At 70.9% G+C, this 47,146-nt stretch carries 50 protein-coding genes and 1 pseudogene; 32 read left to right on the plus strand and 19 right to left on the minus strand.

Translation table 11 applies throughout. From position 1 onward, the window contains the following. Both JWP64_RS15220 and JWP64_RS15225 read left to right on the plus strand, forming a co-directional pair. Nucleotides 1-143, plus strand: a pseudogene (locus tag JWP64_RS15220) (leucyl aminopeptidase); the annotation flags it as partial. Further along, a complete protein-coding gene (locus JWP64_RS15225; protein ID WP_297496920.1) occupies nt 143-889 on the plus strand; it encodes an aspartate/glutamate racemase family protein in 747 nt (248 codons plus the stop codon). The pseudogene JWP64_RS15220 and the gene JWP64_RS15225, both read left to right, overlap by 1 nt. Before the next feature lie 253 nt (nt 890-1,142). Here JWP64_RS15225 and JWP64_RS15230 read toward each other — a convergent pair whose 3' ends face one another. The 10 genes from JWP64_RS15230 to JWP64_RS15275 all read right to left on the minus strand — a co-directional run bounded on the left by JWP64_RS15230 (nt 1,143) and on the right by JWP64_RS15275 (nt 11,260). Next, on the minus strand, nt 1,143-1,982 hold the full coding sequence (locus JWP64_RS15230; protein WP_297496923.1) for an alpha/beta hydrolase: 840 nt from the start codon (nt 1,980-1,982) through the stop codon (nt 1,143-1,145). Next, entirely contained in the window at nt 1,979-2,617 is a 639-nt protein-coding gene (locus JWP64_RS15235; RefSeq protein WP_297496926.1) for an isochorismatase family protein, read from the minus strand. Before JWP64_RS15235 ends, JWP64_RS15230 begins: the two co-directional genes overlap by 4 nt. Beyond that, a complete protein-coding gene (locus JWP64_RS15240; RefSeq protein WP_297496929.1) occupies nt 2,614-3,120 on the minus strand; it encodes a (2Fe-2S)-binding protein in 507 nt (168 codons plus the stop codon). Before JWP64_RS15240 ends, JWP64_RS15235 begins: the two co-directional genes overlap by 4 nt. Continuing rightward, entirely contained in the window at nt 3,117-5,480 is a 2,364-nt protein-coding gene (locus tag JWP64_RS15245; protein WP_297496932.1) for a xanthine dehydrogenase family protein molybdopterin-binding subunit, read from the minus strand. Before JWP64_RS15245 ends, JWP64_RS15240 begins: the two co-directional genes overlap by 4 nt. Further along, nucleotides 5,473-6,252, minus strand: a complete 780-nt coding sequence (locus tag JWP64_RS15250; protein ID WP_297496934.1) for an FAD binding domain-containing protein — start codon at nt 6,250-6,252, stop codon at nt 5,473-5,475. The genes JWP64_RS15245 and JWP64_RS15250 overlap by 8 nt, the downstream gene beginning before the upstream one ends. Next, nucleotides 6,249-7,661, minus strand: a complete 1,413-nt coding sequence (locus JWP64_RS15255; protein WP_297496936.1) for an MFS transporter — start codon at nt 7,659-7,661, stop codon at nt 6,249-6,251. Before JWP64_RS15255 ends, JWP64_RS15250 begins: the two co-directional genes overlap by 4 nt. Nucleotides 7,662-7,681: 20 nt before the next feature. Then, complete coding sequence (locus JWP64_RS15260; RefSeq protein ID WP_297496938.1) at nt 7,682-8,947, minus strand: FAD-dependent monooxygenase; 1,266 nt, start codon at nt 8,945-8,947, stop codon at nt 7,682-7,684. Nucleotides 8,948-9,196: 249 nt separating this feature from the next. Continuing rightward, the gene (locus JWP64_RS15265; RefSeq protein WP_297496941.1) at nt 9,197-9,676 is read right to left on the minus strand and encodes a MarR family transcriptional regulator; all 480 of its coding nucleotides are present in this window, start codon (nt 9,674-9,676) and stop codon (nt 9,197-9,199) included. A 107-nt stretch (nt 9,677-9,783) separates the two neighbouring features. Beyond that, nucleotides 9,784-10,332, minus strand: coding sequence for a hypothetical protein (locus tag JWP64_RS15270; RefSeq protein ID WP_297496943.1), 549 nt, complete (start codon nt 10,330-10,332; stop codon nt 9,784-9,786). A gap of 10 nt (nt 10,333-10,342) precedes the next feature. Then, on the minus strand, nt 10,343-11,260 hold the full coding sequence (locus tag JWP64_RS15275) for a hypothetical protein (RefSeq protein ID WP_297496946.1): 918 nt from the start codon (nt 11,258-11,260) through the stop codon (nt 10,343-10,345). A 286-nt stretch (nt 11,261-11,546) separates the two neighbouring features. On the opposite strand from JWP64_RS15275, the gene JWP64_RS15280 reads away from it, so the two are divergent. Both JWP64_RS15280 and JWP64_RS15285 read left to right on the plus strand, forming a co-directional pair. Next, nucleotides 11,547-12,227, plus strand: coding sequence for a type 1 glutamine amidotransferase domain-containing protein (locus tag JWP64_RS15280; protein WP_297496948.1), 681 nt, complete (start codon nt 11,547-11,549; stop codon nt 12,225-12,227). A 76-nt stretch (nt 12,228-12,303) separates the two neighbouring features. Then, a complete protein-coding gene (locus tag JWP64_RS15285) occupies nt 12,304-13,227 on the plus strand; it encodes an SDR family oxidoreductase (RefSeq protein WP_297496951.1) in 924 nt (307 codons plus the stop codon). Nucleotides 13,228-13,515: 288 nt separating this feature from the next. Here the strand turns inward: JWP64_RS15285 and JWP64_RS15290 are convergent, their stop codons facing one another. Next, nucleotides 13,516-13,866, minus strand: a complete 351-nt coding sequence (locus JWP64_RS15290; RefSeq protein WP_297496953.1) for a transglycosylase family protein — start codon at nt 13,864-13,866, stop codon at nt 13,516-13,518. A gap of 887 nt (nt 13,867-14,753) precedes the next feature. Further along, nucleotides 14,754-15,578, minus strand: a complete 825-nt coding sequence (locus JWP64_RS15295) for a class I SAM-dependent methyltransferase (protein ID WP_297496956.1) — start codon at nt 15,576-15,578, stop codon at nt 14,754-14,756. 343 nt (nt 15,579-15,921) lie between these two features. On the opposite strand from JWP64_RS15295, the gene JWP64_RS15300 reads away from it, so the two are divergent. Beyond that, the gene (locus tag JWP64_RS15300) at nt 15,922-16,839 is read left to right on the plus strand and encodes a LysR substrate-binding domain-containing protein (RefSeq protein ID WP_297497062.1); all 918 of its coding nucleotides are present in this window, start codon (nt 15,922-15,924) and stop codon (nt 16,837-16,839) included. Between the two features lie 26 nt (nt 16,840-16,865). On the opposite strand, the gene JWP64_RS15305 is transcribed toward JWP64_RS15300, so the two are convergent. Next, nucleotides 16,866-17,651 (minus strand): alpha/beta fold hydrolase, encoded by a 786-nt coding sequence (locus JWP64_RS15305; protein ID WP_297496959.1) that lies wholly within the window; start codon nt 17,649-17,651, stop codon nt 16,866-16,868. Between the two features lie 160 nt (nt 17,652-17,811). Here JWP64_RS15305 and JWP64_RS15310 point away from each other — a divergent pair, with 160 nt between their 5' ends. Then, nucleotides 17,812-18,333, plus strand: a complete 522-nt coding sequence (locus tag JWP64_RS15310) for a phosphonopyruvate decarboxylase (protein ID WP_297496962.1) — start codon at nt 17,812-17,814, stop codon at nt 18,331-18,333. Further along, a complete protein-coding gene (locus JWP64_RS15315; RefSeq protein WP_297496965.1) occupies nt 18,333-18,929 on the plus strand; it encodes a thiamine pyrophosphate-dependent enzyme in 597 nt (198 codons plus the stop codon). Before JWP64_RS15310 ends, JWP64_RS15315 begins: the two co-directional genes overlap by 1 nt. A gap of 31 nt (nt 18,930-18,960) precedes the next feature. On the opposite strand, the gene JWP64_RS15320 is transcribed toward JWP64_RS15315, so the two are convergent. Next, nucleotides 18,961-19,857, minus strand: a complete 897-nt coding sequence (locus tag JWP64_RS15320; protein WP_297496968.1) for a LysR family transcriptional regulator — start codon at nt 19,855-19,857, stop codon at nt 18,961-18,963. Nucleotides 19,858-20,042: 185 nt separating this feature from the next. On the opposite strand from JWP64_RS15320, the gene JWP64_RS15325 reads away from it, so the two are divergent. The 9 genes from JWP64_RS15325 to JWP64_RS15365 all read left to right on the plus strand — a co-directional run bounded on the left by JWP64_RS15325 (nt 20,043) and on the right by JWP64_RS15365 (nt 29,308). After that, a complete protein-coding gene (locus tag JWP64_RS15325; protein WP_297496971.1) occupies nt 20,043-20,921 on the plus strand; it encodes a MaoC family dehydratase N-terminal domain-containing protein in 879 nt (292 codons plus the stop codon). 30 nt (nt 20,922-20,951) lie between these two features. Beyond that, nucleotides 20,952-22,136 (plus strand): CaiB/BaiF CoA-transferase family protein, encoded by a 1,185-nt coding sequence (locus JWP64_RS15330; RefSeq protein WP_297496974.1) that lies wholly within the window; start codon nt 20,952-20,954, stop codon nt 22,134-22,136. Between the two features lie 37 nt (nt 22,137-22,173). After that, complete coding sequence (locus JWP64_RS15335) at nt 22,174-23,328, plus strand: acyl-CoA dehydrogenase family protein (RefSeq protein ID WP_297496977.1); 1,155 nt, start codon at nt 22,174-22,176, stop codon at nt 23,326-23,328. Between the two features lie 2 nt (nt 23,329-23,330). After that, nucleotides 23,331-24,191: a CoA ester lyase gene (locus JWP64_RS15340; protein WP_297496980.1), complete on the plus strand. Its 861-nt coding sequence runs from the start codon at nt 23,331-23,333 to the stop codon at nt 24,189-24,191. A 107-nt stretch (nt 24,192-24,298) separates the two neighbouring features. Continuing rightward, the gene (locus JWP64_RS15345; protein ID WP_297496983.1) at nt 24,299-25,705 is read left to right on the plus strand and encodes an MFS transporter; all 1,407 of its coding nucleotides are present in this window, start codon (nt 24,299-24,301) and stop codon (nt 25,703-25,705) included. Between the two features lie 38 nt (nt 25,706-25,743). After that, the gene (locus tag JWP64_RS15350) at nt 25,744-26,406 is read left to right on the plus strand and encodes a response regulator transcription factor (RefSeq protein WP_297496986.1); all 663 of its coding nucleotides are present in this window, start codon (nt 25,744-25,746) and stop codon (nt 26,404-26,406) included. A 2-nt stretch (nt 26,407-26,408) separates the two neighbouring features. Beyond that, nucleotides 26,409-27,869 carry a HAMP domain-containing sensor histidine kinase gene (locus JWP64_RS15355; protein ID WP_297496988.1) on the plus strand — a complete coding sequence of 487 codons (1,461 nt, stop codon included), beginning with the start codon at nt 26,409-26,411 and terminating at the stop codon, nt 27,867-27,869. Further along, nucleotides 27,866-28,825: a TAXI family TRAP transporter solute-binding subunit gene (locus tag JWP64_RS15360; RefSeq protein ID WP_297496992.1), complete on the plus strand. Its 960-nt coding sequence runs from the start codon at nt 27,866-27,868 to the stop codon at nt 28,823-28,825. Before JWP64_RS15355 ends, JWP64_RS15360 begins: the two co-directional genes overlap by 4 nt. Before the next feature lie 171 nt (nt 28,826-28,996). Further along, nucleotides 28,997-29,308 carry a hypothetical protein gene (locus JWP64_RS15365; protein WP_297496995.1) on the plus strand — a complete coding sequence of 104 codons (312 nt, stop codon included), beginning with the start codon at nt 28,997-28,999 and terminating at the stop codon, nt 29,306-29,308. Nucleotides 29,309-29,322: 14 nt separating this feature from the next. Here the strand turns inward: JWP64_RS15365 and JWP64_RS15370 are convergent, their stop codons facing one another. From JWP64_RS15370 to JWP64_RS15380, 3 genes are read right to left on the minus strand one after another with little or no spacing between them, the layout of a single operon-like run. Then, the gene (locus JWP64_RS15370; protein WP_297496998.1) at nt 29,323-29,601 is read right to left on the minus strand and encodes a hypothetical protein; all 279 of its coding nucleotides are present in this window, start codon (nt 29,599-29,601) and stop codon (nt 29,323-29,325) included. Continuing rightward, a complete protein-coding gene (locus tag JWP64_RS15375; RefSeq protein ID WP_297497001.1) occupies nt 29,598-29,912 on the minus strand; it encodes a hypothetical protein in 315 nt (104 codons plus the stop codon). The genes JWP64_RS15370 and JWP64_RS15375 overlap by 4 nt, the downstream gene beginning before the upstream one ends. Further along, entirely contained in the window at nt 29,913-30,635 is a 723-nt protein-coding gene (locus JWP64_RS15380) for a Phenylacetic acid catabolic protein (protein ID WP_297497004.1), read from the minus strand. Between the two features lie 197 nt (nt 30,636-30,832). Between JWP64_RS15380 and JWP64_RS15385 the strand changes: the two genes are divergently transcribed. Genes JWP64_RS15385 through JWP64_RS15410 form a run of 6 tightly spaced genes read left to right on the plus strand, consistent with a single transcriptional unit; the run spans nt 30,833 to nt 34,659 of the window. Continuing rightward, nucleotides 30,833-31,222, plus strand: coding sequence for a MaoC family dehydratase N-terminal domain-containing protein (locus JWP64_RS15385; protein WP_297497007.1), 390 nt, complete (start codon nt 30,833-30,835; stop codon nt 31,220-31,222). Nucleotides 31,223-31,251: 29 nt separating this feature from the next. Next, on the plus strand, nt 31,252-31,566 hold the full coding sequence (locus JWP64_RS15390; RefSeq protein ID WP_346272696.1) for a MaoC family dehydratase: 315 nt from the start codon (nt 31,252-31,254) through the stop codon (nt 31,564-31,566). After that, entirely contained in the window at nt 31,566-32,357 is a 792-nt protein-coding gene (locus tag JWP64_RS15395) for an enoyl-CoA hydratase/isomerase family protein (protein ID WP_297497013.1), read from the plus strand. The genes JWP64_RS15390 and JWP64_RS15395 overlap by 1 nt, the downstream gene beginning before the upstream one ends. Before the next feature lie 8 nt (nt 32,358-32,365). Next, nucleotides 32,366-33,739: an AMP-binding protein gene (locus tag JWP64_RS15400; protein WP_297497016.1), complete on the plus strand. Its 1,374-nt coding sequence runs from the start codon at nt 32,366-32,368 to the stop codon at nt 33,737-33,739. Between the two features lie 47 nt (nt 33,740-33,786). After that, nucleotides 33,787-33,972, plus strand: coding sequence for a hypothetical protein (locus tag JWP64_RS15405; protein WP_297497019.1), 186 nt, complete (start codon nt 33,787-33,789; stop codon nt 33,970-33,972). A gap of 45 nt (nt 33,973-34,017) precedes the next feature. Beyond that, nucleotides 34,018-34,659, plus strand: a complete 642-nt coding sequence (locus JWP64_RS15410) for a TetR/AcrR family transcriptional regulator (protein ID WP_297497022.1) — start codon at nt 34,018-34,020, stop codon at nt 34,657-34,659. Nucleotides 34,660-34,881: 222 nt separating this feature from the next. Here JWP64_RS15410 and JWP64_RS15415 read toward each other — a convergent pair whose 3' ends face one another. Continuing rightward, nucleotides 34,882-35,733: an alpha/beta hydrolase gene (locus JWP64_RS15415; RefSeq protein ID WP_297497025.1), complete on the minus strand. Its 852-nt coding sequence runs from the start codon at nt 35,731-35,733 to the stop codon at nt 34,882-34,884. Nucleotides 35,734-35,821: 88 nt separating this feature from the next. Here JWP64_RS15415 and JWP64_RS15420 point away from each other — a divergent pair, with 88 nt between their 5' ends. The 8 genes from JWP64_RS15420 to JWP64_RS15455 all read left to right on the plus strand — a co-directional run bounded on the left by JWP64_RS15420 (nt 35,822) and on the right by JWP64_RS15455 (nt 44,499). Continuing rightward, a complete protein-coding gene (locus JWP64_RS15420) occupies nt 35,822-36,358 on the plus strand; it encodes a CGNR zinc finger domain-containing protein (RefSeq protein WP_297497028.1) in 537 nt (178 codons plus the stop codon). A gap of 501 nt (nt 36,359-36,859) precedes the next feature. Next, nucleotides 36,860-37,435: a hemerythrin domain-containing protein gene (locus tag JWP64_RS15425; protein ID WP_297497032.1), complete on the plus strand. Its 576-nt coding sequence runs from the start codon at nt 36,860-36,862 to the stop codon at nt 37,433-37,435. A gap of 27 nt (nt 37,436-37,462) precedes the next feature. Then, complete coding sequence (locus JWP64_RS15430; protein ID WP_297497035.1) at nt 37,463-38,677, plus strand: hypothetical protein; 1,215 nt, start codon at nt 37,463-37,465, stop codon at nt 38,675-38,677. Between the two features lie 366 nt (nt 38,678-39,043). Next, complete coding sequence (locus tag JWP64_RS15435; RefSeq protein ID WP_297497037.1) at nt 39,044-39,499, plus strand: GreA/GreB family elongation factor; 456 nt, start codon at nt 39,044-39,046, stop codon at nt 39,497-39,499. A gap of 231 nt (nt 39,500-39,730) precedes the next feature. Beyond that, nucleotides 39,731-41,740: an erythromycin esterase family protein gene (locus JWP64_RS15440; protein ID WP_297497040.1), complete on the plus strand. Its 2,010-nt coding sequence runs from the start codon at nt 39,731-39,733 to the stop codon at nt 41,738-41,740. 22 nt (nt 41,741-41,762) lie between these two features. Then, nucleotides 41,763-42,452, plus strand: a complete 690-nt coding sequence (locus JWP64_RS15445) for an alpha/beta family hydrolase (protein ID WP_297497044.1) — start codon at nt 41,763-41,765, stop codon at nt 42,450-42,452. Further along, the gene (locus JWP64_RS15450; protein WP_297497047.1) at nt 42,449-42,808 is read left to right on the plus strand and encodes a hypothetical protein; all 360 of its coding nucleotides are present in this window, start codon (nt 42,449-42,451) and stop codon (nt 42,806-42,808) included. Before JWP64_RS15445 ends, JWP64_RS15450 begins: the two co-directional genes overlap by 4 nt. A 263-nt stretch (nt 42,809-43,071) precedes the next feature. Beyond that, nucleotides 43,072-44,499, plus strand: coding sequence for an aldehyde dehydrogenase family protein (locus JWP64_RS15455; protein ID WP_297497050.1), 1,428 nt, complete (start codon nt 43,072-43,074; stop codon nt 44,497-44,499). Between the two features lie 103 nt (nt 44,500-44,602). Here JWP64_RS15455 and JWP64_RS15460 read toward each other — a convergent pair whose 3' ends face one another. Further along, a complete protein-coding gene (locus JWP64_RS15460) occupies nt 44,603-45,736 on the minus strand; it encodes a CoA transferase (RefSeq protein ID WP_297497053.1) in 1,134 nt (377 codons plus the stop codon). Nucleotides 45,737-46,101: 365 nt separating this feature from the next. Here JWP64_RS15460 and JWP64_RS15465 point away from each other — a divergent pair, with 365 nt between their 5' ends. Further along, complete coding sequence (locus JWP64_RS15465) at nt 46,102-46,569, plus strand: hypothetical protein (protein WP_297497056.1); 468 nt, start codon at nt 46,102-46,104, stop codon at nt 46,567-46,569. Nucleotides 46,570-46,571: 2 nt separating this feature from the next. Further along, nucleotides 46,572-47,087 carry a pyridoxamine 5'-phosphate oxidase family protein gene (locus tag JWP64_RS15470; RefSeq protein WP_297497059.1) on the plus strand — a complete coding sequence of 172 codons (516 nt, stop codon included), beginning with the start codon at nt 46,572-46,574 and terminating at the stop codon, nt 47,085-47,087. The last annotated feature ends 59 nt before the right edge of the window (nt 47,088-47,146 follow it).

Raw genomic sequence — 47,146 nt, forward strand, 5'->3', positions numbered from 1 at the left:
ACAACGAGCTGGGTGGGCCGAACGACACCGCGTGTCACTTCGACATCCCGATGCGCGGGAACAGCCTCTACCTCGACGACGAGCTGATCGTCGACGCCGGCGAGCTCACCGTCCCCGAGATGAAGCCCGTGGAGAAGCGCTGATGCACGACCATCACATCGGCATGATCGTGCCGAGCTCCAACCTCACGATGGAGACCGAGCTCCCCCGCATGCTGCGCTCCCGCGAGGAGGCCGATCCGGAGAACCGGTTCGTGTTCCACGCCGCGCGGGCCCGGATGCAGCACGTGACCCCGGAGCAGCTGCGTGCGATGAACGCGCAGGCCGAGCGGGCAGCGACCGAGCTGGCCGACGCCCGCCCGGACGTCGTCGCCACGGCCTGCCTGGTGGCGATCATGGCCCAGGGCCCCGGCTACCACTGCACCGCCGAGGACGCGATCACCGCGGCGCTGCGGGCGGAGGGCGCGCAGGCGCCCGTGATCTCCTCCGCGGGTGCCCTGCTCGACGGCATCGCCGCGCTGGGCGCCGAGCGCGTCGCGATCATCACGCCGTACATGAAGCCCCTGACCCAGGCGGTGATCGAGTACCTGACCGACGCCGGCGTCGAGGTCGTGGACTCGCTGTCGCTGGAGGTGCCGGACAACCTCGCCGTCGCCCGGCTCGACCCCGCCGACCTGCGCAAGCACTACCAGCAGCTGGACCTCTCCCGCGCCGATGCCCTGGTGCTCAGCGCGTGCGTGCAGATGCCCTCGCTGCCGTCGATCCAGCCGGTCGAGGAAGAGGTGGGCATCCCGGTGCTCTCCGCGGCCACCGCCACGACCTACCGGATCCTGCAGGAGCTGGGCCTCCCGCCGATCGTCCCGAACGCGGGACGGCTGCTCGCCGGCTGACCGGGGCCGGACCGGGCATCGGAGAACCTTCCGGGCACGATGTCCGGATGCTCAGCGACGACGACCTGACCGCCCGGATCCGGCGGCCGCGGACGCCGGCCGCGCGCTCGGCCTCGACGTCGGCGAGCCCGAGGTGCTCTACGACGTCTTCTCCGTGGTCGTCCGGCTCGACCAGTGGCGCGCGACGCCCGAGTTCACTGGGGCTAGGGCGACGGGACCCCGGCTCGCCGGATGCCGGACCCCGACTCGCGAGTCAGGTCATGGCGCCGAGGGACTTCCGGAGCAGCGACAGGGCTGCGGGCGGGTTGTCCCAGAACACCATGTGACCGGCGTCGGGGATCTCGGTCATCGACGCGCCGGGGTTGGCCTTGGCCGCCTCCTCGGCGCCTTCCGCCGTGACGACGGGGGAGTCGGCGCCGTACAGCAGCGTCGCCGGTGCCGGGACCGACGGCCAGGTGTCGAAGAAGTCCTCGGTCTCGAAGCCCTCGTGGGTGGCCCGGATCGCCTCGGGATCGCAGCTCGAGAGCCAGCGCGCCCGCAGCTCCTGTTCGCGCCGCGGCCAGCGCGGCCAGGCCTGCGCGACCTCGTCCGCGTCCGTCCCGCGCCGGGCCTCGTCGAGCTGGCCGAGGAAGGCCGCCAGCGTGGTCGGGTACGGCCCGCGGCCGGACCCGCTCATCGGCGGGTCCACCAGGACCGTGCCCCGCAGCGGCCGCATCGTCGCGGTGACCGCGGCTATCCGAGCGCCCATCGAGTGTCCGAGCAGGAGCGGGTCCGTGCCGATCCCGGGGAGCCCGTCGAGAATTGCGAACGTGTCGGAGGCGTAGTCCGCCAGGCTGTACGACGGCCCGGAGTCCGACAGCCCCCGCCCTCGGACGTCGACGACGATCGGCCGCACCAGGTCCCGCAGCTCGCGGGCCACGAAGTCCATCGTGATCGCCGGGCTGGTGATCCCGGGCAGGACGACCAGCGGCACGCCGGAGCCGCCGTAGTCGAGGAAGTGCAGGCGCACGTCCCCGTTCCGCACCCACCGCGATGTGGCGGGGATGTCGGCCAGGTCGGCGAGCGCGTCCTGCCGGACGCAGCGGGCGCTCATTTGACGCCCCCCACGTAGGCGAGGGCGTCGTCGAGCGAGACGACGTCGCCGTACTTGGCCTGGATGTCGAACAGGTTCGCCTCGGCCGGCCCGTCGGCCCGGTCGCCCACGCACTCCCGCGGGACGAGCACGGGATAGCCGCACTGCAGCGCGTCGACCACGGTGGCGCGCACGCACCCGCTGGTGGTGGCCCCGCAGACGATCACCGTGTCCGCCCCCGTCGACGCGAGCAGCGAAGCCAGCCCGGTCCCGAAGAACCCCGAGGCGCCCTTCTTCACGATCAGGTGGTCGGCGTCGGTGAACGGCAGCCGGTCGTCGATCTCGACGGCCTCGGACCCGATCGCGAGCGCCCGCATCCCGGGTGCCTTGTCCAGCCAGACCACGGTGTCCAGCTCGGCGGGGGTGTACCCGATCGTCGTGTAGACGACCGGCACGCCGGCCGGGCCCGCGGCCGCGACCAGCTGCGACGTCGCCGCGACGACCTCGGTCAGGTCCGCACCGGTCGGGTAGGCGGGGTCGGTGAACCCCTTCGTCAGGTCGACGACCACGATGGCCGGGCGCTCCCCGCGCCGGACCGGCGAGCCGAAGCCCGCCCGGTCGTAGGTCGCGTCGGTCTCGGATCCGTGGAGGCTCATGCGGTGCTCCTGTCGAGCTGGTCCTGGAAGGCGGCGCGCCGGCGCGAGGCGCAGTCGTCGATCGCCTCGACGATGGTCTGGTATCCGGTGCACCGGCACAGGTTCGAGGCCACGACCTCGCGGATCTCCTCCTTCGTGGCCTCCGGCTCCTCGGCGAGGTAGCCCTCGGCGAGCATGAGCATCCCGGGCGTGCAGAACCCGCACTGCAGGCCGTGGTGCTCGGAGAAGCACCGCTGGAGGTCGTTCAACGTCCCGTCCGGCTCCGCGAGCGACTCCACGGTCCGGATCTCGGCCCCCTCGACCTGCGCGGCGAACAGCAGGCAGGCCCGGGCCGGCGCGCCGTCGACGAGCACGGTGCAGGCGCCGCAGATCCCGTGCTCGCACCCGACGTGCGTGCCGGTCAGGCCCAGGTCGTGGCGCAGCACGTCGACGAGCGTGCGGCGGGGCTCGATCGCGAGATCGTGCCGCTCGCCGTTCACGGTCAGCTCGATCAGCTGGATCATGCCTTCTCCAATGCCCTGAAGATCGCTTCCCGCGGGACCGGGGTGTCGTCGAGCTCGACCCCGGTGTGCCGCAACGCGTCGTTCACCGCGTTGAGGACTGCGGCGGGCGCCCCGATCGTGCCGCCCTCGCCGGCGCCCTTGGCGCCGCTCTCGGTGAACGCGCAGGGCGTCTCGAGGTGCTCGATCCGTACGTCCGGGATCTCCGCGGCCGTCGGGACCTTGTACTCCATGAAGCTCGGCGCGAGCGGCTGGCCGGCGTCGTCGTAGGTGACCTGCTCGAACAGCGCCCCGGCGATGCCCTGCGCGATCCCGCCGCGGGCCTGCCCCTCGACGACCTGCGGGTGGATCGCCACGCCGCAGTCCTCGACGCAGACGTACCGCAGGATCTCGATCCCACCCGTGCCCGGGTCCAGCTCGACGACCACGCCGTGGGTGGCGTTGGAGAACGTCCCGTCGCCGCCGACGTCGAAGCTCGCCGTGGCCGACAGGCCCGGCCCGACGCCCTTGGGTAGCAGGTGCGCCTTCAGGTAGGCGACGTCGGCGATCTCCGCGAAGGACAGCGACCGGTCCCCGACGCGGACGCCGCCCGCCCCGTCGAGCTCGGCCGAGTCGACGTCGGCCTCGAGCAGGTGCGCCGCGATCTCGCGCAGCTGGTCGCCGAGCTTGACCGATGCGGCCGCCACCGCGCTGCCGCCGATGGTGATCGAGCGTGAGGCGAACGAGCCCCAGCCGTAGGTGATCCGATCGGTGTCGCCCTGCACGATCTTGACCCGGTCGTACGGGATCCCCAGCCGGTCCGCCACGATCTGCGCCATCGTCGTCTCGTGGCTCTGCCCGTGGGAGAGGGTGCCGGTGGTGACCGAGACCGTCCCGTTCAGGTCCATCCGGATCTCGGAGATGTCGAAGCCGGGCACGACCTCCATCCTCCGCTGCGCGAACGCCCCCGAGCCGTAGCCGGTGCGCTCCGAGAAGCAGGAGAAGCCGATGCCGATCACCCGGTTCTCGTCCGAGCGACGAGAGAACCAACCCTCGTCGCGCAGGGTCTGTTCGCACAGGTCGAGCGACTCCAGGTAGGACCCCGGGTCGTAGGTGATGTCGTTGACGCCCTTGTACGGGAACACGGTGATCACGTTGCGGCGCCGCAGCTCCACCGCGTCCAGCCCGAGCGCGCGGGCGGCCTTCTCGAAGACCCGCTCGACGACCATCACGTACTGCGGCCGGCTCACACCGCGGTACGGCGCGGTCGGCGCCTTGTTCGTGGTGACGGCCCGCCCGCGCACCCGGTACGCGGGGATCTTGTAGACGCCCGGCATCTCGGCGGACGCCATCAGCGGCTCGATCCCGGCCGTGAACGGGTAGCAGGAGTAGGCGCCCATGTCGCAGACGACGTCGGCGTCGAGCGCCAGGATCTCCCCCTCGGCGGAGAAGGCGGCCCGCACGGCGTAGCGCTGCTCGCGGGCGAGGAAGGCCGCGGTCAGGGCGTCGCGCCGGTCCTCGATCCACTTGACCGGCCTGCGGAGCCGGAGCGCGGCGGCCGCGGCGGCGATCTCCTCGCGCCCGACCACGCACTTCTGCCCGAACCCGCCGCCCATGTCCGGCACGATGACCCGGACCTGCTTCTCGTCCAGGCCCACGCACCGCGCCAGCACGGTCCGGACCTGGTGCGGGACCTGGGAGCAGGTCTGTACGCGCAGCTGCTCGTCCCGGTCGTCCCAGTCGGCGACGACGCCGCGGGTCTCCAGCGGGAGAGCGTTCTGCCGGCCGGTCTTGGTGTGCACCTCGACGACCGTGTGCGCCTCGTCGAAGATCGCGTCGATTCCCTCGGTGGCGAAGAGCGAGACGTCGACCAGCGTGTTCCGGGGGGCCTCGGCGTGCACCAGGGGAGCGCCCTCGGCGAGCGCCGCGGTGTCGGAGACGACGGGCTGCAGCGGCGCGTACTCGACGATCGCGGCCTCGACCCCGTCCTCCACGGCGTAGGGATCGCGGGCGACGACGATCGCCACCGGCTCGCCGACGTAGCGCGCCCGGTCATGAGCCAGCACCGGCATCGCGGTGGGCACGAACTCGTGCGGCGGGCGGTCGAGCAGCGCGGTGACGCCGCGCAGGTTCAGGTCGGCGGCGCTGTAGGCGGCCACCACGCCCGGCACGGCCCGGACCTCGGAGAGGTCGACGGACAGGATCTCCGCGTGCGCCTCGGTGCTGCGGACGAACTGGGCGTGCAGCATCCCGGGAAGGACGATGTCGTCGACGAACCGTCCGCGGCCGGCCAGTAACCGCGGGTCCTCGCGGCGCGGGACCGAGGCGCCGACCCAGGCGCCGTCGCGCCGGAGGTGTGGACTTCTCTGGGGTGGCTCAGCCACGGGAAGCTTCCTTTCGTGCCCGCTGGACCAGCGTGCGGACCAGGCCGCGGCGGTAGTGCGCGCTGATTCCCGGCTCGTCGCGCAGCTCGAGCGCGCCGGCGATCTCCTCGGCGGTCCCGGCCCGCTCGACCAGCACAGGGGTGGGGGCGACCCCGCCGAGCACGACCCGGTCGGCGTCGAGGTCGACGGCCGCGGCGACCAGCGCGAAGTCCCCGCGCCGGTCCGCGTACTCCGTCAGCGCCGCCCGGGGGGCGGGCCGCGGGAACACGACCTCGACGATCAGCTCGTCGGGCTGCAGGGCCGTGGTGAACGGGCCCCGGAAGAAGTCGACCGCCCGGATCTCGCGGACCCCCGACGGTCCTTCCGCGCGGATCCGGGCGTCGAGCAGGACGGCGAGCAGGCACCACTCGGCCGCCGCGTCGGCGTGGGCGATGCTCCCGCCGACCGTCCCGCGGGTGCGGATGGGCAGGTGGCCCACCCACCGCATCGCGCGGGACAGCACCGCGAAGTCCCCGAGGTCCGCCTTCTCGACCGCGCGGTGCGTGGTCAGCGCCCCGAGGCGCAGCGAGTCGCCGTCGCGGCGGATCCCGGCGAGCCCCTCGACGTGCGTGATGTCGACCAGGTGCTCGGGCCGGGCGAGCCGGAAGTTCATCATCGCGACCAGGCTCTGGCCACCCGCGATGACCTTGGCGTCGTCGCCCAGCTCGGTGAGGAGCCCTACCGCGCCCGCCGTGGTGCGGGCGCGGTGGTAGGTGAAGGCGGCGGGCTTCACGCGGAGCGGGCCGGCTGGGTGGTGGGCGCCTCGGCGCCCGTGACGTCCTCGGACCCGACGATCCGGTCGAGCTCGCGGCCCTTGGTCTCCGGCGCGGCCAGCGCCATGTAGAGCACCGCACCGAGCACGACCACGCCCATCAGGGCGAACGTCAGCGGCAGGCCCAGGACCGGCCAGAGCAGGCTGCCGAAGATCAGCGGTACGAAGCCGGTGACCGCGCGGCTCATCGACGAGGCCCAGCCGAACCCGCTGGCGCGCAGTTCGGTCGGGTAGAGCTCCGAGACGTAGGCGTACATCACCGGGATCACCACGAGGGCGAAGAACCCGAAGACCGCGATCATCACGATGGCCGCCGTCGGCGAGCCCAGGACCAGGGAGAAGACCAGCAGGGACAGGGCGGCGAGCGGGGCCGCGACGCCGATGACCCACTTCCGGCCGACGACCTCGACCAGCACCACGGAGGTGATGACGCCGAGGATGCCGACCGCGTTCATCACGGTCGTGGAGCCGAACGCGGCGACCTCGCCCATGCCCTGCGCCCGCAGGATGGACGGCATCCAGGACAGGGCGGCGTAGTAGACGACCATCACGGAGATGAACAGCGCCCAGGCCACGCCGGTGACCTTCGGGTTGAACGCCCAGACCAGCCGGAGCTGGTCGACGGCGGCTGCCAGGCCCTTCTTCCGCGACGCGGTGGCCTCCGGCACCACGGCCGGGATCTCGTAGGGCTCGGGCGTGGCGCCGGTCCGCGCCACCATGTCGTCGATGACGGCCCGGGCCTCGGCCTCGCGCCCGGTGCGGGCCAGGTAGATCGGCGATTCCGGCACGCCGCGGCGGATCCAGACCAGCAGGATCGCGGGCAGCACCATCAGTGCGAGCATCCAGCGCCAGTTGCCGGTGACCGGCACGAGGAACGTGGCGGTGACGCCGGCGAGCGTGGTGCCGATCGGCCACCAGCCGTCCATCGCGGCGAGCACCCGCCCGCGCTGCTTGCGCGGCGAGAACTCGCTGACGATCGCGTAGTCCACCGGGATGCAGCCGCCCAGGCCGACGCCGGCCAGGAAGCGGAGCACCAGGAAGACCTCCCAGCTCGGCGACAGCGCGCCCAGCACGGAGAACAGCGCGAAGATCATCAGGGTGATCGAGAAGGCCTTCTTGCGGCCCATCCGGTCCGCGATGGTGCCCCAGGCGATCGCACCGACCGCCATGCCGATCAGGTTGGCCGTCGCGACGAGGCCGCGCTGGCCGGTGCCGAGCCCGAACTCGGTGCCGAGCAGTGGGGTGAGGAAGCCGTTCAGGGAGACGTCCCAGGCGTCGAACATGTACCCGAGACCGCCGATGACGAAGATCCGGCCCTGCACCCCCCACTTCCACGGGAGGTCCTGGACGACCTGGTCGCCTGTACGCATGATCTGCTCCGGTTCTCGACTCAGCGTGCGAACGGGTAGGAGTGGGACTCGGTGTCCGGGTCGTTCAGTGGCGAACCGCCCCAGAGCCAGTCGTAGGAGACGTCGGACTCGCCTCGGAAATCACGGAGGAGCGCATCGCGTTCCTGCTGCTCCGGGCCGTCGGGCAGGTGGTAGAAGCGCATGTTCTCGAGCGACGCGTCCTGGACCATCCCGGCGTGGGTCGCCCGCCGGGAGACGTACCGGATCAGCGCGCCGTCGATGCCGTCACGGGTCACGGCGCCGAGCTCCTCGGCCAGGACCGCGGCGTCCTCCATGGCCTGGGAGGCGCCCTGGGCCTGGTAGGGGAGCATCGCGTGACAGGCGTCGCCGAGCAGGGCCACCCGGCCGTCGATCCAGACCGGGTCGCGGCGGCGGCGGAACAGCGCCCACTTCGACGCGTCGCCCTCGGCCTTGGAGAGCATCGACGCCACCCGGTCGTCCCAGCCGGGGAAGGCGTCGACGAGCTCGTCGGCGGTGGCGGGGACGGTCCAGGCGTCGGTGGTGTCCAGCGTGTTCGGCACGACCGCGACCACGTTGAGGTATTCCCCGCCGCGGATGAGGTAATGCACGAGGTGCCGGTCCGGCCCGTACCAGAGCGTGGAGTGGAAGCGGTCGAGCAGGAAGCGGGTCGCGGGGTCGGCGGCGATCTTGTCGCCGGGGATCAGTGCGCGGTAGCACATTTCCCCGGAGAAGACGAGCGTGTCGTCGAAGCCGGCGGCGTCGCGGACCCTCGACCGGATCCCGTCGGCACCGATCAGGACGTCGCCGGTGAACCGGCGGCCGTCCGCCGTGATCGCGACCGGCCGGGTGGGGTCGGTGCGATCGATCTCGGCGACGCCGGAGGCGGTGTGCACCTCGGTGACCGGGCCGGGACCGTCCGGGTCGGTGCAGGCGTCGAGCAGGACCTTGTGCAGGTCGGCGCGATGGTAGTGCCAGTACGGGGCGCCGTACTCGCGCTTCACCCGGTCGGCCAGCGGGAGCGACGCGATGATGCTGCCGTCCTGCCAGCGGCGCCGGACCTGGTCGGTCGGCTCGGTGCGGATCGCCTCCATCTGCCTGCGCAGGCCGAGGCCGAAGAGGATCCGGCTCGCGTTCGGGGCGGTCTGGATGCCCGCGCCGACCTCGCCGAGCTGGTTCGCCTGCTCGAGGACGACGGTGCGCAGCCCCCGCCGCCGCAGCGCGAGTGCGGTGGTGAGACCTCCGAGCCCACCACCGACGACGGTGACGGTGAACGACTGGCTGGCCACGTGCCCTCCCAAGGTTGATCCACACTGGACGGTGAGGTCGCCGGGATCCGGCAGCTCAGGGCTCGCACCGCACCGCCCGTCGGAGATAATCCGAACACTGACGATCCTGGAACGCAAGGGGTCCGGCAACCTGTAACGCGTCAGAAACCCGCGAGTCGGCAGTCCTGGTCGACCGAGTGGCACATCCCGGTAGACCGAGGCGTGCGGTTCGGACGACCAGGAGCGCCGACTCGCGGGGGAGGGGGTGGGTCAGTCGTCGACGAGGGACTCCCAATGCTGCGCGATGCCGTTGAGCCTGGTCAGGAGTGCTGCCTCGGCGGACCTGCCGATGTCGCGCATGAGGAGCTCGTCGAGGTCGCGGGCGCGCTTGTCGGCCTCGCGCAGCGAGAGGGTGCCCTCGTCGGTGAGGTGCAGCAACCGCTTGCGGCCGTCCTCCGGCGGGGTCACGCGGACGATGAGCCCCCGGTCCTCGAGTCGTCGCACGATGCTGGCCATCGTCGACCGGTCGAGGGCGACGGCCCGGGCCAGCGACCCCTGCTCGACCCCGGGGTACGCGTCGACCGCGGTGAGCACGGCGAACTGCGGGCCGGTCAGGAGCGGGTCGACGTAGCGCACCCAGGCGGCGGTGTAGGCGTGGTGCAGCCGCCGGGCGACGTACCCGGGCGCGGCCAACAGAGCCGCCGGCGCCGGCAGCTGCTCGGGTTCGGCCCGCACGCGCTTGTCCCCCATGGCTCCATTCGACCACGAGTCCTCGCCGGGCCTACGTCAGCCGGTCCCGCGATCGCCGATCGGGGTGAGAGCTGTGTCGGCTCCGGGCCCGGCCGATCAGCGCCGGGCTAGCCCTGTATCTGCGCGACCAGCGGAGGGTCCTTCAACGCGACGGGCTCGCTGCGCTTGCCGCGCTCCGCGACGGGCTTGGTGGCGATGCCGATGAGCTGCCGAAACACCCAGATCAGACGGATCAGGCGGCCGGACGCGAAGAACAGCGTTCCCTCTGCGATCCACCGCATGCCGGCGGCCGAGGTGCCGTCGCGGTCGAACACCTTGCAGAGGATCAAGATGCCGAGTGCGGCGGCAAGACCACCGAGCGCCGACATCCACTGAGCATGGACCTGGTCGCCGGCGTAGGCCCGGAACTGGGTGATCCGCGGCCCGGAGAAGGCGAGGTAGCTCGCCAGCGCCGTAGCGGTGAAACCGAACAGCAGACCGGTGACGGCGATCATGTCCGTGTAGAGGCTGAGCCGGTTGGTGAAGCCGGTGGTGCGGAGCACGTCGAACCGGCCCGTCGACCACGCGAGCGCGACGTGGCCGCTCGTGAGGAGCGCGGCGAACGGCCAGTCGAGCCACCTGTACTCGACGAGCCGCTTTCCCATCGCCCCCGCCACAGCGGAGAGACTACGCGGAGGGACTGTCGGTTCGGGTGCCGTCGAGCGCGCTGAGGATGTCCTCGTACTGCTTGTCGTAGGCCTCCCTGATCGCCTCGCTCGCCCGGGCGCTGCTCGGGCCTCCTCCGTCGCCGTCGATCTCGACCTCGACCTCCTGGGCCACCGCCTGCGCGAGGAAGTCGAACGAGTCGGACCGGTCGTCCTCGATCCGCCGGTACTTGATGTTGGCGCGTTGCGCGCTGCCCAGGGCGTTCCTGGTGAACAGTTGCCGAACCACGCCGAGCGCCCGATCCGAGGTGTCCTCCGGGCCGTTCGGGGAGAACTTGAGGGCGAGCTCGACCGACACGCCGGGGAGGTTCTGCGTGAAGGTCCTGATGGCGTCGGCGAGGAAGTTGGCCGGTCCGCCGACCTCGGCCGCGGTGTCCGCGTCGAGCTCGAGGTTGATCCGGGTCAGCCTGCCGACACCGGCGAGCGCCCGGAGTGCGTCGCTGTCGACGAGGGGACGGATCGTCATCTCCTCGTCGAAGACCGCGGAGTTGAGGAAGTCCCGCAGCGACGCCGGCCCGGGTGACTGTCCGGTCTGCCTCATGATGCCGACGACGTTCCGCTCGAACAGGCCGACATGGGTCGGCTCGGCGATGGTGTCGCCCTCGTCGAGCTCGAGGGCGCGATAACGGCGGCCGTGCTCGATCCTCATCCGCACGTCGCGGGTGAGGCGGTCAACGGTGATCATGGGGCACTGCGGGGCCCGGCCGGCGCCTTGTGGCGTGTGGATGCTCCCGAGCAGTTCCATCCGGGCGAGCCGCACGTAGGCGTCCTGGTCGGGAATGTTCGACACGATGTCGAGCAGGCGTTCGATGTCGATGTCCGGCACCTGTTGCTCGTCCTTGGACAGCAGCTCGTAGAACCGGACGGTTGCCTTACCCACGCTGACCTCTCGCTGCACCACGACCGCGACGGCGAGGCAGTGGTGTCGTCGGCTCGAATGGAGGTGGGCGGCCGCGTCGCCGGGTCTTCCCCACCTCAGCGCCGCGACCGAGGCCACAGACTAGCATTCGAAGCGAACATATGTTCGATGTCGAGGGGTGATCGTTCCGGCTCTGCCGTTCCGAGCACTACCGGGGAAACCAGGCGTAGGGCCTCGCACCGGGGGTACCTCGCACGGCAGCAGTCGGTCGACGACGTCCCTGACGGGCCGGAGATGGTGACGTGAGATGAAGATCCTTATGGTGCTGACCTCACACGACAAGCTCGGCGACACCGGGCGCAGGACCGGGTTCTGGCTCGAGGAGTTCGCGGCCCCCTACTACGTGTTCTCCGACGCCGGCGCGGACGTCACGCTCGCCTCGCCCAAGGGCGGGCAGCCACCGCTCGACCCGCGCAGCGACGAGCCCGACTCGCAGACGGACGCGACGCGGCGGTTCCGGGCCGACGAGGAGGCGCAGGCGAAGCTCGCGAACACGGAGAAGCTCGCGAACGTCTCCGCCGGCGACTTCGACACGGTCTTCTACCCCGGTGGGCACGGCCCGATGTGGGACCTGCCCGACAATCCCGACTCGATCGCGCTGCTCGAGGGGTTCCTCGCCGACGACAAGCCGATCGCCGCTGTCTGCCACGCGCCCGCGGCACTGGTCAACGTGCGCGCGCAGGACGGGTCCTACCTCGTGGCGGACCGGCACGTCACGGGCTTCGCCGACGAGGAGGAAGCCGGGGTCGGCCTGACCGATGTGGTGCCGTTCCTGCTCGAGGACCGCCTCGCGGACCGCGGCGCCGTGTACGCCCGCAGCAAGGCCTGGGGCCCGCACGTGGAGGTGGACGGGCGATTGGTCACCGGGCAGAACCCCGCGTCGTCGACGGGCACCGCGGAGCGGCTGCTGGAGATGCTGCGAACCTGACCCCGGGCGGTGGCGTCCGCCTCCGGTTCATGGCTCCCTGACCGGTTCTGTCAGGGATCCACCAGATGCTTCGACCATGCCTGATCGAGAGCAGCCACTGGCCGGACGGGTCGCGCTCGTCGCGGGTGCCACCCGTGGTGCGGGGCGGGGTATCGCGCTGGAACTCGCCGCGGCCGGGGCGACGGTCTACGCCACAGGACGCAGCACCGTCGGGAAGCGTTCGGAGTACGACCGACCCGAGACGATCGAGGAGACCGCCGCCCTCGCGAAGGTTCTGGGAGGGGAGGTCATCCCGGTCGTCGTCGACCATCTGGACCCTGGTCAGGTGCGTGACCTGGTTGCGCGCATCGACGCCGAGCGCGGCCGCCTGGACGTCCTGGTCAACGACATCTTCGGAGGGGGCCCGCTGGCCGAGTGGCACAAGCCCGTCTGGGAGCACTCCCTCGACGCGGGACTGCACCTGCTCCGGCTCGCGATCGACACGCATGTCGTCACGGCGCACCATGCCTTTCCGCTTCTGGTGCGCGAGCCGGGCGGGCTCGTCGTGGAGGTCACCGACGGCACCGCCGAGTACAACGACGAGAACTACCGGCTCAACGTCTACTACGACCTCGCGAAGATCGCGCCGATCCGGCTCGCGCGCAGCTGGGCACACGAGCTGCGTGACCACGGAGGAACCGCGGTCGCGGTGACACCTGGATGGTTGCGCTCCGAGGAGATGCTCGACATCTACGGCGTCACCGAAGAGACGTGGCGGGACGCCACTGACAAGGAGCCGCACTTCGCGATCGCCGAGAGCCCATGCTTCGTGGGCCGTGGGCTTGCCGCGTTGGCGGCGGATCCGGGCCGCTCGCGTTGGACGGGCCGGTCGACGTCCAGCGGTGAACTCGCGCGCGAGTACGGCGTCACGGACATCGATGGTTCCGCCCCTGATGCGTGGCGCTACATCGTGGAGGTCCAGGACGCGGGCCTTCCGGCGGACACCAGCGGCTATCGATGACGGCGTGATACTCGGCCGGGCGTTGCCGCTCCTGCATTCGCCTCTGCCGCGACGACTCGCGCCCTCTTCGGAACGGAAGCCACGCACGCGGGGCCCGACCGGTTGCCTTCACCGGCCGGGCCCCGAGCGTGAAACAGATCCGGGCTGAGTCTTCCCCGCGCCCGCGGCGGTCTTCCCGACGAGATCAGGCGCTGCCCGAGGTCGAACGGCCGCCACGGCGCACGGGGATCTTCCGGAATCCGGGGGCGGAGCGACGGACGCCGCCCCGGCGATCGGAAGTCTCGGCCCTCAGGCCAGGCCGAGCTTCTTCGAGCAGGCCGGCCAGGCGTTCCAGCCCTGCGCGGCCAGCACCTTCTCGGCGACGGCGATCTGCTGCTCGCGGGTCGCATTCTGCGGGGCGCCCTGGCCGCCGAAGGCCTGCCACGTCGAGGGGGTGAACTGCAGGCCACCGGAGAACCCGTTGCCGGTGTTGATGTTCCAGTTACCGCTGCTCTCGCACTGGGCCAGCCTGTCCCACGTCGAGTCGGCGGCAGCGTTCGCGGTGCCGGAAACGGCGAGCGGAGTTCCGACCGCAATGGCGCCGGCGAGACCCACGCGCAGCAGGTTACGGCGAGAGAAGATCGAGATTCGAGAAGTCATGGGGAGTGCTCCATCTGCGCCCTCGAGAAGATTCCTGCACAGATCGGATTGCAAAGCAGCTTGGGGAGCTGATGCCGAACTCTGCCCGGCCGACGTTGGGGATGACGTCGGCCGGTACTTCTCGCCCTGTTCCCTCTTTTTTCTCTACGGACCGAAACCGCGGAACAGGGTGAGGCGCAGCGGGTCGGATGAATTTCCGGCCGACCCGCACGGGCCAACCAGTCGCCAAGGCTACGTAAAACCGAGGCGGCGGGTGTCATGATCAATTCATGACCGCCGTCACGCGTCCCGGCTCGCCGCTTTCCCTACTTGCTGAATCCGCAGGTCAGGCGACATACATCACGATTCGATCACGACGCTGGAAATCGATCGAATCGCGACGATTGTCATCCACGCCACATTCACTCGACGACTACTCGTACAGAAAGTGACAGGGACAACGGTGCCGATACGGCCGATCAGGCGCTGCCGTATACCGGAATTCGGGCCCCCGCTGTTGGTCCGTGTGTCGTCGCTGTGCAGGGACCCGATCACCTTCGCGATGTCCGTCGGCGGCACCGCCGGTGGCAGGCCCTCCGACCTCCACGTGCGCTTCGCCGGGTGTCGATCACCGCGATATCGCGCACTGGCCTCGCTGCCCGGCGTGTCGGTCACCGGGTCGGCGCCCCACTGTCGATGGCCCGGTCGTAGGCGGGACGAAGTGGCGGAGGCCTGGATTCCGCGACGGCCCGGCCCACCGGTCGCCCGTCGGCGCCTCCTGGCAGTCCGGCGGCACTGCCAGGTTCAAGCGGCGCCGGTCACGGTGCTGCAGTGTGAACGAGAGGCGCGGCGAACGGATCACCCGCGGGGGCGGAGACCGCGCCCTCGCGCGGGTCGGCCGGCATGGTTCAGGCCGGCTGGCAGATCATCTCGGTCGGCGCGATGGACGCCCGCTCGAGATTGTCGATCATGATGGCGACCTTGGCCGAGGCGTCCTGGCCCATGACGATGTTCAGGCCCAATGTCGGTGGGCCGCTGTCGGCGATCCTGGCTCGTAGCTGGCGGAAGAAGGCGACCCCGAAGTCCCGGCGGTCCCGTTCGACAGCGACGGACAGGCCGGCCTTCGCCAGCAGTTCTCGGTAGTGCGCTGGTTCGGTGAGGAAGCTGGTCGCCGGTGTCGAGGCCCACGGGACGGGGTAGGTGATCTCGGCTGTCCCGGTTCGCATGACGTCGTAGAGGCCGAAGGTGCCGTCCTCGGTGAGAACGCGCCGGACCTCTGCGAACAGGGTCTGTTTGTCCGCGATGTTCATCCCCACGTGCAGCATGCAGGCGCGGTCGAACGAATGATCGTCGAAGGGCAGCGCGGTCGCGTTGCCCTGGTGGAACCTCACCTGCTCGGCGAGCCCGGCGCGGTGAGTGAGCGACCGGGCGACCTGCACGTACTCTTCTGTCAGGTCGATTCCGGTGACCCTGACCTGGTGATTCTGGGCGAGGTAGCGGGCGGTGCCGCCCAGTCCGCTCCCCACGTCGAGCACCCGCAGACCCGGGTATAGATCCATCTGGTCGACCAGTGCGACGGTCGCAATTCGGCCGCCGATGTGGAACTCATCGACCGGTGCGAGCTGGTCGGGTTCCAGGTGTTCGGGGTCGACGCCGATCGTGAGGAGGGCACCGAGGATCTGCTCCTCCAGCGCCCCGTGCGAATAGTGCTGTGCGACTGACTCTTCACTCATCCTGGTCCGCCACCCCTTCGGCTACGTCGACGCCGCGAGTCCTCGAGTGTCGCGTAGCCGAGACCGTCGAGGAACCAGCCGACCCGGCGACCGGGGCGGAACGGCGGAGCGAGCCGGTCCTGCTCGCGCACGGACGCCGTCCACGGCGCTAGATCAGCCCTCTGGCCGAGATCGCCGGGGACGTGTGTGGGCCCCGCGCGCTGCCGGTAGCGGATCTGCAGGCGGACCGGACTCTCCCCGGCTCATCACGAGGGCTGATCGAAGGAGCCCGGCGATAGAGCCTCGGCATGCCAGGATCATCCGGTCCCGGTCGGCAGGAGGCCCAGCGATCGACGTCAAGCAACTGTCCGCACTCATCGCCGTCGCCGAGTCGGGAAGCGTCACCCGGGCCGCGGACATCCTGCACCTGGTGCAGCCGGCCGTTTCGCGGCAGATCCGGCTCCTCGAGGACGAGCTGGGCACGGCGCTGTTCGAGCGGACCCGCAGCGGCATGGTCCTGACCTCCGACGGGCGGGTGCTGCTCGAGCACGCGCGGCGTGCGCTCGGGGAGCTGGAGCGGGCGCGCGCGGAGATCCGGCCTCGCTCCGGCGAGCTGCAGGGTCTCGTGACGGTCGGTCTGCTGCCCAGTTTCGCCGACCCGCTCTCCGAGGCGCTGGTGGCCCGGGTGGCGCGCGATCACCCCACCGTGCAGCTCCGCCTGCTGGTCGGCTACGCCGGGCACGTCGCCGAGTGGCTCGACACCGCTGACGTCGACCTCGCCGTCCTCTACGACGTCCGACCGTCGGCATCCGTGGACGTCCGCCCGCTGCTCGACGAGGCGCTGTGGGTGGTGGGGCCGCCGGACGCCGGCCTCTCGCTCGAGCACCCGGTGGGCTTGGCGGAGGTCGTCGACCGGCTCCGCGTGCTTCCCAGCCGTCCGCACGCCATGCGGAACATGCTCGAGCGCACGGCGGCGCGGAAACGCTGCGAGTTGCGGGTCGCGGTCGAGACCAACTCGATGAGCGTTCAACGCCGGCTGGCCGCGGCCGGTGTCGGACTCACCGTCCTGCCCGGGACCGCGGTGACGAACGCGCTCGCCCGGGGCAGGGTCACCGCCGCTCCCCTGACCGACCCGGAGATGCGACGCAGGTTGGTGCTGGCGATGCCCGGCACACGCAAACTGAGTGTCGCCGCCCGCGGCGTCGCCGACCTCCTCGTCGACGAGATGGCCCGTTCCGTCGCCAGCGGTGCATGGCCCTCGGCCACCTGGCTGGGCGGCTGACCTGCGCGGACGGCGCGCTCTCGGGATCAGTTCCGGTGCTGCCCCAGGAAATCCAGGACCGCCCGGCCGGCCTGCTCCCGGAACTCCTCGAAGTAGGCATGCCGGGCGCCCTCCAGCAGGAGGCTCCGGCTGTCGGGAATGCGCTCCGCGAGCAGTGACGCGTTCGCGGTGGGACAGAACAGGTCGTCGGCGCCGTGCAGGATCAGCGTCGGGGCGGTGATTCGAGCGAGCGCGTCCCACGCGTCGTGTCCTGCGCTCGCTCTGCGGTGGCCACGGCGCGCGGCCGTGCTCATGTCGCGGTCGCCCAGGACCGCGTACGGGCCGGGGTGTGCACGTAGCCAGCCCGGGGTGAACATCAGCTCGGCGAGGGCGCGCTCGGCGTGCTGCGCCGGACCTGCGAGCGGTCGCAGCACGTCGGGGGCCGCGACGAGCGCTCTCGCCCCGCCCGGCGTGGTGCAGCCGAGGACGAGGGAGCGGACCCGGCCCGGGTGGTCCGCGGCGACCCACTGGGCCACCTTCCCGCCCATGGAGGTCCCGTAGACGGCCACCCGGTCCAGGCCGAGCTCGTCGAGCACCGCGATCGCGTCCCCGGCGAGGCGCCGGGTGGTGTACTCGGCGGTGGCCGGCGACTCGCTCTCGCCCGTTCCCAACGCATCGATGGCGATGGTGCGGTGCGCTGCGGTGAAGTCGCTTCGTACGGGGTCCCACCAGCGCCGCGAGTTGGCCTGCCCCGCCAGCAGTACCAGCGGGGGGCCGGCGCCCTCGACGTCGAAGTGGATTCGAGCGCCGTCGGCTGCCCTCGCGAAGCTCACGTCGGGCCAGTCTGCCGCCTCGGGCGATGCCCGTCGGTACCGGGTAGGGGCCGTCGGACGAGGGATGACGGCCCGGCATCCGTACATGCCGATTCTCTATTGGTCAGCGCCGGATATCACGCCTGATGATGCTCGGGGACTGGCGACGTGGAGGAGACACATGGCTGAGCAGGCGTGGCAGAAGGAGGCGTTCGACGTCCTCCTGGAGGGTGGGGTGCGGCAGATCGCCTACGTGCCCGACGCAGGACACGCGTACTCGATCCGGGAGGCCATCAGCAGCCCGGAGATCCAGGACGTGGTGCTGACCACTGAGGAGGAGGGCGTCGGCGTTGTGGCGGGGGCGTGGCTCGGTGGCCGGCGTGCCGTGCTGCTGATGCAGAGCAGCGGGGTCGGCAACTGCGTCAACATGTTCTCGCTGCTGGAGAACTGCCGCTTCCCGTTCCTGACGCTGATCACGATGCGCGGGGAGTACGCCGAGTTCAACCCCTGGCAGAGCCCGATGGGGCGCAGGACCCAAGGCGTCCTGGAGCTCATGGGAATCCGCGTGTACCGCGCCGACGCACCCGACGAGGTCGGCGAGGTCGTGAGCGCCGCCGTCGATTCGGCGTTCCTCGCGGGGGAGCAGGTCGCCGTCATCCTCGGGCAGCGCCTGATCGGCCGGAAGAAGTGGGAGGGGAACTGATGAGCAACGCAGTGACCGAACGCCGGATCGAGCGGCGCCGCTTCGTCGCCGATCTGCTGGCCGGTGTGCCGGACGCCCTCGTGGTGACCGGCCTCGGATCACCGTCCTACGACGTGTTCGCCGCCGGCGATCGGGACGAGAACTTCTACCTGTGGGGCGCCATGGGCGCCGCTGTGCCGGTCGGACTCGGCCTGGCGCTGGCCCAGCCGGACCGCTCGGTCGTCGTCGTGACCGGCGACGGCGAGCAGCTCATGGGCATCGGGTCCCTCGGAACGGTGGGGGCCTGCGAGCCCGCCAACCTGACCGTCGTCGTCCTCGACAACGGGCACTTCGGCGAGACGGGTATGCAGCGGAGCCACACGAGCCTCGGCACGGACCTCGCCGCGGTGGCCCGTGGTTTCGGCATCGCCGACTCGTTCCGCGTCGAGAACCACGACGGGGTGACGGGCGTGATCGAGCGGATCCGCGCCCGGTCTGGCCCGGCCTTCGCGCAGGTCCTCATCTCCGCCGAGGAGCCGCCGCGTGTGCTCCCCCCGCGCGACGGCGTGTTCGTGAAGAACCGCTTCCGCGCCGCACTGGGCCTCGCGCCCTTCTGAGCGGGATCTCGTACAGCGGCGGGACCGCGGCTCAGCTCGCCGGCGCGCGACGCCACCGGTCCGAGAAGACGAACCCCATGAACCTCTCGGTGAGGGGCGACCGGGCCACCTCCTCGTGCCAGACCAGCCCGAGCTCCCGGTGCGCTGCGGCGTCGGTCAACGGGATGTACACGGCGTTCGGCTCGGCCCGGTCGAGACGGGGGGTGGGGACCACCGCGACGCCGAGGCCCGCCGCCACCAGTCCTTCCATCGTCGCGATCTCCGCGCTCTCGAAGGCGATGTCCGGGGCGATGCCGGCATGGGCGAAGAGATCCTCGGTGAGCTGTCGCAGGCCGAACTCCCGTCCGAGGACGATGAACGGCTCGTTCGCCGCGGCAGCGAGATCGACCTGGTCGAGCGATGCGGCGGGGTGATCACGCGGTACCACCAGGCACAGCTGCTCACGGTGGAGCGGATGCCAGCCGAGGTCCTCGACGTCGGGTCTCGGCCCGGTGATCGCGATGTCGGCCTGGCCTTCGCGAACGTGGGCGAGGAGCTCGTAGGACGCCGCCTGGGTGAGGGAGAACTGCACTCCGGGTGCCTCGATGCGGAAGCCTCTGATCAGTTCTGGCGCCAGCCACGTCGCGACCGAGTGCAGGAACGCGAGCCTGACGGAGCCGTGCTCGGGGTCCCGGAGGGAGCGGATCCTCTCGCCGGCGGCATCCAGCTCCCCGAGACTGCGGCGAGTGTGCTCGAGGAGGACACGGCCGTAGACGTTCAACCGCAGCCTGCGGTTCACCCGGTCGAACAACGGGGCCCCGACCTGGCGCTCCAGGCGGGCCAGACCACGCGACAGCGTCGGCTGGCTGATGTTCAGCTGAGTGGCGGCCTGGGTCATGTGCTCCGTCTCGGCGAGGACCACGAACCACTCGAGCTCGTCCACCGTCATGCCGCCATGATGCACGAGCGTCATCAACTCGGTTCAACATTGTCATTTCACGTATCGATCGGGCCGCGGCAGGATGACGGCTGTCGCGAGCGCAGATTCTATATTCTCCAGGATTCTCGGCCCGCGATCCGGCGTCGGCGCCTCGTGGCCGCCTGCGCAGCACGTTCGTCGAACGAGGGGACCCGATGAGTGAGCCCGGCAAGCACAGCGTCCTGGCCGAGTCGTTGCGGAGCTGGCGACCCGGCACCGTCGAGACCTCGCGTCGGGTCGACCCGTGGTCGGCCGCGGCGTTCGCCGCGCTCATCGACGCCGACACGCCGGCCCTGAAGGAGGGCGACCCCCTCCCGCCCCTGTGGCACTGGTTCACCCTCCTCGACCATCCCGCGCAGGCGGAGATCGGCGAGGACGGCCACCCGGCGGCCGGCCCCTTCCTTCCCCCGATCCCGGGGCGGCGCCGCATGTTCGCCGGGGGCAGGTTCAGCCAGGACGCCCCGATCCCGCTCGGGGCCGAGCTGCACTGCCGCTCGAGCGTCGCGAACGTGACGGTGAAGTCGGGCCGCAGTGGCGAGATGGCCTTCGTGACGGTCCGGCACGAGCTTTCCGTCGCCGGTGACCTGGTCGCGACCGAGGAACAGGACATCGTCTACCGGTCGGAACCCGAGGGCACGCCGCGCCGCACGATGACCCGTCCCGAGGGCGGTGAGCCTGCGCCGGCCGGGGAGTGGAACTCGGCCCTGCCGACCGATCCCGTCCTGCTGGCCCGCTTCAGCGCTCTCACCTACAACGGTCACCGCATCCACTACGACACGCCGTACGTGACCGAGGTGGAGGGCTACCCGGATCTCGTCGTGCACGGCCCGCTCCTCGCCCTCCTGGCCCTCGAGCTCCCGCGTGTCAACGCGCCCGGGAGGACGGTCCGGTCGTTCGAGTACCGGCTCGTCCGCCCGGCCTTCGTCCCCGCCCGGATCCTGAGTGCCGCGCGCTGCGACGGAGACCGAACGCAGGTCACGGTGGCGGCCGAGGGCGCCACGCCGTCCCTGACGGCCACCGTCCACCTCGCCTGACCCGATCATCTCGCCGAAGGAAGGCCGTCGATGACGTCCACTCCGCCCCTGCAGGGCATCACCGTCGTCAGCCTGGAGCAGGCCGTCGCCGCCCCGTTCGCCACGCGTCAGCTCGCGGACCTGGGAGCGCGCGTCATCAAGATCGAGCGTCCGGGTGGCGGGGACTTCGCCCGCGGCTACGACGAGGCCGTGTACGGGAACTCCAGCTACTTCGTGTGGCTGAACAGGTCGAAGGAGTCGCTGACCCTCGACCTGAAGTCCGAGGAGGGCCGGGAGATCCTCGGCGAGCTGCTGGGGCAGGCCGACGTCCTCGTGCAGAACCTCGGCCCCGGGGCCGCCGGGAGGCTGGGGCTCGACCCGGCAACCCTGGCCCGCACCCATCCGCGGGTCATCCCGTGTTCGGTCTCGGGCTGGGGCACCGACGGGCCGTGGGCGGACCGGAAGGCCTACGACCTGCTGGTCCAGTGCGAGACCGGGCTCCTCTCGATCACCGGCACGTGGGACGAGATGGCGAAGGTCGGGATCTCGGTCGCCGACATCGCGGCCGGCATGTACGCGTACTCCGGCATCCTCACCGCGCTCCTGCGCCGGGCGACCACCGGTGAGGTCTCGGCGGTCGAGGTCTCGCTGTTCGAAGCGCTCGCCGAGTGGATGGGCGCGCCCGCCTACTACACCCGCCACGGCGGCCGGCAGCCCGCGCGGGTCGGCGCGCAGCACGCCACGATCGCCCCGTACGGGCCCTACGAGACCGCCGACGGCACGATCCTGCTCGCGGTGCAGAACGACCGTGAGTGGCGTTCCCTCTGCGATGTGGTGCTCGACGAGCCGGAGACGGCCACCGATGCCCGGTTCGCGACGAACTCGGCCCGGGTGGCTCATCGGGAGGAGCTGAACGAGCTCGTCCGCGCCAAGCTCCTCCCGCTCGAGACGAAGCGTGCGGCCGAGCTGCTCGACGCGGCCGGGGTCGCGAATGCGAGCATCAACCAGGTCGAGGACTTCCTGAACCACCCGGTGCTCGAAGGCCGCGACCGCTGGCGGCCGGTGCAGGTCCCGGGCGGTCAGATCGAGGCGCTGCGGCCTCCGGCCGACCTCGCCGGCGTCGAACCGGTGATGGGCCCCGTCCCCGCCCTCGGCGAGCACACGGCCTCGATCCTGCGCGAGCTCGGACGCTCGGAGGACGTCATCTCCGATCTCCGCGACCGCGACCTCGTCTGAGCACCACCACCACGTCGACCACCCGAGAGGAACACCCATGAGCGTCCTGAGCACCGAGGAGCAGGCGGTCGTCGAGACCGTGCGCGAGTTCGTCGAGCGCGAGGTCCGTCCCGTCGTGCGCGAGATGGAGCACGCCAACGAGTACCCCGAGAAGCTCATCGAGCAGATGAAGGAGCTCGGGATCTTCGGCCTGGCGATCCCCGAGCCCTGGGGCGAGGCCCCGGTCTCGATGCCCTGCTACGCGCTGGTCACCGCCGAGCTCGCCCGCGGCTGGATGAGCTTGGCCGGCGCGATGGGCGGGCACACCGTGGTCTCCAAGCTGATCCTGGCCTTCGGGACCCAGGAGCAGAAGGACCACTACCTGCCCCGCATGGCCACCGGCGAGATCCGGGCGACGATGGCGCTCACCGAGCCCGGCGGCGGCTCGGACCTGCAGGCCATGACCACGAACGCCCGCCTCGACGGCGACTCCTACGTCGTGAACGGCGCCAAGACGTGGATCACCAACTCGCGGCGCTCGCAGCTGATCGCGCTGCTGTGCAAGACGGACCCGAAGGCCGAGCCCAAGCACAAGGGCGTCTCGATCCTGCTCGTCGAGCACGGACCCGGCCTCACCGTGTCCAAGGACCTGCCCAAGCTCGGCTACAAGGGCGTCGAGTCCTGCGAGCTGATCTTCGACGACTACCGCACCCCGGCCGCGTCCGTCCTGGGCGGGGTGGAGGGCAAGGGCTTCGCGCAGATGATGAAGGGCCTGGAGACCGGCCGCATCCAGGTCGCCTCCCGCGCATTGGGCGTCGGCCGGGCTGCGTTCGACGACGCGCTGCGCTACGCGCAGGACCGCGAGTCGTTCGGCCAGCCGATCTGGAAGCACCAGTCGATCGGCAACTACCTGGCCAACATGGCCACCAAGCTGACGGCCACCAAGCAGCTGATCCTGCACGCGGCGGAGAAGTTCGACGCGGGCGAGCGCTGCGACATGGAGGCCGGTATGGCCAAGCTGTTCGCCTCCGAGGCCGCGATGGAGATCGCGCTGGACGCGGTGCGGATCCACGGCGGGTACGGCTACTCCACCGAGTTCGACGTCGAGCGCTACTTCCGCGACGCCCCGCTGATGATCGTCGGCGAGGGCACCAACGAGATCCAGCGCAACGTGATCGCGACCCAGCTCGTCAAGCGCGGCGGGCTCGACTGATCATGAGTGTGTCGTCCGGAGAACAGCCCGTCCCGGCGGTGCGCGGACCCGCGCTCCTGTTCTGCCCCGGCAACCGGCCGGAGCGGTTCGGAAAGGCCGCCGCCGCAGCGGACACCGTCATCCTCGACCTCGAGGACGCCGTCGGTCCCGAGGAGAAGGACCTGGCGCGGAAGGAGGTCGTGCAGGCGCTCCGGCGGATGGACCTGGCGGGTGTGATCGTCCGGATCAATGCAACCGGAAGCCGCTGGCACTCCGATGACGTCCGCGCCCTGAACGACCGGCCCGAGGTCGTCGTCATGCTGCCGATGGCCGAGAGCGCGGAGGCGGTCGAGGCGCTGCGTCCCCACCCGGTCGTCGCCCTGTGCGAGACCGCCAAGGGTGTGCTGGCCGCGCCGCGGATCGCGGCGGCGGCGAACTGCGTCGGGATCATGTGGGGGAGCGAGGACCTGGTCGCCGACCTCGGCGGCCGTCGGGGCCGCGCGCCGGACGGCGCTTACTGGCCGGCGGTGGGCGAGGCCCGCACCCGTGTGCTCTACGCGGCCCGCGCCGCCGGGGTGACCCCGATCGACACCGTCCTGGTGGACATCGCCGATCTGGAGACGCTCGCGGCCGACAGCATCGCCGCGGTCTCGTCCGGATACGCCGCGAAGGCGTGCATCCACCCGAAGCAGGTCGACGTCGTCCGGACCGCGTTCCTGCCCACCCCGGCCGAGGTCCGCTGGGCCGAAGGGGTCACCGCCGCCGCGCGGTCCGAGAGCGGGGTCTTCACCTTCGAGGGCCGGATGGTCGACGCTCCCGTCCTCGCCCACGCCGCCCAGGTGCTCCGCCAGGTCGGCGCAGCCGCTGATGAGGAACCGTCCTAAGGAAACGTAAAGGTCCGCCGGTGAGGCTGTACCGGGGCCGGGTGCGCCGCGAGCATCGGTGACCGAGGACAACGTCATCCTCGATCCGTCCAAGCAAGGGAGCTTGAATGTCGCAGCCGAGCCGGCCCCCCGCCCCGGCCACCGAGAGGCGGTCCTCGGTCGCCGCCAACGTCGCGCGAGGCTCCTTGGGGAACCTGGTCGAGTGGTACGACTGGTTCGTCTACGCCTCGTTCAGCATCTACTTCGCCACGGTCTTCTTCCCGGAGGGCGACCTCACCGCTCAGCTGCTGTCCACGGCGGTCGTCTTCGCCGTCGGCTTCCTCGTCCGGCCTCTCGGTGGCTGGCTGCTCGGGCTGTACGCCGACAGGTTCGGCCGTCGTGCCGCTCTGAGCCTCTCGGTGATCCTGATGGGCGTCGGCTCGTTCATCATCGGCGCGACCCCCTCCTACTTGATGATCGGGCTCGCGGCTCCGGTCATCCTGGTCGTCGCCCGGCTGCTGCAGGGCCTGTCCGTCGGCGGTGAGTTCGGGTCCAGCGCCACCTACCTGTCCGAGGTCGCGGCGCCCGGCCGCCGTGGGTTCTACTCCAGCTTCCAGTACGTCTCGATCGTGTTGGGGCAGCTCTCCGCGCTGCTGGTGATGATCGGGCTGCAGAGCTTCCTCACCGAGGAGCAGATGTACGCATGGGGCTGGCGGGTGCCGTTCTTCATCGGTGCCCTGACCTCCCTGGTCGTGCTCTACCTGCGCCGGCACATGGACGAGTCCGAGCACTTCCAGGCCGAGAAGCGCGCCGAGGCGGCCGCCGCCGCGTCGGGCACGAAGGTGCGCAAGGGGCTCCGGGCGCTGGTCACCGAGTACCCGCTCCAGCTGGCGGCCGTGTTCGGCCTCGCGATCGGCGGCACCGTCGCCTTCTACACGTTCACGACGTACGTGCAGAAGTACCTGGTCAACTCGGCCGGGATGGAGAAGTCGACGGCGTCCGTCGTTGTCTTCTGCGCGCTGTTCTTCTTCATGCTCCTGCAGCCGCTCACCGGGCACATCTCCGACACGATCGGCCGCCGCAAGGTCATGCTGTTCTTCGGGATCAGCGGCGTGCTGCTCACCGTTCCGCTCATGACGCTGCTCGGCGGGGCCTCCAACCCGGTCGTCGCGTTCCTGCTCCTGGCCGTGGCGATGATCTTCGTGAGCGGCTACACGGCCCTCTCGGCGATCGTGAAGGCCGAGATGTTCCCGACGAAGGTGCGCGCGCTCGGCGTGGGCCTTCCGCACGCTCTGGTCGCCGCGGTGTTCGGCGGGACGTCCGAGCCGGTCGCGCTCGCGCTCAAGCAGGCCGGCAACGAGTCGCTGTTCTTCTGGTACGTGACCGGACTGTGCCTGCTGACGACGATCGCCGCCTTCTTCGTCAAGGAGCCGTCGGCGCGGTCGACCCTCGAGGAGCCCCTCACGCCGCGGGCGTCCGAGGCCACCCCGAGGCCCAAGGTCGCAGCCGGCGAAGGGGCTGCCCAGGAGCACTAGGCTCGGAGGCCGGACGCACGTCGGGAGATCAGCGGGGCATGAAGGTAGCGGTCGTCGAGGACGACGACGGGGTGGCGAGCGCGATCGTCGACAGCCTCGGCATGCACCAGATCGAGACGGCCCGGATGAGCCGGGGGATCGATCTCCTGGGACGCCACCGCGAGTTCGACGTCGTGCTCCTCGACCTCGGACTCCCGGACCTCGACGGGCTCGAGGTCCTGCGCTCACTGCGGAAGGTCAGCACGGTGCCCGTCATCGTGCTGACCGCCCGCGACGACGAACGGACCGTGGTGCGCGGTCTGCGCAGCGGCGCCGACGACTACCTGGTGAAGCCGGCCCGGATCGCCGAGTTGCTCGCCCGGATCGAGTCCGTCCACCGGCGGGCCTCCCGGGTCGCCGGGACCGAGGGCCCGGCGGTCCGGCGATTCGGGGACGTCGAGGTGTCCCTCGAGCTGCGGACGGTGCACGTCGCGGGTGAGCCCGTCAGCCTGACCCCGATCGAGTTCTCCCTGCTGGCGCATCTCGTCGAGACCCCGGGTGCCGCCGTCAGCCGGACACAGCTGATGGACCGGGTCTGGGGCAACGCGTTCGTCGGCACCTCCCGCACGCTCGACGTCCACATGACCGGGCTCCGGTCGAAGCTGCGCCGCCGCGAGTTCATCGAGACGATCCGCGGCTTCGGCTTCCGCTGGACCGGGTAGTCGTGCGGGCACGCCTGCTGTTCGTCCTGACGCTCGTCGGGCTCCTCGTCGTCACCGCCTTCTCGGTTCCGCTCGGCCTCTCGATGGCCGAATCGCGGACCCGCGCGTTCGTCCTGTCGCGCAACGCCGACCTCGAGCGGTTCGCCGCGCTGGCGGATGCGTACGTCCGCGGGGACGCCGCGGGAACGGTCCTCGGCGAGCTGCAGACCTACCGCGATCTCTACGGAGAGGAGGTGGGCGTCGTGTCCACGCGCGGGGCCGCGCCCTACCCGGCGGACTTCGACCAGACCTCTCCGGAGCCCGCGGACGCCGTGTCGCGAGCGCTCCGGAACCAGGCCGACCCGCTCGCCGGCGTCCTTACCCCGTGGAGCCCCAACGACGTCGTCTTCGCGAAGGCGACCGGCACGGGCGCCCAGATCACCGGAGCCGTGGTCCTGGTCGCCTCGTCGGAGGCCGCTCGGAGCGACATCCGCCGATACTGGTTGCTGATCGCCGGAGGAGGGTTCGTCGTGCTCGGCGTGCTGATCGCCTGCGCGGTGGGGGTCAGCCGGTGGATCCTGCGTCCGGTCGGTGTGCTGAGCGACGAGATGCGGGTCCTGGCGTCCGGTCTGCCCCGTGCGGGCGGCGTCCGGGCGGAGATCCTCCCGGAGGGGCGTGCCGTCGACCGATCGACCGGTCCGCCCGAGCTCAGGGAGATGACCCGCACCTTCGCGCTGATGGCGCAGCTCGTCCGCCGGTCCACCGAGGCCCAGCGCCGGCTGGTCGCCGACACCGCGCACCAGCTGCGCAACCCGCTGGCCGCGCTGCAACTACGACTCGACAGCCTGAACGGCAGGGTGGACGCGAGCGCGGAGACCGGTTACGGACGCGCCGTGTCGGAGGCCGAACGGCTGGCGGACATCCTCGACGGCCTCCTCGTCCTGTCGAAGGCCGAGGTGGCCGGGCTGCCCGAGGTCGGGGGAGACACCGCGGGGACGATGCCGGAGACGTGTGAGCCCTGGCTGGTGGCGTCGGACCGCGTGGACGCCTGGCAGGACTCGGCGGCCCGAGCCGGCGTCACCCTCCGGGCCGCGGAGGAACGGGAAGCGGGTCTCGTGGCCGCGATCGGCCACGACGATCTCGCCCAGGTGCTCGATGTCCTGCTCGACAACGCCTGCCGGTACGCGGGGCCGGATGCACGGGTCACGGTCGACGTCGGTCGAACCGCCTCGGGGACCGTGGAGGTGACGGTGGCGGACACCGGTCGCGGGGTCCCGGACGACGAACTGGGGCGCATCACCGAGCGGTTCTACCGCGGCACCTCGGCGTCGCTGCCGGGAACCGGTCTGGGACTGTCCATCGTGGACGCGCTCGTGGTGGGCAACGGGGGCGGCGTGGAGATCCGTTCCGCGACGGAGGGAGGCCTCATGGTGACGGTGCGGCTGGTCGCGGCCGGCGAGTGCGCCGAGGGGAGCGCGACGTGAGCGCACCTCGCGACGCGACGCGCCTGCTCGGCCGCCGGACCGCGCTGGGTCTTCTCGGCGCCGGGGCCCTGGCGATGACCGCCGCATGTTCCGACCCGGCTCGGCAGGCGGTGCGTCTGGGCACCGCCGAGCGGGGCGGGTTCTTCCACGAGTTCGGCGAGCTCCTCGCGGGCGTGGTCCGCGAGGACGACCGGCTCCCGTTCGTCCTGGAGACGGAAGCGACGCGAGGTGCCCTCGAGAACCTGGCAGGGCTCTCGGCGGGGCGGCTGGACCTCGCGCTCTCGCTCGCCGACGCCGCCACGGCGGCGGAGAAGGGGCCGCTCGCCGTCGGCAAGGTCTACGAGAACTACGTCCAGATCGCGGTGCCGCAGAGCTCGTCCATCCGACGGGTGGGGGAGTTGAGCGGCAAGCGCATCAGCTTCGGATCGGCAGGATCGGGCACGCGATTCGCCGCCAGCAGGATGCTGCAGGTCGCCGGCGTGGCTCCCCAGAGCGTCGTCGACACGCCCCTGCCCGTCCTCGGGCTGCTCGACGCCATGACCGACGACCGCATCGAAGCCGCGATCTTCGTCGGCGGGGTGCCGCATCCACCCGTCGACCCTGCGGGTGGGCACGGGCCTGCGGGTGGGATCCGGCTCCTCGACCTGGCCGAGACCGCCGACGGGCTGCGGGATCGGTTCGGCCCCGTGTACCAGCCCGTCGTGCTGCCGCCCGGGATCTACGGGTCGACCTCACCGGTGACGACGATCGGAATCTCCAGTCTGCTGCTCGTCCGTCCGGATCTCGCCGATGTCGTCGTCGCCGACGTCGTCGACATGCTGCTCACCCGCTCGGACGCCCTCGTTCCGGCAGGCGCCCTCGGAGCTCAGTATCTCGACACGCGGTCCCTCGTCTACACCTTCGGCATCCCGCTGCATCCGGGGGCGGCCAGCGCCTATCGAGCGGGTCACGGCTAGCGCAACGGTGCCCTGCGGCAGCCCGCGCCTCGGGGTCGCCGCGGCCGGTTGGACGCCTGGGCCACCTCGGCCCGGCAGCCGAGGCGAGGGCAGCACAGGACCGATGGCGGCGGGCACGTCCTCGGGTCACGGTCGTCGGTCTCCGCATCGACCCGCTCTATTGTCGGGCGGGTGAACCGTCGCGCTGCCGCCGTCCTGACCGCACTCGTCCTCTCGTTCGGCGCCGCCGGATGCGGCGGCGGGTCGCAGACCTCCTGTGCTCTCGACGGGTGCACGATCACGTTCCCGCGCAGCGGCGACTCCAGGGTGTCCGTGCTGGGGGTCGAGGCCCGGCTCGTCGGCGTGGTGAACGGTGCCGCGGAGCTCGAGGTCGCGGGTCAGCAGATCACCGTGCCGGTGGGTGGGCAGGCGGACGCGGGCGGCTTCACCGTCGCGGTGGACCGGGTGACCGACACCGAGGTCGTCGTGCGCGTCGCGCCCTGACCTCTCCGGGGAGCTCAGTGCACGACCGCATCTCCGGTCGTCTCGCGCACAGCGTCGAGCACGTGCACGACCAGCCGGTAGGCCGCCGCTGCGTCGGCCAGCGGCTCCGCCGGCAGAGCGACGAGTTCCCGATAGGCGCCCGCCGCGTGGGGGTCGTCGTGCAGGACAGCGACGAGTTCGGCCTCGGTGTGCACCAGGTCCACGGTCGGGAAATCGCCGGTCAGCTCCCCGTCGGTCCAAGTGACGTGCACCAGGCTCCCGTTGCGGGTGCCGCGGACGGTGAACGACGTCATCGCTGGACCCCGACGGCCTGCCACACCTGCAGCAGCGCCTCCTCGTCGGTCAGATCCATGAGCCAGCCGTAAGGCTTGGCGAAGGTGAAGATCTGCGGCTCCGGGTAGGTGTCGTCGCTGGTGTCGTACATCGTGATCGACACCGAGCGTTCGCCGACGGCCACGAAGAAGAACTCCCGGTAGCCCGAGAGGCCGACGTCGAACAGCGTCACGCGTGGATCGGGTCGGGTGGTGGTGACCTGCCACCCACCCCGACCGACGAGGGGATCGACCAGATCGCCGTCGGGGGTGTCGATGTCAGGCGTGATCATCTAGAGGAACCGCCGGTTCGCCGCGTCCTCCGGTACCTCGATGTGGAGCGCCTCCAGCATCGGACGCGTGTCGCCGATGTACTGCTGGCGCAGGTCCTCGTTGTTCTTGGTGCGCAGGCCCCAGCGCACGTAGGCGTCGGAGAAGTTCGAGTCGGACCGGCCGAACATGTCCAGCGCGGCCGGCCACCAGATCTTGATCTTCTCGTTGGCCTCGTCCAGGCCCTCGGGCGTGGAGCAGACCCGCTTGAGGTTGCTCATGCCCAGCGTCGCGTGGAAGACCTCGTCCTTGTGCAGTCGTTCGGCCACGGAGAGCAGCGGCTCGTAGGGCACGCCTTCCCAGGTCTCCCCGATGTAGCAGCCCACGCGGTCGCCCAGGGCGTTGAAGTAGGCGAGGTCGCAGAACGTGTCGATGGGTAGGTGGAACAGGTACTGCTTGATCGGGGCATCGATCGGGCCGACGCCGAGGCCCTCGAGGATTCGCGCGGTGATCACGCCGTGCTCGACCTCCTGCGCCATCAGTTTCGCGAACGTGGTCTTGAGCCGTTCGCTGGGCGCCAGGGTCATGCACTTGTTCCAGAGGGAGCTGAGCAGCTCGGTGTAATGCGGGTTCGTCGAGTTCTCGAGGTGGTGGCTGAGCATCCGGACGAGCAGGTCGCGGAACTCCTCGGGCAGATCCGGGTCGCCCTCCCGATACACGCGCCTGCCGACGTCGGTGACGGTCATCGATCGCTCCTCCCGCAACGGCGGGTGCTCGCCCGCTCGGCGCTGACGGTAGGTCGGGTGGCGTATTCAGTCAACCGACGGGTCGGGAGAATTATCCTCGAACGGCTCTTGACGATAGAAGCCTCAGCCGGTGATTCTTCCGACTGAACGGACGAACGAACTTCCCCGAGGTCCCGACGGCGTGACGGAGGAACGGTATGCGTGAGGACGCCAAGGGCAGCACGTTGGCGGAGGACGATCTCGTCGTCTCCGCCGAGACGTTGTCCGCGCTGCGAACGGCGCTCGGAACCGCGAGCGGCGGAGACACGGCCACCCTCGTCCCGTACTTCGCGGCGACCATCGGCGGCGAGTCGACGGCGGTCGACGGGCTGGGCCTCGACCTGTCGCGCGCGCTCCTGGCCGGCATCGGCTACGAGTGGGAGCGGCCCTTCGTGCCCGGCGAGACAGTCCACGTCCGCGTCACGGTAGAGGACGTGTTCGCCAAGGGCGCCAACCAGTTCGGCGTGGTCGTGGCCGAGTTCACCGGAGCCGACGGGGCGCTCGTGCAGCGCCAGTCCATCACCTTCATCGAGCGGGGAGCGGCATGACGGGCTTGCGGGAATCGACGCGGGGCCCGGTGACCCGAAAGCAGATCACCCGCTACGCGGACGCGGTCGACGACCACAACCCCGTGCACGTGAACGAGGATTTCGCGAAGGCGGCAGGCCTGCCGTCGGTGATCGCGCACGGCCCGCTCACCGTGGCGCTCGCACTCGACGCCGTGGTCGAGCAGATCGGGGCCGCCCGGATGCGCTCCGCGCACGCCCGGCTGTCGGCCCCGGTGTTCCCCGGCGACGAGCTGAACGTCGTGTCCACCGACACGGGCGTCGAGGTCCGCAAGGCCGACGGCACCCCCGTCGCGACGATCACGCTCATCGGGGACGGGGTCTGATGGGCTACGAGCACCTCGACGTCACCGAGCGCGCAGGCGGCGTCCGGATCCTCACCTTGAACCGCCCGGAGCGGCTCAACGCGTGGAACGCGCGAATGCGCCAGGAGATGCGCGAAGCCGTCGAGGAGGCTGCCTTCGATCCCGAACTGCGCGTGCTGGTGATCACGGGCGCGGGCACGGCGTTCTCGGCGGGTGAGGACGTCGGCGGGATGGGCGATCTGACCGCGCTGGGCACGCGTGGCTTCCGGGCGCACGTCCGAGGCATCCACGCCGTCTTCGACATGGTCGAGGCGATGGAAGTGCCGGTGATCGCGGCGGTCGAGGGAGTTGCCGCGGGCGGTGGGTTCGAGCTGGCGCTGTCGTGTGACTTTCGCGTGGTGGGAGAGGGAGCCCGGTTCGTCATGCCGGAGGCGAAGGTCGGGCTGATCCCGGGTTCGGGCGGATGCTCCCGGTTGGTGCGCCACGTCGGGCTCGGCCGCGCGAAGGAACTCGTGATGCTCGGCAGGACGCTGCGGGCCCCGCGGGCCGTGGAGCTCGGGCTCGCCACCGAGGTCACTCCCGACGGCGGCGCGCTGGAGGCGGCCGTCGCCATGGCGGGACGGCTCGCCGCAATGGCGCCGCTGGCGCTGGGCATGGCCAAGCTCGTGCTCAACACCTGCACCGACGTCGACGCCGAGACCGGGCGCCGGCTGGAGCGGCTCGGCCAGAGCGTGCTCAAGACCACCGAGGACCACCGCGAGGGCGCGGGTGCGTTCCTCGAGAAACGCCCCCCGAACTGGCAGAGCCGGTAGGAGGACCCGTGACGACGATCGACGCGCACCGTCTGTGGAACGCCCCGACCCAGACCGCTCCGCGCGAGCGGCTCGACGCGCTGCACCTGGAGAAGATCCGCCACCTGGTGGGCTGGGCCTACGAGCACTCCCCGTTGCACCGGCGCATCTACGACGCCGCCGGGGTGAAACCCGCCGACATCCGCACCTGGGACGACTACCACCACCGGCTGCCCTTCACCGACAAACCCGACTACGTCGCCGACCAAGAAGCCAGCGCCGACGGCTTCGGCGGCATCGCACTCGGCCCGGAGCAGTGGCAGCAGTACTTCCACACCACCGGCACCACCGGGCGTTTCCTCAACGAGGCCTTCACCCACTACGAGCTGCACAAGGCCGGCTCGCAGTACTGCTACGGGCTGTGGGACCACGGGATCCGGCCCTCGGACTCGATGTACTTCTGCTTCGACTTCGGCATGTGGATCGGGCTCTGGAGCTTCTACTGGGGGGCCCGCAACCTCGGCCTCACCATCGTCTCGGGTGGTGGGGCGTCCGGCGTGCAACGGGTCCGCCAGATCATGGAACGCCGTCCGACCGTCGTGTGTGGCACCCCCACCTACCTGCTCCACCTCGCCGAGATCGCGAAGCGGGAAGGCCTCGACATCCGCGACGCCGGGGTGCGGATGCTCGCCGGCGGTGGCGAGGCCGGCTTCTCCATCCCCGCCACCCGCCAGCAGCTGCGCGAGGCGTGGGGCGCCGAGCAGATCTACGACGCCTACGGGGTGGGGGAGGCGCTGTTCATCGGCCAGTCCTGCAACGAATGGGCTGGTGGGGTGCACGTCGTCGAGGACGTCTGCCATTCCTACTCCGTCGACCCGGCCTCGGGCGAGCCGGTCACGTCGTCGGACGAAGTGGGGGAACACGTGCTCACCACCTACTGCCACTTCGCGCAGCCGTTCATCAAGTACCGCACCCACGACCTCGTCCGCATCGACGATGCGCCCGACCACGGCTGCGGATGGACCTGGAAGCACATGCCGGGTGTGGTGCTCGGACGCGCCGACTTCATGGTGACGATCCGCGGGGTGAACGTGTACCCGACGGCGGTCGAGAACCTCGTCGGCGAGGTCCCGGGCCTGTCCAACCACTACGAGCTGCACATCAGTCGGGTCGACGGGATGGATCGGATGCTCGTCAAGGTCGAAGCGGGCGCTCCCGGCGCCGACGTGGCCGACCTCGGGACGGCACTGGGCCGGCACCTACGTGACCACCTCGGGGTCCGGCTGGAGACCGAGGTGCTCGATACCGGCGCACTGCCTCGCTACGAGCTGAAGACGAAGCGGATCTTCGACAGCCGCTCCGCCGCGGAACGGCCCGTCGCGACGCTGGGAGGGCACCCGTGACGGCGACCCAGATTCCGACCCGGCGCTCAGTCAGCTCTCTCGGCGACGTGGTCGACACGCAGCGCGAGCGGCTGATCGCGCTGCGCGGGCAGATGCTGGCCGAGCAGGCCGACGCCGCCAGTCCGGCGGTGGCGCGGGCGCTCGAGATGGCCGACGCCTACGTCTTCCTCGCGCTCGGCTACCTCGGGCACGTCGACGAGCTGTTTCCCGGGGAGCTCTCCGACCCCCGGTGAGCTGCGGGTATTACAGTAGGCCGTCGGCGTGGCAGGAAGAGGACCATGAGCGGCTCGTCGGAGGCCCGGGACGACGGGCCGGAGGTTCCCCGCAGGCGCCCGGGTCGACCGCGTCTGACCGAGCCGTCGCCGGAGTACCGCCACCGCCTCGAGGAGATCATCGATACGGGCGCCAAGGTCTTCCACGACCGCGGCTACAACGCCGGCTCGCTCGACGACGTGGCCGCTGCGCTGGGCCTGCGCAAGGCGAGTCTCTACCACTACCTGCGCAGCAAGGCTCAGCTCTTGTACTTCATCTTCGACCGCGCGATCAGCCTGTCGCTGCAACGCCTGGACGAGATGTCCGACATCGCCGACCCCCGCGAACGACTCGCCGCGCTCATCGCCCACCAGGTGCGGATGGTGGCCGACGAGCCGAGCCTGTTCGCCGTGTTCTTCGACCAGCGTCCGCGCCTCGACGACGCCTTCGAGGCCGAGATCCGGCAGAAGGAACGCGCCTACGTCGGGCGCATCGCCGCCAACGTCCAGAGCGCGGCGGACGCCGGTGAGCTCCCGCACGTCGACGCGCGGCACGCCGCGCACGCCCTGCTCGGGATGACCAGCTGGGTCTACAAGTGGTTCGACCCCACCCGGGACGATCCCGATGAGGTGGCCGCGACGATGATCAGTCTCGTTCTCGGGCCGTGACGGCCACACCATCGGGTACTCACCGGCGCCGAGGCCGGGCCGGCGGTTGAAGGCCTCGAGTTGAAGGGTTGCCGAAACCTCAGTGTGTCCAGTGCGGACGGAGCGGGTCCGACAGGCCGCCATGCGTGGCTGAGGGTTTGGTCCGGATGAGACCCTGCCTACGTGTTCTGAGGTCCCTGGCTCCGGACATGAAGCCCGGGGTGGTCGTTCCAGGCGGTGCGTTCACAGGAGGCGTTCGAGGAACGTCTGCAGGGCCGCAACGGTGGCGACCGGGGCGTCCTCGGTGAGGAAGTGCCCGGCGTCGGGGATCACCACCCGGTGGGAGCGGGGGATCGCCTCGCTGAGCTCATCGGCCGTCTCGACGGGGAGCCAGGCGTCATGCTCGCCCCAGGCCACGAGGGTCGGCACGGAGATCTCCCCGAGCGCGGCGGCGACGTCCCGGGTGTCCTCTTCGCAGAAGCCGGCGACCTGGTCGAGGTAGCGCTGCCGGCCCGCCTCCGCCGCGAACCGGCACAGATAGGCCTGCTCGGCGGCGGGAGCGAGCGGCTGGTGGGTCGCGGTCCGCAGGTGCGCAGCGATCACCTCGCCGAAAACGTGAACGGGCATGGTGCGGTACGCGTCGAGGTGGGTCTGCATGTGCACCGCCACGGGGGTCACCCACGGCGTCAGCACCGCCGCGTCCAGCAGGGCCAGCCCTCGCGTCGGGACCCCGTGCAGGAGATGAGCTCGCAGTACGGTGCCGGCCCCGATGTCGTGTCCGACGAGCACCGGCCGCCGGCGGCTCCAGTACTCGGCGAGCTCGGCGAGCGTCGCCGCATGCAGGGCGATCGACGGAGTCACCCCCGGGTCGAGGGTCGAGTCGCCGTAGCCGAGCAGGTCCCAGACGTACACGGTGTGGGTCACGGCGAGTTCGGTCGCCAGGTTCCGCCACAGGTAGGACCACGAGGGCGTGCCATGGGTGAGCACGACGGCGGGCCCCTCGCCGAGCACGTCGTAGGCGACCTCGCCCCCTGCGACCCGGACACGACGGCCCAGCTCCCAGTCGTGGTCGGCGTGAGCAACGGGAACAGTCATGCCATCCTCCCGTAAGGTGCTCGAGGATCTCAAGGCCATTACCCTCGCACGAGATGAGTAAGGTGTGCAAGTTCGATTTGACGATTACATGGTCGGCGCCGAGCTCGTGACGGCCTTGATCGGCACCGCACCGCGGGTGTGGCACGGGGTGGAGAAGCTCGCGGGGCCCGAGGATCTGGACGCCCTGCTGGCCGGCCTCGCCCTTTCGTCGGAGGGACGCGTTCTCGACCCGGCCCAGCTCGAGGCGGTCCGACAGCTGCGCAGCGAGCTCCGCACGATCGTCGACGGAGCCGAGGAGGGGGAGGCGATCCGGCTGGCGTCGGCGCTCACCGCCCGGGCCCGTGCCTCGCTGACCCTCACGGGTGAGGAACGGTGGAGGTGGACCTACGAGGCCACGGGCGATCTCGCCGACGAGCTGGCCGGGATCGCCGGGGTCGGCCTCCTCGGTGTCCTGCGCACACTCGGGGTGGAGCGGTTCCGGGCCTGTGCCGCGCCGGACTGCGAGGGGGCGTTCGTGGACGCCAGCCGATCAGGTCGCCGGCGGTACTGCATGCCGGACCTGTGCGGGAACCGCGTGAACGTCGCCCGGCACCGGGCTCGGCGCCGCGGAGCGTCGCCGAGTTGAGGAGGTGGCCGTCGCTGCCCTCTCGCCGTCGTGACAACAGTCGGGCGTGCACGTGCAGGCCCGAATTCGCAGGCGCGGCCCCCGAGGTCTCCGGCGAGGACGTGGCGGGGCGGCCTGGCCCGACGGGTACGACGTCTTGGGCCTCGCGGCTCAACGCGCCACCGGCGCAACCGGCCCGCCGGGCCCAGGCACCCGCTCGTCGTCTCGCGTGAGACTGGGAGGCGTGCTCCACGCAGCACGGGCCGGCGCTCCGAGGTAGTGCCTTGATCGTCCCGACGCCTCCGCTGACAGGACGCCCTCCAGTCGTTGCCGACCGCCGACAGCATGCGCTACCGCCGGTGGTCGAGACGGACCTGTCCTCGGTCACGCGTCAGGCGCGGGCGCAGTGCTCGGCCCCGGAGCGAAGCAAGGCCGCACGACCGGACCAGGTCCAGTCCCTGGCCCGCGGATCTACTGGGTCGGGCATCCGTCCGGGCAGTCCCGACGGGGAGGAGCCGCAGCATGCAGCAGCGAGAACCGGCTGCACCGGACGACGACGTCGTCGAGGTGCTGATGCAGCAACACGGGGTGATCCACAACCTGTTCGACGAGGTGCGCGCGAGCGGCGCGGAGGACCGGCAGGACGCGTTCTCCCGGCTCGTACGGATGCTCGCGGTGCACGAGACGGCCGAGGAGATGATCGTCCACCCTCTCGCGCGGAGCGCGGTGCCCGGCGGTTCCGGCGTGGTCGACGACCGCCTGACCGAGGAGGCGTCGGCCAAGGAGATGCTCAGCCGGCTGGAGTCGCTCGATCCCGGCGCCCCCGACTTCCTGCCCCTGCTCGACGACCTGCGCCTGGCCGTGCTCACCCATGCCCGGGCCGAGGAGCGCTACGAGTTCGTCAAGCTCCGCGAGAGCACGGACGCGGCGACGCGGACCCGGCTGGCGACCGCGCTGAAGGCCGCCGAGGCGGTGGCACCCACGCACCCCCATCCCGGCATCAACACGCCGACCGAGAACCTCGTCGCCGGACCCGTCGCCGCGGTCGTGGACAGGGTCCGCGACGCCATGCGCCGGGCGAACGCCGACGCCCCCTGATCCGAATCCGAGCACGAGGACGGCGAAATGAGCTTCAACCCGCTCGCTGAGAAGGGCATCCCCCTCGACGACCAGATCCGGGACTGGCGTGAGCTGGGCGTCGCCCCGGTCGATCCGGACGCCACCCACCCCTACACCAAGTGCCGGATCATCACGATGAACGCGATCGAGGTGGAGAGCGTCTTCTTCGGCCACCACTTCAGCCGGTTCTGCACCGACCGCGCGGTCCGGGAGCACCTGGCGCACACCCGCTACATCGAGCAGCAGCAGCAGAAGGTGGTCAACTGGCTGCTGCCGGGCACCGCGTCGGTGCTGGAGACGACGATCTCCTACGAGCAGCAGGCCGTCGACCTCACCGCCTGGCTGGCCCGGCACGAGCCCGACCCGTACCTCAAGCAGTCCTACGAGTTCGCGGTGCTGGAGGACTTCGACCACCTCTACCGCTACGCCAACCTCTACGAGATGATCGAGCACCGCCAGGCGGAGAAGCTCGTCGACGGGCTGACCGAGGTCATGCCCGGACGCCCCACCGCGTGGGAGCACCGCCACCCCGTCGACAACGTGCGCGATCCCTACGACAAGGCCACCGCCGACCCGCGCTCCAAGCTGCACACCCTGACCCTCGTCGCGGCCGAGCAGCAGGTGATGAACCTGTACATGAACGTCGGCCCGCTCTACATGGAGCCCATCGCCCGCCAGCTCTACCAGGAGATCGCCCTCATCGAGGAGGAGCACGTCACCCACTACGAGTCGTTGATGGACCCCGACGAGACCTGGTGGGAGAGGCTGGTCCTGCACGAGTACAACGAGTGCTACCTCTACTACTCGTTCATGCAGCAGGAACCCGAACGCCGGATCAAGGCGATCTGGGAACTGCACCTGGCCATGGAGATCGAGCACCTGCGCCTGGCCGCCGAGCAGATGCGCCGCCACGACCGGCGTGACCCGGAGGAGATCCTGCCCCCGGAGATCCCGGAGACGATGGTGTTCGAACCGAACAAGGCCTACCTGCGCCAGTTGCTCGACACCCAGATCGACCTGACCACCCTCGGCGCCGGCTACGTCCGCGAGTCGCACGAACGCTTCGAACGCATGCAGCAGCAGATCCACCGCGGCGAACAGCCGCCCAGCGAGCAGGTCATCGACGAGCACCGCGCCCGCTTCGGCCGCGAGTACCGGCTGCAGACCGAGGGCGAGCACCCGGACCCGCGGCTGCGCGAACCGGAGACCACCCCCGCCTGACCGCGTCGGTCAGGCACAGGTGCCGTGCCCGCACCGGAGGCGCGGCCGCCTCGGTTCGGGGGTCACCTCCGGGCCCTGCTGCGCAGCCGTACGGCGAGCGCAGCAACCAGGAGTACGACGCCACGACCCCGGTGGGCAGGCCGACGAGGCTCGTGGCCGGGGCCACGGCAGGCGCGGCGGTCTGCGTCCGCCCGGGGACCGTGGTCTGCGTCCGCCCGGGGACCGTGCGGTCGTGCCCACCGGCGGCGCCTCTCCGGTGATCGATCACCGAGGCTCGCGTCCTCCGCCCGCTGGGGCCAAGGGTGGGGGGCAAGTCCGTCCTCCCGGGCCGGACGCCGCGGCCGGAGCCGTGTGCGACCGTGGGGCATGACGGCGGCCGCGCACGACGAGCGCCACGCTCTGCTGGAGGAGCTGGGGCTGTTGCGGACCCGTCGGCGCGAGCTGGAGGAGAGCCTCGTGGCCGACGACCACCCTCCGCACGACTTCGGCGAGCGGGGCGAGACCACCGAGCGCCGCGACGAGATCGACTGGATAGACCGCCGCATCCGCGACGTCGCGCACTACCTCTGGGAGGCGGGCCGGCCCGGCGAGGACACGTCCGAGCGGGTCGGGCTCTACAGCACGGTGAAGCTCCGGTTTCCCGACGGCTCCTCCGAGTCCGTGCAGGTCACCCGCTTCCCCGACGAGGACGTCCCGGTCGTCACGCCCGAGAGTCCCCTCGGGCGGGCGTTGCTCGGGGCGCAGCCGGGGGACGAGATCACGTGGACGGCGCCGGAGGGGCGGTTGCGGGCCCGCGTGGAACGGGTCGACCGGCCTGCCTAGGGTCCACCGCCCGCTCGAGCGGCCGGCGCTTCCCGTGCCGCACGGCACCTGCTCCGCGAGGACGACCGGGCGGAGGGATCTGGCACCGGGGGGCCGACGACCGCCCGGTCCTCGTTCGGGCACAGTCGCGGGTGCCGCCGAGACAGGGCGGACGAGCCGGGGAGGGAGGTCCGGGCCCGGCGGACCGCGATCGCCTGCTCCCGGACGTCGCGACAAGCCTCAGGAGGAGCGATGTCGGATCGAGTCTTCCGTGACCGCCAGGACGCCGGACGTACCCTGGCCCGCCTGCTCGACCACTACCGGGGCCGGCCGGACGTGGTGGTCCTGGGGCTGCCCCGGGGCGGGGTACCGGTGGCCTACGAGGTGGCGCGGGCCCTGGAGGCGCCGCTGGACGTCTTCGTGGTGCGCAAGCTGGGCGTGCCCGGCCGCGAGGAGCTGGCGATGGGCGCGATCGCCAGTGGCGGCGTGGTCGTGGTCAACGACGACGTGGTGCGCGGGCTGGGCATCACCCCTGACGTGATCCAGCGGGTGGCCGAGGAGGAGGGGCGCGAGCTCCTGCGCCGGGAGCAGGCCTACCGGGAGGGGCGGCCGATGCCGGACCTCACCGGCAAGACGGTCATCCTCGTCGACGACGGCCTCGCGACGGGCGCGAGCATGCATGCGGCGATCACCGCGCTGCGCGACTACCAGCCTGCGCGGATCGTCGTGGCGGTGCCGGCGGCGCCGAAGTCGACCTGCCAGGAGCTCGAGGCGGTCGTCGACGAGGTCGTCTGCGCGACCACCCCGTCGCCCTTCCTCGCGGTCGGGGCGTCGTACTGGGACTTCGGCCAGACCACCGACGAGGAGGTCCGTGACCTGCTGCGCGCCGCGGCGACCTCGGTTCCCGCACGCACGGACGACCGGACCCTCAGCGACACCGACGTCATCCGCTCGGCCGCGATCCCGACGGAGTCCGGCGTGCCGTCCGACGAGGCGCTGTTCGACCTCGTCGGCGACGCGGAGTTCGTGCTGATCGGCGAGGCGTCGCACGGCACCGCCGACTTCTACGCCGCGCGCGCCGCCATGACGCGCCGGCTCATCGAGGAGAAGGGGTTCTGCGCCGTCGCGGCGGAGGCCGACTGGCCGGACGCCTACCGGGTGAACCGCTACGTCCGTGGCCGCGGTGACGACGCCGACGCCGAGGAGGCGCTGCGCGGCTTCCAGCGCTTCCCCACCTGGATGTGGCGCAACGCCGCCGTCCTCGAGTTCGTCGGCTGGCTGCGGGAGCGCAACGACCGCGTCGGCGACGAACGGCGCAAGGCCGGCTTCTACGGGCTCGACCTCTACAGCCTCCACAGCTCCATCGACGAGGTCATCACCTACCTCGACCGCGTCGATCCGGCGGCCGGCCGGCGGGCCCGCGAGCGCTACTCCTGCTTCGACCACTACGGCACGGACGACGGCCAGACCTACGGCCTCGCCGCCGCGATGGGCGCCGGCGAGACGTGCGAGCAGGAGGTCGTCGAGCAGCTGACCGAACTGCAGCGGATGGCCCCGGAGTACGCCCGGCGCGACGGGTTGCTGGCCGAGGACGAGGTCTTCTACGCCGAACAGAACGCCCTGGTCGTCCGCAACTCCGCGGAGTACTACCGGTCGATGTTCAACGGCCGCGCCCTGTCGTGGAACCTGCGGGACCGGCACATGGTCGACACCCTCGACGCGGTGCAGGCCCATCTGAGCGGGCAGCTCGGTGAGCCGGCCAAGATCGTCGTGTGGGAGCACAACTCCCACCTCGGCGACGCCCGCGCGACCGAGATGGGGGCCCGGGGCGAGCTGAACGTGGGGCAGCTCGTGCGCGAACGCCACCCCGACCGCTGCCGCAACCTCGGCTTCACCACCTACACCGGGACCGTCACCGCCGCCGACGACTGGGGCGGGGAGGCGCAGCGCAAGTGGGTCCGGCCGGCCTTGCCCGGCAGCGTCGAAGAGTTGTTCCACCAGGTCGGCCAGAAGGAGTTCATGCTCCCCTTCGTCCGGGGCGGGCGGGTGGCCGAGCGGCTTCGCGCGGCCCACCTGGAACGCGCGATCGGCGTCATCTACCGGCCGGACACCGAGCGGCAGAGCCACTACTTCCAGGCCCGGGTGGCGGACCAGTTCGACGCCGTGATCCACATCGACGACACCCGCGCCCTCGAACCCCTCGAGCGGACGGGCCTCTGGGAGACGGGCGAGGTCCCGGAGACCTACCCGTTCGCGGTCTGACCGATCCGGCGACGGCGACAGCGTGAACGCCCCGGGCGCCCTCCACCGGAGCCTGCAGATCCCCGCCGCCGGCGTGGTGTTGGAGGCCGACCTCGGCGTGCCGCGGGAGTCCCCGCGCGGCACGGTGCTGTTCGCCCACGGCAGCGGCAGCGGGCGGCACAGCTCACGGAACCGGTACGTCGCCGACGAGCTCAACCGCGCCGGCCTGATCACCGTGCTGGCCGACCTGCTCACGCGGGACGAGGAGCGGGTCGACCTGCGAACTGCGGCGTTGCGGTTCGACATCGACCTGCTCGGCGGGCGGGTCACGGCGCTGACCGACTGGGCGGCCCACAGCGACCCCACCGCGGGTCTGGGGGTCGGCCTGTTCGGGGCGAGCACCGGCGCCGCGGCCGCGCTGATCGCCGCCGCGAACCGGCCGGCCGTCGTGCAGGCCGTGGTCTCCCGCGGCGGCCGACCCGACCTCGCGGGCGCACACCTCCCCGAGGTGCATCAGCCCACGTTGTTGATCGTCGGAGAACGCGACCCCGTCGTCGTCGAGCTCAACCGGAAGGCCATGCAGCAGCTGGGCGGGGAGACCCGGCTGACGATCGTTCCGGACGCGACGCACCTGTTCGAGGAGCGCGGGGCGCTGGAGCAGGTGGCCGCCCTGGCGCGGGACTGGTTCCTCGGCCACCTCCGGACGGTCCCACAGGAGACGGAGGAACCATGACGGTGAAACGGAACGAGAGGGCGTTCGACCACGCGCGCGAACTGATCATGGCGGGCGAGTACGTCGGCGACGACCGGGACGCGTGGAGCGAGCACCGGCCGTCGGCGCAGCAGGAGAACGACTTCATCGACCGGCACGGCATCGGCGAGTACGCCAAGTGGCACCTCGGGATCGACGACGACGAGGATCCGGAGCGGAAGGGCCGCTACAAGTTCCCGTACGGCGACTTCGAGAAGGTCCACCGCTGCGGCCTGCTGGCCGCCGAGTCCCGCGCGGGGCAGCGCAAGTACTACGACATCGAGCTCGCGGTGGCCCACCTGCACGGAATGGTGGAGGCGCTGCAGCGGAGAGGGTAGGCGGGCCCGCTGCCGTTCGAGGACAGGCGACACGAACTCGTCGACACCCGGTCGGGCACCCGAACCCGACTTGACCGATGATCCGCCTGCCGCTACGATCCTAGAATCGTTTCTAGTTCGCAGTGCGGCGATTGCGCCGAAGCATGTCCCCGCCACGGGCTGTTGCGAATCACTGCACGTCACCCCGCCCCTCTCGCTGAACCACTGCTTGCTTGTGTGGGCGGTGACAGTCGACGTGGAAGCGCCTGATCGAGGAGAAAATGATGCGCGACGCAGATCGTTTCTACATCAACGGCGAGTGGGTGGAGCCCACGACGTCGGGGACCATGGATGTCCTCGACCCGTCGACCGAGAAGCCGATCGCGACGGTCGCGCTCGGCGGCGCGGAGGACGTCGACCGTGCGGTGAAGGCGGCGCGCGCCGCCTTCGAGACCTTCTCCACCACCTCGGTGGCGGAGCGGATCGCGTTGCTCGAGCGGATCATCGAGGTCTACCAGACCCGCGGTGAGGACCTCGCCCGCACGCTCATGGCCGAGCTCGGCGCCCCGGCCGCGCTCGCGAACAGCGCGCAGGTCGGCGCGGGCCTGGGGCAGTTCGCCTCGGCCCTGGACGCGCTGAAGAACTTCCAGTTCGACGAGGACCGCGGCACCACGCGGATCCGGTACGAGGCGATCGGCGTCTGCGGCCTGATCACCCCGTGGAACTGGCCTCCGCTCCTCATCGCGGCCAAGATCGCGCCCGCGCTGGCCGCCGGCTGCACCGTCGTGCTCAAGCCCTCGGAGCTGGCGCCGCTCAATGCCGTGATCATCGCGGAGGTGCTGCACGAGGCCGGTGTCCCGGCGGGCGTCTTCAACCTGGTGCACGGCGACGGCGCAGGCGTCGGCACGGCGCTGACCTCGCACCCCGACGTCGACATGGTGTCGTTCACCGGGTCGACCCGGGCCGGCGTCGAGGTCGCCAGGAGTGCGGCCCCGACCGTCAAGCGGGTCGCGCAGGAGCTCGGCGGCAAGTCCGCCAACGTCCTGCTCGACGACGTGGACCTGGCCACCGCCATCCCGCGGGACATGGGAGACGTCTGCGCCAACTCCGGTCAGTCCTGCAACGCCGGCTCCCGCTGGCTCGTGCCGCAGTCCCGGCTCTCCGAGGCCGAGGAGATCGCGAAGAAGGCGGCCGAGGCGATCGTGGTGGGCCACCCCGAGGACGAGGGCGTGGCGATCGGCCCGCTGATCTCGCAGGCCGCCTACGACAAGGTGCAGCGTCTGATCCAGAGCGCACTCGACCAGGGCGCCACGCTCGTCGCCGGCGGCCTCGGCCGGCCGGAGGGCCTCGACAGCGGGTACTTCGTCCGCCCGACCATCCTCACCGGCGTCACGAACGAGATGGAGATCTGGAAGGAGGAGATCTTCGGGCCGGTCATCACGCTGACCGCCTACTCCGACGACGACGAGGCCGTCCGCCTTGCGAACGACACCGTCTACGGCCTGTCCGGCTTCGTCTCCTCGGCCGACGTCGAGCGGGCCCGTTCGGTCGCGCGGCGCCTGCGGACCGGGATGGTGCACGTCAACGGCAACGGGCTGGACTTCGCCGGCGCCTTCGGCGGTTACAAGCAGTCCGGCAACGGGCGCGAGTACGCGGACTTCGGGCTGAAGGAGTTCCTGGAGATCAAGACCATCTTCGGCTTCGGCAGCTGATCCCGACCGGGGGTGGCGTGGCCGGGCGACCGCGTCACGCCGCCCCCGGATCGGCCGGCCCACGAGTGCGCTGCACCCGCGGGCCGTCCGACCTCCGCCCCGGCTACCGCTGCTCCCGCTCCGGTAGCCGGGGCGGTGCCGTCTCGTAGCGGGCGGGGGTCGCCGAGAGGGTGATCGGGTTCCGGGTGAGCCTGACCGGCGTCCCGTCGGCCCGGGGAACCTCGACGACCGGGTCCAGCCCGAGCTGCGTCGCCAGCGCGAAGGCCCCGGCGACGTCGTTGACCACCCCCGCCGGGACCCCGGCGGCGCTCAGGTCCGCGGCCCAGTCGGCCGCGGGACGCTTCGCCAGGAGCTCCTCGAGGACGGTGCGGAGCCGGTCCCGGTTGCGCACCCGCTCCGGGTTCGTGGCGTAGGCGGGCTCGTCCGCCAGTGTGGGCTGTCCGAGCACGGCGCAGAGGGCCGCGAACTGGCGGTCGTTGCCGACGGCAAGCGCGAGCTCGCGGTCCGCGCAGGGCAGGAGCTCGTAGGGCGCGATGCTCGGATGCCTGTTCCCGAGGCGGGCCGGGACGACGCCCCCCGCGGTGAAGGCGGCGCCCTGGTTGGCGAGGGCGGCGAGCAGGCTGGAGAGCAGGTCGACCTCGATCCGTTGGCCGGTGCCGCTGGTCTCGCGGTGGCGCAGGGCGGCGAGGATTCCGACGCTCGCGAAGAGGCCGGCGAGGACGTCGACGAGGGCCACGCCGACCTTCTGCGGTTCACCCGCCGGATCGCCGGTGATGCTCATCAGTCCGCCGACCGCCTGGATGAGGAGGTCGTACCCGGGCAGCGCGGCCCCGCCGCCCGAGCCGAACCCGGTGATCGAGCAGTACACGAGCCCGGGGTTGGCCGCACACAGGTCGGCCGGCCCGAGGCCGAGCCGGTCCATCACGCCGGGGCGGAAGTTCTCCACCACCACGTCCGCCGACAGCGCCTCGGCCCGGGCGATCGCCAGGTCGCCGGGATCGGAGAGGTCGAGCGCGATGCTGGTCTTGTTGCGGTTGACCGACTGGAAGTAGGTCGCCTCGCCGGCGTCGTCGTAGGGCGGCCCCCAGACCCTGGTGTCGTCGCCCGTCCCGGGCCGCTCGACCTTGGTCACCGTGGCGCCCAGGTCGGCGAGCAGCATGGTGGCGAAGGGCCCGGCCAGCACGCGTGAGAAGTCGAGGACCTTGAGCGGCCCGAGGGCCGTGGCGGGGCTCTGCATGCCCGTGCTCCTTCTTTGACATAAACCTTTCGAGTGAGGCTAGGAGCTTCGTTCCGCAGGCGTCAAGCCAGGTCAGATGGCCACAAGGTCGATCATGTAAGGGCTTGGAAGAAGTTCGGCCATATACGTTTACATCGCCGCCGCGACCTGGCAGGGTTGCCCTCGTCACCCGCTACGGCAAAACCCCCGAGGTCCACCAGGCGTCGGCACCTCGACGTCGAGGGAAGCTCGCGATCGAAGGTCTTGACCGGTCGATCGGTCTCGGGAAAGCTAGAAACGAATCCACCCCACCTCCTGCTGGCAGTTCCCGTTCACTAGGGCTGTCAGTGGAACCGTTTACACCACCACTGGAAGGGGAGACGACCGTGACCGAGTACGACCCGGCGGCGCGCAATGCGCGTCGCTTCCCTCGGGTGATCGTGCCCGACGAGATCGACAAGATGCCGACGCTGCAGTTCAACACCGGCATCAAGACCAACATCTTCCTGTCGCAGGAGCGGGACGACGCCCGCTACTTCCGGCACGGGTACTGCTACGGCGAGCCGGACCACCTGCCGTACCACTGGGACCAGGCGGACTTCGACGAGACGCACTACGTCCTCGAAGGCAGGATCCACCTCAAGGTGGAGGACGCCGCGGGGCGCACGATCGTCCTCGAGGCCGCCGAGGGCGAGCACATCTACCTGCCCGCCGGCTACAAGTACACGCTCGAGTGCACCGGGGTGCCCTTCAAGTTCTTCTGGACCTCCGGTCCGTCCCCGAAGGTCGGCGTCGCCGACGCACCGGACTACAGCCGCGAGCTCAAGGCGCTCCGCGTCACGGAAGGGAGCTGATCATGGCCGTGACCGCGAGCACCTGGCAGCCGCTGCGGGGCGACAAGCGCTGGGCGTACCTGGCGCGGGCGAAGACCATCCGGGTGGCGACGGCCAACGAGGACGGGTCGATCTACCTGTCCCCGCTGTGGCTGGTCGTGCACGACAAGAAGGTCTACATCCCGATCGACGCCGCCTCCCGGCACGCCGCGAACTTCGTCGCCGGACGTCCCCTCTCGGCCCTGGTCGACCAGGGGGAGGAGTACGCCACCGTCAGCGGCGTCCGGATCACCGGGTCGATGCAGAAGGTGGCCGACGAGTCCCTCGTCGAGACCCTCGCCCAGCTGGTGTTCGACAAGTACTTCCATGTCGGGCACCCCTACGCCGAGAAGTACCTCGAGTTCGGCGAGGTCGCGGGCCGTAGCTACTACGAGCTCGTGCCGGACAAGATGATCGGCTGGGACATGCGCGAGATCAACGTGATCGCCATGCCCGAGACCCGGACGCTGCCCGCGCACGTGGGGGACCGGATCCTGTGAGCACCTCGACGAACGGGTCCGCCCCGCTGCGCGTCCTGGTCGCCGGTGAGTCCTGGATC

The sequence above is a fragment of the Pseudonocardia sp. genome, assembly GCF_025465255.1.
Lineage (GTDB): Bacteria > Actinomycetota > Actinomycetes > Mycobacteriales > Pseudonocardiaceae > Pseudonocardia.

Coding starts and splice junctions, on each gene's coding strand:
- JWP64_RS15225 (WP_297496920.1), top strand. CDS start 143: ATGCACGACCATCACATCGGCATGATCGTGCCGAGCTCCAACCTCACG.
- JWP64_RS15230 (WP_297496923.1), bottom strand. CDS start 1,982: ATGAGCGCCCGCTGCGTCCGGCAGGACGCGCTCGCCGACCTGGCCGAC.
- JWP64_RS15235 (WP_297496926.1), bottom strand. CDS start 2,617: ATGAGCCTCCACGGATCCGAGACCGACGCGACCTACGACCGGGCGGGC.
- JWP64_RS15240 (WP_297496929.1), bottom strand. CDS start 3,120: ATGATCCAGCTGATCGAGCTGACCGTGAACGGCGAGCGGCACGATCTC.
- JWP64_RS15255 (WP_297496936.1), bottom strand. CDS start 7,661: ATGCGTACAGGCGACCAGGTCGTCCAGGACCTCCCGTGGAAGTGGGGG.
- JWP64_RS15265 (WP_297496941.1), bottom strand. CDS start 9,676: ATGGGGGACAAGCGCGTGCGGGCCGAACCCGAGCAGCTGCCGGCGCCG.
- JWP64_RS15280 (WP_297496948.1), top strand. CDS start 11,547: ATGAAGATCCTTATGGTGCTGACCTCACACGACAAGCTCGGCGACACC.
- JWP64_RS15285 (WP_297496951.1), top strand. CDS start 12,304: ATGCCTGATCGAGAGCAGCCACTGGCCGGACGGGTCGCGCTCGTCGCG.
- JWP64_RS15290 (WP_297496953.1), bottom strand. CDS start 13,866: ATGACTTCTCGAATCTCGATCTTCTCTCGCCGTAACCTGCTGCGCGTG.
- JWP64_RS15295 (WP_297496956.1), bottom strand. CDS start 15,578: ATGAGTGAAGAGTCAGTCGCACAGCACTATTCGCACGGGGCGCTGGAG.
- JWP64_RS15310 (WP_297496962.1), top strand. CDS start 17,812: ATGGCTGAGCAGGCGTGGCAGAAGGAGGCGTTCGACGTCCTCCTGGAG.
- JWP64_RS15315 (WP_297496965.1), top strand. CDS start 18,333: ATGAGCAACGCAGTGACCGAACGCCGGATCGAGCGGCGCCGCTTCGTC.
- JWP64_RS15320 (WP_297496968.1), bottom strand. CDS start 19,857: ATGACGGTGGACGAGCTCGAGTGGTTCGTGGTCCTCGCCGAGACGGAG.
- JWP64_RS15325 (WP_297496971.1), top strand. CDS start 20,043: ATGAGTGAGCCCGGCAAGCACAGCGTCCTGGCCGAGTCGTTGCGGAGC.
- JWP64_RS15330 (WP_297496974.1), top strand. CDS start 20,952: ATGACGTCCACTCCGCCCCTGCAGGGCATCACCGTCGTCAGCCTGGAG.
- JWP64_RS15335 (WP_297496977.1), top strand. CDS start 22,174: ATGAGCGTCCTGAGCACCGAGGAGCAGGCGGTCGTCGAGACCGTGCGC.
- JWP64_RS15340 (WP_297496980.1), top strand. CDS start 23,331: ATGAGTGTGTCGTCCGGAGAACAGCCCGTCCCGGCGGTGCGCGGACCC.
- JWP64_RS15345 (WP_297496983.1), top strand. CDS start 24,299: ATGTCGCAGCCGAGCCGGCCCCCCGCCCCGGCCACCGAGAGGCGGTCC.
- JWP64_RS15350 (WP_297496986.1), top strand. CDS start 25,744: ATGAAGGTAGCGGTCGTCGAGGACGACGACGGGGTGGCGAGCGCGATC.
- JWP64_RS15370 (WP_297496998.1), bottom strand. CDS start 29,601: ATGACGTCGTTCACCGTCCGCGGCACCCGCAACGGGAGCCTGGTGCAC.
- JWP64_RS15375 (WP_297497001.1), bottom strand. CDS start 29,912: ATGATCACGCCTGACATCGACACCCCCGACGGCGATCTGGTCGATCCC.
- JWP64_RS15380 (WP_297497004.1), bottom strand. CDS start 30,635: ATGACCGTCACCGACGTCGGCAGGCGCGTGTATCGGGAGGGCGACCCG.
- JWP64_RS15385 (WP_297497007.1), top strand. CDS start 30,833: ATGCGTGAGGACGCCAAGGGCAGCACGTTGGCGGAGGACGATCTCGTC.
- JWP64_RS15395 (WP_297497013.1), top strand. CDS start 31,566: ATGGGCTACGAGCACCTCGACGTCACCGAGCGCGCAGGCGGCGTCCGG.
- JWP64_RS15410 (WP_297497022.1), top strand. CDS start 34,018: ATGAGCGGCTCGTCGGAGGCCCGGGACGACGGGCCGGAGGTTCCCCGC.
- JWP64_RS15415 (WP_297497025.1), bottom strand. CDS start 35,733: ATGACTGTTCCCGTTGCTCACGCCGACCACGACTGGGAGCTGGGCCGT.
- JWP64_RS15420 (WP_297497028.1), top strand. CDS start 35,822: ATGGTCGGCGCCGAGCTCGTGACGGCCTTGATCGGCACCGCACCGCGG.
- JWP64_RS15425 (WP_297497032.1), top strand. CDS start 36,860: ATGCAGCAGCGAGAACCGGCTGCACCGGACGACGACGTCGTCGAGGTG.
- JWP64_RS15430 (WP_297497035.1), top strand. CDS start 37,463: ATGAGCTTCAACCCGCTCGCTGAGAAGGGCATCCCCCTCGACGACCAG.
- JWP64_RS15435 (WP_297497037.1), top strand. CDS start 39,044: ATGACGGCGGCCGCGCACGACGAGCGCCACGCTCTGCTGGAGGAGCTG.
- JWP64_RS15440 (WP_297497040.1), top strand. CDS start 39,731: ATGTCGGATCGAGTCTTCCGTGACCGCCAGGACGCCGGACGTACCCTG.
- JWP64_RS15450 (WP_297497047.1), top strand. CDS start 42,449: ATGACGGTGAAACGGAACGAGAGGGCGTTCGACCACGCGCGCGAACTG.
- JWP64_RS15455 (WP_297497050.1), top strand. CDS start 43,072: ATGCGCGACGCAGATCGTTTCTACATCAACGGCGAGTGGGTGGAGCCC.
- JWP64_RS15460 (WP_297497053.1), bottom strand. CDS start 45,736: ATGCAGAGCCCCGCCACGGCCCTCGGGCCGCTCAAGGTCCTCGACTTC.
- JWP64_RS15470 (WP_297497059.1), top strand. CDS start 46,572: ATGGCCGTGACCGCGAGCACCTGGCAGCCGCTGCGGGGCGACAAGCGC.